Source organism: Paenibacillus sp. 79R4, from assembly GCF_013393165.1.
In the GTDB taxonomy this organism is placed as follows: Bacteria; Bacillota; Bacilli; order Paenibacillales; family Paenibacillaceae; genus Fontibacillus.
This window is the reverse complement of record NZ_QJOT01000011.1, coordinates 115,344-160,422: the sequence shown is the minus strand read 5'-3', so window position 1 is coordinate 160,422 and position 45,079 is coordinate 115,344. Positions and strand designations below refer to the sequence as shown.

Sequence of the window (45,079 nt, the reverse complement as noted above, 5' to 3'; positions counted from 1 at the left end):
TAGCTTGAGCGAAGTGAAAGCTAGCGCCTTTAGACGCGAGCCGGTAATAAAGGCTTATAGCCTTAGAGCAAACCACCCGTTAGACGGGTGGTCATGATTTTTATGGTCGGCTAAAGGCTGATGAGGAACAGAGTAATTGGATTTTGTGCATTAGTGGGAGAAATCAATTGCTTTCGTAACAATAATACTGTATGATACATAGTATAAATCATATACTGTATGACACATAGTAAGTTAAGTTGAAAAAGAGGTGTACTTCAAATGAGTACTCTACTGAATTCTCTCATAACGGAGCTTAGACGAGGAACATTGACTTTAGCCGTATTAAGCCAATTGCGAACGCCTCAATATGGATATTCACTAGTACAACTGCTGGAGGAGTCAGGCATCGGGATTGATCAGAGCACATTGTATCCTTTGCTAAGGAGGCTTGAGAAGCAGGAATTGGTCACCAGCAGCTGGGATACAACCGAAAGCAGACCGCGTAAGTATTATGTGCTGAGTGAATATGGATTTGAGATTTACGGGCAATTGAAGCAGGAGTGGTTAAGCAATTCGAAAGAATTGTACCGTTTATTAGCAGAGGGGGATGACGATGGATCTGATTGATATTTACATTCAGGAAGTCACCAGGCGGCTTCCGGAGAAGGATCGGGATGATGTATCCATGGAGCTTCGCTCCACAATTGAAGATATGCTTCCCGATGATTACAACGAGGGTGATATCAAGGAGGCGCTTGCGAAGCTGGGCAATCCGGCCGTATTAGCCAATGGCTATATGGATCGCCCAATGCATTTGATTGGGCCGCGTTATTTTGAGATTTACGTGTCATTGTTGAAGATGATATTACCGATTGCCATCGTTATTTCGATAATTTCTACCGTTGCTGAGCATCTGATTAATTATGGCGGAGGCACCGAATTAAATTTAATGATCGATACTGTTGTAAATCTGATCGTTCGGGGAATTGTCGGTTCATTCGAGGTAATCGTGCAATTCTTCTTCTGGATCACGGTGATATTTGCGATTATTGAGCGAGCGGATGTGAATAAAGGCTCTGCACCCGTTACTCCAAGATCTAAACAGTGGACACCGGATGATTTGAAGAAGCTTGCGCATATTCCTAAGAAGAGGTCCATTTCTAAGGTGGATGTGTTCGGAAGTTTGTTATGGACGGCGATCTGGACAAGTTTGTATTTCTATGCCGACCATTATGTAGGTGTATACCTGGGATCAGAGAACGGGGTTCAATTGCAGTATCCAACGTTTAACCAGGGAGTATTGCTCCAATATTGGCCGCTTGTACTTATTCTGGCTGGACTTGAGGTTGCGTTGGCTCTTTATAAATATATCGCTGGTCAATGGACCAAGGGATTAGCAATATTCAACATGGCTGTGCAACTGATAGATATTATTATCATGATCGTTATTATTCTCAACCCGAATCTCTTGAATCCAGGCTTTATCGCTTATATAGCTGATTTGTTCATAGTTAGCACCGAGGGAGTAAGCACCTCCATTGTTGGAGGAGTAATATTCATCTTTATCTTTTTCGGAGCGCTTAGTGTTTATGAGGGATTTCGCAAGGCCAAAATCCGTTAATGTTTGATTAGGAAAAGGGTTATCTCGCAGGTAGAAGGTCTACTGCTGAGATAACCCTTTTTATGCTGACATTAGATCTTCCACTTGAACTGAGAACTTAGCTTGATGATATCTGCAGCGCACGGCCCTCCGGCATATGCTTGGGCTGATCTCGGATGATCGTCCCGTCTTCAAGATGCAGCCAGGTATCAAAGCTATGCTGACCCTCCATTAACTGAATTACCCGAGCTCCGGTAGTGAACGGCTGATCCAAGTAAGCGTTTCGGGTGGTCCGTCCGTAGCATAGGCGAATCCCGTAAAGGGTTCCCCAGAAGTCGTTGCCGTGGTCATGACCGACAAAGGTGCCCATGATGTCGCCCATCTCGACCATAGCTGCGAAGAAGCCTGTATTCAACGGCGGGGCGCAGATTAATCGTTCCAGCTTCTGTCCATAGCATATAGTGAAATCCCAAATATCGCTATATTCAGGGAGCGGGATATGGAAGAAGCCGAGCGAAGGCAAGGGGGTTCCACCATGATTTGCTGTCAGTTGATGGGAAGTCCTTGTATACCAGTCGATCTGGTTTCTTCTGATCCAATCATAGTAGTCGATTCCTCTATGAACCAAGGGCGAATAGCTTCCTGTGTCGAGAAAATAAAGCGCTGCAGCAGGCAAATGCTGTCCATCCAGAATCTCAAGTACGTAGTTGCCAGAGCCATGGACACCTGGGGGATCGGGCTTTGCGTAACAGAACTTATGCATCAGCTGGAGCCTGTGCAACTGCTCACGGGTGAAATCCGGCGCCTCGGAATCATGGTTGCCAAATACGGCTGCCCAAGGAATCTGCAGTTCCTCTGGCACCGCTACAGCATCGCGGAACGCCTGCACCGGGTCCGGACTCTTATTGCTGGCGATGACATCTCCGGTATACACTACAAGATCCGGGCGCTCCGCCTCAAGGATCGCCCTCATCATGGCACTCATTCGTGCTTCTTCCTCACACGGCTCACAAAACTCTGTGTCCGTGAATTGAACAATCTTGAACGTTCCGTTTTCCCTGAAATGCAACTGCTTTCTCATCTCACACCATTCCTCCCTTTCCGCTTTTGAAAGACACACAACCGCTAACGAAACGTGGTATCGCTATTTGGGCTCCAACGGACAGTCCCCGATTCTAACGAAACTGGGTATCGTTATTGGAGCAAAATTGGCTTCCAAAGCGGCGATTTACCCTGAATAAAGATATGGTGTTTCGTTAAAAAAATATCACCGCAGTTTCTGCTCAAATAGCGTTCTGTAGTTTCGTTACGCTAGATGCACAACCGCTAACGAAACGTGGTATCGCTATTTGCGCTCCAACGAACAGTCCCCGATTCTAACGAAACTGTGTATCGTTATTGGAGCAAAATTGGTTTCCAAAGCGGCGATTTGTCCTGAATAACGATACGGTGTTTCGTTAAAAAAATATCAGCGCTGTTTTTGCTCAAATAGCGTTCGGTAGTTTCGTTACGTTAGATGCATAACCGCTAACGAAACGTGGTATCGCTATTTGGGCTCCAACGGACAATCCCCGATTCTAACGAAACTGGGTATCGTTATTGGAGCAAAATTGGCTTCCAAAGCGGCGATTTACCCTGAATAACGATACGGTGTTTCGTTAAAAAAATATCAGCGCTGTTTTTGCTCAAATAGCGTTCTGTAGTTTTGTTAGACGCACAGCGAATGATGCAAAAACGAGCAACGGAGCGAATAACGGTCAATGCACGATTCAACAACGAACCCGACGCACAACGATCGACGAAGTGAACAACGAACAACGAACCCGACGCACAACGAACAACGAACCGACGAACAACGAGCAGCGAGCAGCGTATAATCAACAACCAACGAAGCAAGTTTCGTTCGTTTCGTTTACGTTTCGGGCCACAGCGAGCAACGAGCAATGAACAATGAAACAAACAGCAAGCTTCACTTGCCCAATAAGCGTTTCTAGCTAAATAAAGCAGCGGGGACTTTGCCATCCCAATTCGCAGGCAGTTCGAAACCCAGGGCATGAAGCGCAACTGCCGCTGTATCTACGATGAATAGCTCCGGAAGAACAGTGTCGGCAGCAACCCCTGGACCGGCGCAGCCCCAGAATACATTTTTGTCCATCGGATGATCGCTGCCGTGGTCATGCTTGTTAGCTCCGCCACCGCCATGGTCGGTAAGGAGGATCACGAGGCTGTCCTCAAGCAGGCCTTGCTGCTCAATTGCGCGCAGTACGCGGCCAAAAAGCTCATCCATTTTGGTAATCGCTTTTAGATAATTTGGCGAATCCGGACCATAGCCATATTTATGGCCGGAGGCGTCCGGATCATCGAGCTGCATGTAGAGCAGCTTCACGTCGCTGTTGTTCCGAATGTAAGTCTCGATAGCCCCCACGAGCTCATCGTCCGGCAGCGTCTCCTTGTGAATACCGAACCCTTCCTCAATGATCCCGTTGACGATAGGCGCCCAGCTGGAAAAGGCGGCAAGCTTGGCTTCAGGCTGAGCCTCCCTTACCATTCGAAAGATCGAAGGATATGGCGAACTTTCAGGATAGGCCTGAGTAGACGCTATCTCATTATTTAATCCGTGCTTCTCCGGAACGACACCATGAAGGATGGAGCCCCAGCATTCCGCACTGATCGTAGGCGACTGGGCCTGAGCCATATATGTAACAGCCCCGTTGCTCAAAAATGCATCAATATTTGGCGTATCCGTATGCTGAATGAAGTTTCCTGCTCCGTCCATTCCTAGTATAAAGACACGTTTAATCTGCTTGGTGTTCATGATAGAATACCCTCCTCAATAGATGTATGAAGCGATATCACGCCCTAAGCATAATGATCGCGGATAGGGCTGTCAATGCCTTTTATTGACTTGTTATAGGCTTGTTTTTGACTTGATAAGAAGAAGTCACGAACGTGTTATGAGAAAGTCATCAAGATGGTGGTTGGGGTGAGGGGGAGACTCTAGAATGAATACTGTAAGGGTTTACACAACTTGGGCGGAGGGGCTGGATCATGAGGAACATAATGCAATTAAAGAGAGATATTAAGAAGTACAAGTGGCTGCTGCTAATGACAGTACCGGGGATCGTCTATCTTTTCATTAACAACTATATTCCAATGTACGGAGTTATTCTTGCCTTCAAAGACTATAATTACGTGGATGGAATCTGGGGAAGCCCCTGGTCAGGATGGAATAACTTCAAATTTCTGTTCAACTCGCAGGACGCTTATATCATTACTCGTAACACATTCCTATACAATCTTGTCTTTATCACTTTAAATCTCGTTCTGTCTGTAACTATCGCACTCTTAATTAATGAGATTAAAGATAAAGTCGTCAGCCGTTTCTACCAGAGCACATTCCTGCTTCCGCATATCATTTCAATGGTTGTGGTTGCTTATCTCGTCTTCAGCTTCTTGAATGCAGAGAACGGGCTGGTGAACAGATTATTGTTAAAATGGTTCTCCATGGATGGAATCTCATGGTATGGGGAGCCGAAATATTGGCCCTTCATTCTGGTGATCGTCAATGCCTGGAAAAGCGTTGGATATTGGTCGATCATTTATTTTGCATCCATCATTGGGATTGACAAGGAGTATTATGAGGCGGCAACAATCGATGGAGCCAGCAAATGGAAGCAGATGACCCGGATAACTATTCCATTGATCATGCCGGTGATTATCACGTTGACCTTGCTCGCTGTAAGCACGATCCTTCGCTCGGACTTTGGATTGTTCTATCAGGTTCCTATGAATACCGGGGCGCTTATACCAACAACGCAAACCATCGATACCTTCGTGTACCGCGCCATGCTCCAATCCGGTGACGTTGGAATGTCTACGGCAGCGGGATTATATCAATCAGCGATGTGCTTCATTCTCATTTTGGTAGCCAATTCTGCAGTCAGACGAATAAATAAACAGAGTGCATTGTTTTAGCCGGGAGGGAGAGGACAACGTGAGAGAACTAAATATATCCAAGCGAATTGGCCCTGCAATGATCCATCTGTTCTTTTGGTGTTTTACCATTGTATCCTTACTTCCGTTTGTCTTGATTTTTATGGTCTCGATATCAAGCGAGGACTCCATTGTGCAAAAGGGATTCTCCCTATTTCCCAACGAGATCAGCTTTGGCGCCTATCAGTTTCTGTTCAACGATTTTTCTGAAATTTCCAAGGCTTATGGAGTCACCATCGTGGCTACACTTGTTGGTACCGTTGTAAGCCTGCTAATTACAGCGCTCTTTGCTTATCCTTTATCGAGGCCCAATCTGCCATTCAGGCGGACCATTTCCTTCTATCTCTTTTTTACGATGTTGTTCGGTGGGGGTCTGGCACCATGGTATATCACTTATGTGAATATGCTCGGACTCAAAAATACGATCTTCTCCATGATTATTCCAAATCTATTGCTAGGCGCTTTTAACGTGTTCCTGATGAGAAGCTTCTTCGCCTCAACCATTCCTGAATCGGTTATTGAGTCGGCCACGATTGACGGAGCGGGTGAACTAACGATCTTCTTCAAGATTGTCGTTCCGTTATCCCTGCCGATTATGGCGACGATTGGTCTCTTTAATACTTTGGCTTACTGGAATGACTGGTATAATTGCATGCTATTTATCGACAATCCGGAGCTCTATAACATCCAGTATTTGATGACCAAAACGCTGACTAATATTCAATTTCTGATCGCAAAATCAAATAGTACAGCGCAGGTTGGAGAGCTGCTGGCCAAAATGCCGCGCGAATCAGTACGTATGGCACTTGCCATTATCGGGGTGGCTCCATTATTGTTCGCTTATCCATTCTTCCAAAAATATTATATCAGCGGAATTACGTCTGGGGCAGTAAAGGGCTGAGTATCGAGATAGCTTTAGAGGATGCAGGCAGAGCGTTTCATTACTTCAAGGAGGTGGGGCTACCGATACTGATGAATTGGAGTGCAATTCCGGGGGATTAGGTTAGGACAAGAATGATATGAGAGGAGAACAGCGGGAATATGAAGAAGACGTTAAATTTACTGTTCGTAATAATGCTGTGCAGTGCGCTGGTATTGACGGGATGCGGCAAGGGGGATACCAATAAGGGCAATACGAGTGCAGCTGGAAATGAAAATAAAGAAGGGGATAGTGGACTTAAACCGTATAAAATTACGATGGTCTATCCCGCCTCGGCTGCCAAGGATCTTCAGCTGGTTCAGGACGAAATGAGTAAATATTTGACAGAGAAGATCAATGCGACCATCGAGTTGAAGCCGATCGAATGGGCCTCCTGGGACGACAAGACGAATTTGATGAAGGTATCAAATGAATCATTTGACCTCATGTTCACAGCTAGCTGGTTCTCGTATGCGAAGGATGCCGCCAAAGGTCAATACTTGGAGCTTGATGATCTGATGAACGAGTACGGCAAGGATATCCCTGGAGTTCTTGGCGACGACTTTATTAAGGGATCAAGAATCGATGGCAAACTGTATGCCCTTCCGACCAAGAAAGAGTTCGGCCAAGGCTTTGGCTTCGTGCTCGATAAGAAGCTGGTTGATAAATACGGCTTCGATACCAATGGTTTAAAGTCTATTGAGGACATGGAGCAAATGTTCAAGGTCATTAAGGAGAATGAACCGGACGTGGCCCCGGTTGCATCGGCCAAATTCACGAATATTTGGGAGGCAGCCAATTACGATAATATCGTTGCCAATCTTGGCATTCCTCGGGGCAGCAAGGAGCTCAAAGCGATTGATATGCTGGAAGATCCTCATTTTATTGAGTTCTATAAACGGATGCATCAATGGAATCAGAACGGTTGGTTCGATAAAGATATCCTGACTTCGACGGACGATCAAGGGGTTAATATGCTTAAGGCGGGCAAGGCATTTGCCGTTGCCCAATCCTTGAAGCCTGGTAAGGATAAGGAAATGAGTATCAGCGCTGGCATTGAATTGGTGCAGGTTGAGACATTTGAGCCTTTCACGACTACAGGGGATGCACAGGGAGCGATGCTTGGCATTTCCCGAACTTCCAAGGACCCGGCCAGGGTAATGATGTTCCTGAATATGCTCTATACGGACCCGGTATTGTTGAATATGCTCGATTGGGGTATTGAAGGCAAGCATTATGTGAAGGTAAGCGATAATGTGATTGATTTTCCGGAGGGTGTAAACTCCGATACACAAACCTATCCTAACCCGGGTGGCTGGATGTTTGGCAATCAGTTCAACTCATATTTGTGGGTGAACGAGGATCCGAACAAATGGGAGGAATTTCAGAAGTTTAACGACAGATCGGAGCGATCTATCGCATTGGGCTTCTCCTTTAACCAGGAGCCTGTAAAATCGGAGATGGCGTCGCTTGCCAACGTAATGAAAGAGTTCGACGCCACTTTACGGTCGGGTGCTGTGGATCCAGAGCCGCTGATTGAAAAGTGGAAGGAGAAACGTAAATCCGCTGGCTTTGACCGAGTGAAGGCCGAGGTCGATAAGCAGCTCGCTGCGTGGGCTGAGACGCAGAAATAAACAGTTGCAGAGGTGAATAAAAAGGAATTCCGAACTGGGACGATTGCCGTGGTCCTATCTAAGGATTCCTTTTTGTCCTACCTGAAATTATACTCGGTGTAGATGAACCTCAGTACAGTACAATTTGAGACGGATGCCTCTTTGGAAGATAGGGGTTCGCTAATTTTGCATGATCCGGGGTAGATAGTATGTTCCTGAAGTCGAATATTAAGCAATCGCTGCGCTTCAAGCTGATTATTGGTTTCGTAGTCATCACGGTACCTTTGGTTGGACTAATGCTCTATTACAATTATTATGCATCGAACACGATACGCGAGCAGGTCGCCGAGTCCAATAAGAACTCGATGATCCTGTATTCCCAACAGATCGAGGTGGCGCTGAACAAAGAGACAAATTTTCTTTACAACATCGCTGTGGAAGATCCTAATCTCGCCGCATTACCACAGCTGATGGATAAACCGAATGAATACTTTCTCGCAAAGGCGATGATTATTAGTACCATTTCCCGTTACCATCGCTTTGACAACAGTGTTGATATGCAGTTCATTTATTCATTGCGAAACCAAGATTTCTTTACTACACAAATCAAGGATAACTCCTATGAAAGGCTGAATGCCATCAAGACAACTGTAGAGAAATTGGTCAAGGAAATTAAGCCGGATAGCGACTACTTCCGGGAGTGGAAGGCTATAGAATATAGCACAGGGAAATATGCGCTAGTCCGCATAGTAAGCACAGGAGACGGTTTCTATGTAGGCGCCTTTATCGAATTGAAGAATCTGGTTATTCCGTTAGATATTATTCATTCCAAGGAAGGATTCGCCGGATTTTTGAACAGTCAGGGGAGGTTGATAACTAATGCGGGCGCAATCACATCCAATCGTTCCATCTCCATAGAATCGAAGCTAAGTGGCGAGTACCAGGTTGTGAAGCAAGAGGATCGCAGATATATTGCAGTCACGAATCCGGTTCAAGGCACAGACGTTATTTTGAGTGTATTTATTCCCGAAGACCAAATGCTGAAGGATCTGGAGAAATTAAGTCGCGGTATTGTTCTCATTTCGTTGGGCGCGTTAGTAATCCTGGTCATTTACCTCGTCTATTTGAATGACATTATACTTAAGCCCATGAATAATCTCGTCTTAGGGATGCGTCGGATCAAGCACGGGGACTGGAATATCCGGCTTCAATCCTCCAAAGCCAAGGAGTTTGCGATTATTAACGAGACGTTTAACAGTATGGCCGCTGAAATCCATGAATTGACGAGCAGTGTATATGAGGAGCAGGTTAAAGCGCATAAAGCTGAGCTCAAGCATTTGCAGTTGCAGATTAACCCTCATTTCCTCCTGAATACAATCAATATTATTTATAATCTGGCCGAGATCAAAAATTACAGCGTCATACAGCTGATGTGTATGAATCTAGTTAAGTATTTCCGCTTTACGACGAGGACGAATCAGGTTGCTGTCACGATCCAGGAAGAAATGGAGCATATGGAGAGCTATATCAAAATTCAGCAGGTTCGCTTTCCGGAACGAATTACCTATGAGATTCAGATGGAAAAGAGTGCGGAAGAGGCTGCGATTCCACCGCTGCTGATTCAACCGTTCATTGAAAATGCCGTTAAGCACGGCTTTGACTTTATGGATCATCCGTTTCATATTTATATCGCTGTTGGCTTAATGGAACAGGATCGGGTACGGATTGTGATTATGGACAACGGCAACGGATTTCCACAGGAAATGCTGGAGAAGCTGAAGTCCGGCAGCTTTTTAGAGCATCAGAACGGAGAACATCTGGGCATTTCCAATGTGCAGTACCGGATCAAGCATTTATTCGGGGAAGACGCCAGGCTGGAGTTCGAGAATGCTCCGGGGGCGCGAATTCAAATGGTGCTTCCATTTCGTACGGTAGAGCAATTTACATCTTATTGACCAGAGTGGGGGAGAAGCATGTTTAAGGTACTGATTGTAGACGACGAGATCTATGCGGTAATGGGAATTCGCAGCGGTGTGAATTGGGAAAGGCTGCAGGTGTCCGAGGTATACGAGGCCTATAATATGCGGGAGGCATTGAAAGTGTTTGAGCAGACATCGATTGACGTCATGATCTGCGATATTGAAATGCCAAAAGGGACAGGAATTGAGCTGCTGGAGAAGGTGAACGAGATCTCTTCTGAGACGGAGACCATTTTCCTGACCGCCCACTCCGCCTTCAATTTCATGAAGAGAGCCATTCAGTTGGATGGATTCGATTATTTGCTGAAGCCAATTGAATTCGATGCACTGGAGGACACGATTCATCGGGCGCTGGAGTCTATTTTACAGGAACGGGAATTATACAAATTGCGTGAGCAGTATAAGCCTTATTATGAGATGTGGCGCAAACAGAAGCCTCTGATTACCGATAAGTTCTGGAATGATCTGTTTTCAGGCCGGATTGTATGCTCCCCGAACAATATCGAGGGGATTTTGGAGAAGCATCAGTTGTCCGGGCTGGAGCAGTTCGTCTTTCTGCCTGTGCTTGTCAGCGTGGAATCCTGGTTGCGCGAGTTCAATACACGAGATGAGGAGATTATTGAGTATGCGATTCGCAAAGGCGCTGCCGAGGTGCTGCTCCCAAATGGCAGAGGGGAAGTAATCCAGACCAAGCAGGGGGTTAACATCGTGATCATCATGGGGGATCAGGAAGAGATGAACGATCTTTCCGAATTGCCTACGCGATGCGAGAAATATATTCAGAGCTGCCTTGAATATTTTGACTGCAATATTTCCTGTTACATTGGCAGGAACGTTAGCTTGTATGAAATTGCGGACGTTTGCAAACAGCTTCTGGAGATCGAGTACAACAATGTGAACAGATCCAATCAGGTCTACACGCTGGCATCGTATTGCAATCCTTCTATTCAATCGATGATCCCGCGGATCTCAACGTGGACGATTCTGCTGGAGCAAGGCAAGCTGGAGGAGCTGCAGGAGGAAATCCGCAGCAGAGTATCGGAGATAGGACAGTTCGAGCGGTTGTCTATGGCTGAGCTGGAGGGCTTCCGCAATGAATTTATGCAAATGGCGCACTATGTGCTGCATAAGAACGGGCTGAATGCGGTGGAGCTGCTGAAGGGCCAGGACGGGCTGCTGCTAAATGACCAGCCACGCAGCCTTCTGCAGCTGGAAGAAGAGGCGCTCCAGGTGGCCGGAATCATCCATGATGAGCTGCACCAGAATCATTCGGTCATTCGGCGGATTCAGTATTATATCACCGAGCATCTGAATGAGCCGATTACTAGAGAGCAGCTGGCCAGTTATGTGCACTTGAATCCGGCTTACTTATCGCGACTGTTCAAGCGGGAGCTAGGGGAGTCGATCACGGATTATATTTTGAATACACGTATGTCCTTGGCTAAGGACCTGATCATGAGTTCAACGTTGCCGATCTCGGATATCGCCAAAACCTTGGGTTATTATAATTTCTCCTATTTCTCCAAAATGTTCAGAAAAGTATATGATGTCTCTCCGCAACAGCTTAGACAGCAGTCCGCAGACGGGCGGACAGAAAGAGAAGCGCTATAGGAATAAAAGTAATAAACAGCGAAGCTGGATGACTTTAAACGCCAGAATAAGTAAAAAAATTAGAACAAAAGTAAATAAACTTAAATTGTTAGCGCTTTCTTATATACCTACAATAGAAGTACAACCACGAATGACCAGCAAGTACATCATCTGTGCAGGAGGGGGAGCATGACGAGACAAACCAGTTCAAGGAACAAGCTTACGTGGACCATCGCAGGTTTGTTAGTTCTTACCGTTTGTACCTCAGCGGCATTTGCGCGGGGAAATTCTGAGGCGAATGACCCGGGGGATGAAATCATAGCAACCGTTGATGGTGTTCCCATCACTGTACAGGAGTTTAAGAGGGCCATTCAAATAAATAAGCCCAGAGTAATGAACTATTTTCATGAAAAGTATGGCGCAGAGCAGGTTTCGTCTTTCTGGACAACCTCTATCGGTGGGGAAGTTCCTCTGGATAAGCTTCAAAAAGCAGCCTTTGATGAGAGCGTAGATATAAAGGTCAGACAGATGGTTGCCAAAGAGCAAGGGGTGCTTGGAGATATTAGTTATCGCGATTTTTTGAAGCAGCTTGAGCAGGAGAACGAGCGTAGAGCCAAAGCAACCGCCAAAGGACAGGTCATCTACGGGCCGATCCAATATAACGAAGAAGCTTATTTTGCATATATCATGACCAATGCGGCAACCACCGTGAAGCAGAAGCTGGAGGAGAAATTGCGGCCTGACGAGGTGACGCTCAAGTCTTTTTATGATCAACATAAAAAGGAGCTGTACGCACATCCCGGTGAGGTAAAGGTAAGTATTATATCCCTATCCTATTTAGATTCGACACAGCACATCGATCAAGATAAAAAAGAACAGGCGTATAAGCAACTAAAAGAAGCAGAGACCAAGCTGGCTGCTGGAGTCTCTTTCGCAAAAATAGCCAAAAGCTATTCAGATCCGGGAACCGAGCAGGAGCTTATTATCCACCTGGGGAATGTCCGTCAAAACTCCAGAAGTCCGGTTGCGAGAGCAGCGGAATCGATGGAACCAGGTGAAACCAGCGGTATTATTGATGAGAACGGCAGGTTGTATATCCTGAATTGCATCGCCAAAACGGAGCCGGGTACTGCATATCGCAGTTATGACGAGATCAGGGAACAAGTCCGCAAGGACTTCATCGACAGCAAATATGAAGAAATGATCTGCCATAAGCTGTCCAAGGCTGTTGTCGAAGTAGACCAGGATCTGCTCAATAGTTTGCAATCTTTTGAGAGCTTTTAGGTTAGGTCCTACTGTGATGTAAAAGCTTCACAAGAACTTTGTGGGCAATTACATATGACGGAGACAAGGTCATTAAGTACCAGGGTTCCCGTCAAAGAATTTAATAAGGAGGTATACACATGCTTCAAAGGACAGCTAGGAAGATCGCGAGTATGATGTCGGCCATCGTATTGTTGTCAGGGCTAACGACATTTGCTGTATCGCCTGTCAGAGCTGAGATGACTTCAGGAACGACGTATTATGTGGACAATGTAAACGGCAGCGACAGTAATCCCGGTACAAATCCCGAAGCGGCGTGGAAGTCGCTCATCAAAGTGAATGAGACAAGCTTTGCTCCTGGGGACCATATTCTGTTTAAAGCCGGAGGCTCCTGGCAAGGCCAGCTTTGGCCCAAAGGTTCGGGGGTAGACGGTAATCCAATCGTCATCGATATGTATGGAATTGGCAGCCAACCCCTGATCGCAGGTGTAACCTCGGAACTATCGACGGTTTTTTTGAAGAACCAGGAGTATTGGGAGATCAATAACCTGGAAGTCACGAATCCTTCATCGGAGCCGTTTACAAGGGATTGGAAAGGCAGTCGTGGGGAGCGGCGTGGCGTGTATGTGCTTAATGAAGAAGGTGGAATTTTAAATCACATTTATATTAAAAATATGAATATCCATGATGTGGACGGTGTTTATACAACACGATCCGGCGGTATTATTATTGATTCAGTAGGCTCATGGGTGCCAAGTGCGTTTAATGACGTTTTGATTGACGGCAATACGTTAACCGATGTGGATGCATACGGGATATATATCAGTTCTAACTGCATCTTACGTTATGGCATGGGCGATTTATGGGAGTGGGTGCCGAAGCCTTATGGCCCATGGACGCCATCTACCAATGTGAAGATATCCAACAACACGGTCGTGCGGGCAGCTACGGGCGGCATCGCTTGGAATGTCACGGACGGGGCGGTGGTGGAGCATAATAGCGTGCAAGAGGCCACCTATTTAGCAACGAATGCGTCTATTTGGTGGGCTTACGCGGATAATAGCGTCGTTCAATATAATGAATCGTTCGCCAGCCGTAACGGTTCGGAAGATGGAACGGGATTCGATGTGGATGCCGGAAACCTGGGTTCGCTGGTGCAATACAATTACAGTCATGATAATGCTGGCGGATTTATGCTTTATGTCAATGACACCTATAACACGATCAATACGATTGTCAGATACAACATCAGTCAAAACGACAAAGCGCGCATTTTCCGTTACAGTGGTTCGATCGACACGGTTTTAAATTACAATAATACGATTTATGTCGGCACAGCCTCAAGCAACCCAGTTATGAGCGACTACTTTACAAAATCCTCAGGCAGTCCGAAAAATATATATAACTACAATAATATATATTACAGCATGGGAGACAAAGGCTGGAATTTAACTGGACAAACCTTCGATAATAACGCTTATTATGGCGGAAAAACGTTGGTCAATTCTGATGCACACAAGGTGACCGCAAATCCAAAACTTGAAAATCCGGGTAGCGGGGCACAAGGAATGGATACGGTGGACGGCTACAAGCTACAAAGCGATTCTCCGCTGATCGGCGCCGGTGTTCCTATCGCGGACAACGGCGGAAGGGACTATTTTGGGAATGCATTGTATAACGGCGATCCGGATATCGGGGCTTTTGAATACCAAGGAGATGTGCCCCCTGCTACCGGAAAGACGCCGATCGTATATACACCTGCGCCGATCAAGCCACTGCCGACTCCACCAGGGCCGGAACCGGGGAATTTGGCACCACTGGCAACAGCAACAGCCTCTGTTCCTACGTTGTCCAGCAGTTCGATTAAGAGCCTGACGGATGGGTCATATGACAAAGCATGGTCAAGCATAGATCGGGGCGTGACATTCCCGAACTATATTACCCTTGATTTCGGCAGTAAAATGGTAACGATCAATCAGATGAAGATCGTCACGAGATTCGGAACGGGCCAAGGCATCACGAAGTTTGATCTTGAGTATTTCAATGGTACCGATTGGCAGCCTTTAAAGACGGGTATCGAATGGGTTTGGCAGTACAGCGACCAAACCAATGAGACGAAAGTGCTTGATTTTGACGCGACAACTACTTCTAAAATCCGTTTGAAAATAAATGCGGCAAATTTAAAATGGGGCAACTTCGCGATAAACGAGCTGGAACTTTATAATAAACGATAAAGGCTGGTTCTACTTATAATTAGGTCAATCAGTGAGGTATCTGGTTGACCTTTTTCCCTCCTATTATAGAACTTTAAAATGTAAAAAGGTCAAAATATTGCAAGTTAAGGTAAATGTTTTTAAGTTGTTTATCTTCACGGGTGGGTCTACAATTTTTAATGATATAGAGGAGGCAATCGAATCTGGCAGGAGAAATATTTTATGGCCGAAACTTCAGGCGTATAGCCCGCGACGTTGTGCTAAGTAGATAACATGGAATGAAGAAGCAGAATTCTGAACGGAAATGGGCACTTTGAATTTTCTATTAGCTTCGATCTACCAGCTTGGGAGGTGACACCTGTGAGATCAAATAAGCCGAAATCGTACGCTTTCAACAATAAGAACCTAAAAAGGAATCTCCCGCAGGGATGGTTCCTTTTTTGTTAGCCGGTGTGTCTACCAAACATTCATCCATCATACAGCAACGGGGGTAAAGCGATGAAGCTTAGGATCGCTAGAAAGAAATCGAAGTGGTACGTATATCAGAAAGTTATCGCCATATTTATTTTGTTATTGCTGCCGCTCATTACGATGAATATCTGGTTCAATTACAAAGGAATGTCGATCAGTAAAAATGCAATACTGAGTTCCTCTTTAGCGGGCGCTACCTTCTACTCCAAACAGCTTGATAAAGAGATGTATTTCATCCGAAATTTACAGCTGCAGCTGTTAAATGACAAAGATTTGCAGAAGCTCAGCTTCCGCGGCAGTATGCTGGAGAACTACGAGGAAGTCGAGCTGATTGAGCAGGTAAGGGATAGACAAATGGCGTTGATCGCCTTCAGCGATTATATCGTAAATGCCGGCGTTTATGTCGAGGCCGTGGGTAAGACCATTTCGACGATCACCGGAGTAACGAATACGCCAAATTCAGAGATGAGTCTCATTGCTTCACTGCTCTCCATGAAGCCGAAGCCCTCGTTCTACCAGAGCGGGGATCGGATCTTTCTGATTGAAAGCGAGAACAACGACGGAATATGGTCTTATATCGAAATTTCCAGGCCCAAGCTGCTTGAAGCATTAGAGCAAATTGCCGATTTGTATCAGGAGTCAGAAGTACTGATAGGCAGCAAGGAATTAGGAACCGTGCTGACGACCGCAAAGGAGGTGCAGGAATCGAATATGATTCTTGGACAAATCTCTGAGCAGAGTCTCCAGGAACAGAGCACCTCTGAAATGAAGAAGGTTCATGGTGTTAATTATTTTATTATCCATAACGATGTTAGCGCGCTGAATTTATCATTGATTATGTATGTTAATCAGAACGAAATTACCCGTCCGTTGAATCAGTTTACGACCTGGTCCTATTTATTATTCATTATCGCTATTATGATTATGGTGCTGTACGCTTTCTCGGTTAATTTAATGATTCACCGTCCATTATCACGCCTGGTCAAGGCGTTCCGGATGCTGGAGGCTGACAATTTGAACATTATGATTGAGTCGCGAACCAATGATGAGTTCCATTACGTGTTCAGCAGCTTCAACAATATGGCGCTCAAGCTGAAAAATTCGATTCGGGAAAATTATGAGCAGAAAATCGCCTTGCAGCATTCACAGCTAAAGCAGCTTCAATCGCAGATCAACCCGCATTTTCTGTATAACAGCTTTTTTAATATTTACATGATGTGCAAGGTAGGAGATGCCGATAGTGCCGCCGAGCTCTCTCAGAAGCTGGGTACTTACTATCAATATATTACGAGAAGCGGGTCGGATGAGGTCCCCTTCTACAAGGAGTATCAGCATGCGCTTGATTATTGCGAGATTCAGTGTATTCGCTTCTCCAACCGGATTACCTTCGAATATAGCGATGTGAAGGATGTACCACCTTCGATTTCGGTACCCAGACTGATTATTCAACCCATTGTAGAAAATGTGTTCGAGCATGCCTTCGAGGATGGGACGATGGAGGGGGTGATCTATATGGGGACGGAATATGCGGACGGCAGGTTGCGCGTTACTGTGGAGGACAACGGAAAGCTGGTGACTGGGGCAATGATCGAGCAGATGCGCGACAAACTGGCGATCGAGTCGAAATATATGGAGAAGACCGGACTCATCAATGTGAACAACCGGCTACAGCTGAAATACGGAAAAGGCAGCGGCTTGTTCGTCTCACGCAGCGCTTATGGCGGCCTGAGAGTAGATCTGATTATTGTGGTTGAAGAAGGGGAGGATTGAGATCATGTATAGATTGCTGATTGTTGATGATGAGCCTGTCATTGTGAACGGGCTGGTTCTACTGTTCCAGGACAATACCGAATTTGAACTCGAGGTGTGCAAAGCCTATTCCGCCAAAGAGGCGCTTGAAATGGCCCAAAAAATGAAGCTGGATATTCTGGTTAGCGACATCCGGATGCCGCAGATGAGCGGACTACAGCTCGTCGATGAAATCAACTACTATTGGCCGCATTGCCGTTCGATCCTGCTGACGGGATATAGTGAATTCGATTATGTCCATGAAGCGCTGCGCAAGAAAGTGGACAATTACATTCTGAAGACAGAGGGGATCGAGCTGATCTTCGAGGCTGTACAGCGGTCTATTGCCAAGCTGGATGAGGAGAATCGGCGCAGAGTTCAAGAGGAGAAAGCGAGGATGCACCTAGAGATTGCCGTACCGCTGTTGAAGCAGGAGCTGCTGCGAAAAATAGCTGGTGGGGAAGATCTGCTTCGACTACTGGTCCAGCCTCGTTACGAAGAAGTGCATTTCCAGATCGTTCCGGAGCGGCCTGCCTTTTTTCTGATCGGAAGAATGACTTTAAATGAAGTGGATAGATCCAGCGAGCTGCGACAAGCCGTGCAGAGATCCTTCCTGAACTATTTGCCGGCCTCGTTCCAATGTGAATGCTCCGCTATGCAGGACGATGTCCTCTACTGGATGCTGCAGCCTGGAACAGAGCTGTTAGGGCGGTTCCGTGGCGAGAACGCTAGCAGCGGGGCCTCTTGGAACAGCATCACGATGTATATGAAAGGCATATTGGAACTGGTGCAGAATGAATGTGAAGAGTTGTTAGGCGTTGCCGTCTCCTTCGGCATATCGGACAATCTGGCGGGAAGCTGGGATACAGCCGGGCAGCAGTATGAGAAATTGCATTCTCTGCTTAAGGCGCGCGCCGCATTAGGCCAGACGATGGTGATCGTAGATCTGGGCAAGGTCAATCCGCATGAGGAGAACCTGTTCGAATATGGCCGGATGGAGCAGGATGAGATGAAGCTGTTTGTCATCGACCAGATTCAGCGATATGTGAACGAGCATTTATCCGGTGATGTATCCCTGACCGCGATCGCGGAGGAGGTTCACTTTAATCCGTCTTATCTATCGCGCTTCTATAAGCAGGCAGCAGGCCATAACTTGCTGGAATACATTCAGACGAAGCGGCTTGAGGGAGCCATTCGGCTGATGCAGGATACGAATCTGAAATTGAACGAGATCGCTACCCGGGTGGGGTTTGATTCACCTTCCTATTTTACGACATTTTTCAAGAAGAAGATGGGGGTCTCCCCTCAGGAATACCGCAATACACAAGCATAATTCGGCACTATGGGAACAGGTAAATAAAGTGAAAGCGAAGTAAAAAACTCAAAATTGATAGCGCTTTCGTTCGGTTCCATAATGAAGATGTAAGCAACAGTTATATTGCAGCATACAAAGGGGGAAGGCAATTCAATGAAAAGCTTCAAACCATGGAAAATGCTCGTTCTGGTTATGTCGATGCTCCTGGTATTTACAGCGTGTGGTGATCAAGGGAACAAGGATGGGGCTGCTCCTGATTCACAGGGAGCCGGGAATAAGACGAATGCCAATGCCAACAGCAACACACCTCCTGATCCACTGGGCAAGTATCCGGAGACGGTCACCGTTACGGAAGTGCTTGGCTATAATCCTCCGGAGGACCCGAGAACTCCGCAGGGAATTACGCCGGAACAGAACGCTTATCTCAAGGATATGAAAGAAATGCTGAACATTGAAGTGAAATACAAATGGACGGTTCCGTCCAGCCAATTTGAACAGAAGTTCTCGTTAGCCATGGCTTCGGGCGATCTGCCGGATATTATGGAACTGGATATGAAGAACTTTGAGAAGCTGAAGAAGCAGGATATGTTGGGCGATCTGACTGCAGCCTACAATGATTATGCATCGCCAACGCTCAAGAAGTATATGGAGTCGGATGGCGGCTTCGCAATGAGCACCTTCACTTCCGATGGCAAGCTGCTAGCTATCCCAGCCTTCGAGGACCCGTACTTATCGACCCAGATCCTGTGGGTTCGTAAGGATTGGCTTGATAATCTCAAGCTGCAGGTTCCTACTACGATGGAAGAACTGGAAAAGGTAGCGTTGGCCTTTGTGAAGGACGATCCGGATCAAAATGGCAAGAACGATACGTACGGCATTGCTATGCAGAAGAACATCTTCTTCTGGGGATTTGATCTTCGTGGCTTCTTCAACGGATTTAATGCATATCCGTCGGTCGGAGATAATCAGACGGCGTGGATTAAAGGCAGCGATGACAAGCTGATCCCGGGCTTAATTCAGCCTGAGGTGAAGACAGCGCTGGGCAAACTCCAGGAGTGGTATAAGAACGGTGTGCTCGATAAAGAATTTGCCTTGAAGGACGAGAACAAGGCGGTTGAAGATCTTACCGCAGGGAAGGTCGGAATTTCATATGGCGAATGGTGGTATCCGAATTGGCCGCTCAATTTGAGCGTCGATAAGGATCCGAAGGCAGAGTGGATTGCTTTGCAAATCCCAGGGCTCGATGGGCCGGGCAATTCCTTAGTGCCGAAGCTGAGAAGCAACCGGATGTATGTGGTGAACAAGAACATGAAAAATCCGGAAGCTGCTATCAAAATGATCAATTACTATATTGAAATGGGCAATAAGAAGTACATGGAGGATAACAAGGCTGAGAAGGGTTATGTCTATAACTGGTTTAACCCTCGGATCTATAATCCTGCGGATATCGAGACGATCTACACGGAAGTCAATAAAGCGCTCGATGCAAACCAAGAGGAAATCACACTTGATGATGAAAACTACAAGAGCGTAACGGACGTATTCAACGCAACGAAGGATTACCTTGCAGGGAATACGGAGAAGGCGAGCAAAGGCGTCAACTGGGGACAATACTTCAGCCGTGCGGCTAAGGATGGCGGTTGGGGAACAACTCGCATGATCAAGGAGAAAGGAGCTTATGTGAGCAACGAATTCTATACTCTGCCGACAGCGACGCAGGTAGAGAAGGGCCCGCAGCTCGATAAGCTGATGCAGGAATCATTCACAAAGATCATCATGGGGGCTCCACTGGATGAATTCGACAAGTTCGTTGACAGCTGGAAGACCCTTGGTGGAGACAAGATCACCCAAGAGGTGAATGACTGGTACAGCAAGGAAGCTGTGAAATAAATCGTGAGATGCTGGAACGGGAGGATCCGCCTGAAGCAATCGGCAATTCCTCCCGTTTTACATTCAACATGGAGGTCACGCTTGTGAAAACGCTGAAGAAGGAATATGCACTTCATTTAATGCTACTGCCCGGCGTCATCATTACGCTGATATATGCATACGGCCCCATGGCTGGTCTGGTGATGGCCTTCCAGCAATTTGAGCCATTGTCCGGATTTTTCAAATCCGAATTCGTCGGCTGGGATAATTTCAAATATGTGTTTGAGCTCCCCGATTTCATGCAGGTACTCTGGAATACCATTCTTATTGCAATTTGTAAAATGGTCCTGTTCCTGCTTGTGCCGTTGGTTCTGGCGCTGCTGCTGAACGAGGTCACCAAGAGATGGTTCTCGCGCGTAATCCAATCCGCTATCTTCCTGCCATTCTTCTTATCCTGGACCGTTCTTGGCGGTGTTGTCATCGAATTGTTCTCGCTGAACGGACCAGTCAATGGATTGCTTGAGGCATTGGGAATGGAGCCGATCATGTTCATGCTGAATAACGGCTGGTTCCGCGGCATCGTGATTGGGTCTGACGTTTGGAAAGGAATGGGCTACAACATGATTGTCATGCTGGCCGCGATTACCGGAATTAACGCAACGCTTTATGAAGCGGCTGAAGTGGATGGGGCTGGAAGATGGAAGCAGATGCTGAATATCACACTTCCGGGTATGATGCCAATTTTGATTCTGCTTGGCGTATTAAGTCTGGGCGGTATTCTTAATGCCGGCTTCGAGCAGATCCTGATTATGTACAATCCTACCGTTTACGAGGGCGGCGATATTATCGATACGTTCGTATATCGGCTCGGTATGTTCAGCCAACAGTTTGGGCCGGCTGCAGCCGTCGGACTGTTCAAATCCGTAGTCTCACTGATCATGGTGTCGACCACCTATTACGCAGCCTATAAATATAACAATTATCGGATCTTTTAGCCAGGAGGTAGGAGAGATGCACAAATCGACCATCAGCAGAAAAATATTTGTGATCGGCAATACCTTGCTGCTCAGCATGATTACCTTGCTTGGTGTGATTCCTTTTATCCATTTGCTATCGATTTCCCTCAGTTCGAATACAGCGGCGATGGCCGGCGAAGTGAGGCTGTGGCCAGTCGGGTTTAATCTCGATGCTTATCGGTATCTCGGCCAGAAGGTCGAATTCTTCAGATCGCTGGGCGTCTCTGTGGAACGGGTTGCATTGGGGACAGCGATTAATATGCTGCTTGTATTTATTACTGCTTTTCCATTATCGAAATCAAATGACCAGTTTAAATATAGAACGATGTATGCCTGGTTTTTCGCCATTACAATGTTTTTCGGCGGGGGCCTGATTCCAACTTATATTATCGTCAAGAACACAGGGTTGATCGATTCGATCTGGGCATTGATTTTGCCCGGCGCCCTTAATGTCTGGAATATGGTGCTGATGCTGAATTTCTTCCGGGGAATACCGCGGGAGCTGGATGAGGCGGCTACGATTGACGGCGCCGGACAATGGAGAGTTTTATGGCGTATTTATTTGCCGGTCTCGCTGCCATCGATTGCAACTATCGGGCTGTTCACGATCGTAGGCCATTGGAATGCCTGGTTTGATGGGATATTGTATCTGAATTCACCAGCAAAATATCCGTTGCAGACCTATCTGTCGACCCTGATTATGGCGATCAATTCTCAGATGACCTCGATCTCCATTGAACAAATTAAGGTGATGGAGAATCTAAGCGAGAAAACGCTGCGGACGGCGCAAATATTTATGGGGGCGCTGCCGATTATGGTGGTATATCCATTTTTACAAAAATATTTTGTTAAAGGAATGACCGTAGGAAGTGTCAAAGAATAGTTACATGGCAGAAAGGGAGACGAGGGTCATATGAAGAAGGTTAAAGTTGCATTGGTCGGAGCCGGGTTGCGCGGAGTTAACTATTTGGAATATGCCGTTCAGCATCCGCATGAGCTTGAGGTCGTGGCTGTGGCGGAGCCCGTACGGGAACGCAGAGAGGCTTTTCAGGCGAGACACGGAATTCAAAATGAGCTGTGTTTCGAACACTGGGATGAGTTGTTCGCGAAGCCCAAGCTGGCCGATGCGGTACTGATCTGCACCCAGGATAAGCAGCATTTTGAACCGACGATGAAGGCGCTGGAATTGGGCTATCATGTTCTGCTGGAGAAGCCGATGTCGCCCGATCCTGAAGAATGTTTGCGAATGGGGGAAATGGCGGCCAAGTCGGGACTTGTCTTCTCCATCTGCCATGTGCTGAGATATGCGCCATTTTTCTCGACGCTGAAGCAGCTGCTGAATCGTGGAGAGATTGGGCAATTGATGGCGATTCAGCATAATGAGAATGTCGGCTATTGGCATCAGGCGCATAGCTTCGTACGCGGCAATTGGCGCTGCAAGGAAGAGTCCAGTCCGATGATCCTGGCCAAGTCCTGCCATGACCTTGATATCCTGCTCTGGTTGGCCGGAGCCGATTGCACCCAGGTTGCTTCCTTCGGCTCGCTTAGCCACTTCAAGGCGTCGGAGGCACCGGAAGGCGCCCCGCTTCGTTGTCTGGACGGCTGTCCGGTAGCGGATCAATGCTTGTATTATGCGCCAAACCTGTATTTAACGGATAATACCGACTGGCCAACCTCGGCCATCAGCAATGATATGAGCTATGAGGCTCGTTATCAGGCGCTTCAGGAAGGGCCGTATGGCCGCTGTGTATATCATTGCGACAATGATGTGGTCGATCATCAGGTCGTCAACCTGGAATTTGCCAACCATGTTACTGCTGCTTTCACCATGAGTGCATTTACACGGGATATTAGCCGCACGATCAAGCTGATGGGAACGACCGGAGAAATTCGCGGTGCCATGGAGAAAAATGAGATCGAAGTGATCCATTTTAGCGGCAAGGTGGAGCGGATCAGCTTCGAGGAGATGGGCGGCCACGTTGGACATGGCGGCGGCGATATGAAGCTGGTGAAGGATTTTCTGAATCTGGTCAGGGCTGACGGCAAAAGCCAGGGGTTGACCTCGGCGAATCATTCCGTTCAGAGCCACCTGATGGCCTTCGCGGCCGAAGAGTCCCGCGTCCAGGGCAGAACAATTCGTATGCAGGAATTCGCCGATAGCTTTAGCGTACAGGAGCCTATGAATTAGTGCTCGGATGAGTGAATGGGGTGCCACTGGCTATCGGATCTGCCGTTAGAGCGTATACGGGTGGTGGGGAATCTGCCGTAGGAGTGCATGCGAGTTACCGCTGCGCCGACAGGTTAGCCGGATGCGGCGCCTCTGCGTTGGCAGGTCTATTGGATGTGCATACGTTGACCCCAGAGATGGCGAATCGTTCAGATGGTTGCAAGCGAGGGTCCACAGTGCCGGCGGAGAAACTATCAGTTCTAACGGAAATCAGGTGCGTTATTATGGCTAAAAAGCGACTTTTAAAAATTTAACGGAAATGAGCGCCCCTATTATGATGAATTGCAGCGAAATGGTGCGGTAAGCCAGCTAATAGCGGAACAGATTTCCGTTACATTTTCAACAGGGTTGAAATTTTTAAAATAGCGGCTGTGGTTTCCGTTAGGAGTCTTATGGGCCGAAAATCTTTCTTTGGAGGGAATTATGTCTACTTTTCATTACTCGGGCTCTTCGTTCTATTTCAATAATGAGCCGATTCAGATGATCTCCGGGGCGATTCATCACTTCCGAGTCGTGCCGGAATATTGGGAGGATCGGCTGCTTAAGCTGAAGGCCTGCGGCTTTAATACGGTGGAGACGTATGTGGCCTGGAATATCCATGAGCCGCAGAAAGGGCAATTCAACTTCGAGGGGCTCGCGGACATTGTACGCTTTATTGAGATAGCAGGGAAGATTGGCCTGCATGTCATCGTAAGGCCATCTCCTTATATATGTGCGGAATGGGAGTTCGGCGGTATGCCAGCCTGGCTGCTGGCGGAACCGGATATGCGGCTGCGCTGCTATCATAAGCCGTTCCTGGAGCATGTCGATGCTTATTATGATGTATTGCTGCCTATGCTCAGACCTCTGCTCTGCACGCAGGGCGGGCCTATTATCGCGATGCAGATCGAGAATGAATACGGAAGCTACGGCAATGATAAGCTTTATTTGAACTATCTGAAGGATGCGATGATCAAGCGCGGCATTGATGTGCTGCTGTTCACCTCGGATGGACCGGAGGATTATATGCTGCAGGGCGGCATGGTTGACGGTGTGCTGGCGACGGTGAATTTCGGGTCTCGCCCTGCTGAGGCTTTCGCCAAGCTGCGCAAGTACCAGCCGGATGCACCGGTCATGTGCATGGAGTTCTGGAATGGCTGGTTTGACCATTGGCGGGAAGGGCATCACACCCGTTCGGCCCAGGATGTGGCTGAGGTTCTGGATGAGATGCTAAGCATGGGCGCATCGGTCAATTTCTATATGTTCCATGGAGGTACGAACTTCGGCTTCTATAACGGGGCGAATGGACATACAGAGGACAGCTATGAGCCTACGATTACAAGCTATGACTATGATGTTCTACTGGATGAGAGTGGTGAGCCGACGAATAAGTATTATGCTGTCCGCGATGTGATTGCCAAGCATCGGAAGCTTGACGATATCGAGCTGCCGCGACCTGTGGCGAAGCAGGCTTACGGTGAAGTAGTGATGACGGGGCAGGCTCCACTATCGCTGAATATATCGCAAATTTCCCAGCCTATCCAATCCGCTTATCCTTTACCGATGGAGGAGCTGGGACAGGATTACGGCTTCATTCAATACAGTACATTCCTCTCGGGTCCTAGACCGAAGCAGCCGCTGTACATTCAGGATTTGCATGACCGGGCGCTGGTGTTCCTGGACGGACAAATTCTGGGTACATTGGATCGCAGCCAGGCCGGAGCCATCATTGAGTTCGAAGTGCCGGAAGGCGGAGCACACCTTAGCATACTCGTGGAGAATATGGGGCGGGTAAATTATGGGCCCTATACTAAGGATCTCAAGGGAGTCACAGAGGGAGTGCGGCATGGCATGCAGTTCCTGTCGGATTGGACGATTCATCCGCTGCCGCTAAGCGAACTATCCGGTCTCTTGTTCGAATCGCTATCTGGTCATATGGAACCTTCCTTCTACCGCGGGGAATTTACGGTGAACGACGTTGCCGATACATTCCTCAATCTGGATGGCTGGATCAAGGGCGTCGTGTTCGTGAACGGCTTTAATCTGGGGCGTTATTGGAATGTCGGACCGCAGAGAACGCTGTACGTACCTGGGCCGCTGCTTCAAGAGGGAAGCAATGAGATTATTATTTTTGAATTGCATGGCGCTGCAGCACCGAGGATTCGTTTCGTCGATAAGCCGGATTTAGGGTAAAGTGAGGAAAAATACACATAGTTTGTTATAAGCTACATGAACCTGTTGAGTTTGCATACTCGGCAGGTTCTTTTTTACTTTAAACCAGGCCATGGTCATGACCATCCGTCGCTATTTCAAGTTCATAGATTAGTAGGAAGGCAGGATATAAATTCCTTTCCACGAATTAGGTTTAAGAAGGCATTATTTAATTTACTTTGTGAATGGTTTAGGAGATTAATATGACAGCATATAAAAGGATTCTAATAATTGAAGATGAACAGGATCTCGCACGAATTGTTAAGGACTACATCAGCAAGCAGGGCTATGAGACGGCGGTTGTTGATCATGCCCAGGATGCGTTACAGCGCATCGAATCCTGGCAGCCAGACTTCATCATTCTCGACATCATGCTGCCTGATATGGACGGAATCGAGCTCTGTCGGCAGATTCGTGAGCGGAATAATGTCCCTATCCTCATCCTGAGTGCCAGGGGCAGTGACACGGATAAGGTGCTGGGGCTTGGCTTTGGAGCGGATGATTATATGACCAAGCCGTTCTCGCTTATTGAATTACTAGCCAGAATCAAATCCAACTTGCGAAGGGTCGAGAGCATGATAAATCCAGCTCATATGGCACCTAAGGGCGAGGGTATTCTCCAATTTGGAGCAATCCTGATCGACAGGAAGGCCTACCGGGTGACGAAAGAGGGACAGGAGGTCTCGCTCTCCGCCAAGGAATTGGAGCTGCTGTTCTACCTGTGCAAGCACCGTAATCAGGTATTCTCCAAGACCCAGTTGCTGGACGCCGTCTGGGGATACAGTACTTATGGGGACGAGAATACCATTACCGTGTACATACGCAGATTACGCGAGAAGCTGGAGGCTGACCCTTCCAATCCGGTATATATTAAAACAGTTTGGGGAGTCGGCTATAAATTCAGCTTTGATGAATAAGACCTGGTCGAGATAGGAGAGTTCTATGTATTTACAGGCTTGGATTAAAAGATGGCTGATCGTCGCTTGGATTGGACTGCTTATGATAGCCATCTGTAGCGGAGGATTTCTCTGGAATGATCATCTTCAAGGGCAGCGTGAGGATTCCGGATATGTCATCAATCGGGCACGCCTGCAGGTGAGCGAAATTATGCATTATCTGGAGCAGCATGGACAGGAGATCGCCAACTCAGTGGAAGTTCGGGATGCATTGTTGAACATGTCCAAGGAATCGCAAGTAAGCTTCATATATACAGGGCTTGACGGGCGGGTGCTATTTAATGCTTCTTCAGATACCGAACTCCAGCAAATCGATGTAAAAACAGGACTTCATTATGATTTGTATCAAGCCAGAATGGACCAGGATCATTTTCGCATCGCTTTTCCGGTAGTTGCCGGAGCGGCACAAGCACAAACTCAAGTTGGTAACGCCATATTCATGCTTCCGGTGGAGGACGTATTTGTTCCCAAGACGAACGGAGCTTTGTATTTACTGTTAGCTACTATTGTTGTCATTGTCATGATCCTATGTATATCGCTGCTCCTGCTAACAAGGAAGATTAAACAGGATGTTCTTATTCCCGTTCATCAATTAAAAGACTATTCGGAAGCGATTCTTAAGGGCAACTATGAGCCAAAAGCGACCTATGATGAGATGAATGAATTCGGTGAGGTTCATACGATGTTCGAGCAGATGAGGATGGAGATCCAGCATCTGAGTCGGCGCAGAGAGGAACAGGAACAAGCACAGAAAGAACTGATCACGAATATTTCCCATGACCTGAAGACACCATTGGCCACCTTGAAGGCCTATATCGAAGCGATGCGAGAAGGGGTATGCCCGGATATGGATACCGTTATGGAATATGCCCGAGTCATGTACAGCAATACGGAGAAGATGGCCAGGCTGACCGACGATCTGCTGCTGCACGCTCTGAAGGAGCTGGGACAAATATCGGTGACGCTGAAGGAGAGGTACAGCAAGGAACTGCTGGAATCCATCCTGCAGCCGATTGCTCACTATGTACGCACAACCGGAGTTCATTTTATTGAGCCAACGGACATCCCTAATGTATTGATTCATGTGGATGGACATCGACTGGAGCAGGTGGTATCCAATCTGATTTCGAATGCCTTGAAGCATACAGAACCGGGGGATACGATCAGCGTCAATACTGAGCTGGAACAGGGGAAGCTCAAGATAACGATTGCAGATACAGGACGGGGGATTCTTCCCCAGGATATGCCGTTTGTGTTCGAGCGTTACTTCCAAGGCAAGACCGATAGAGGCTCTGGCACAGAGGGGAGTGGGCTTGGACTGTCGATCTGCAAATATATTATTGAAGCGCATCATGGCACGATTTTCTTCCGAAGTATAGAGGGACAAGGAACGACGTTCTATTGCCTGATCCCATTATAGGCGGGCATGTAATATTTCATTAATATTTTGATAAGGGTCTATCAATATGCGCCTCTTACAATGAGGGTATGTTTATACTTGAGGGGGCACTTTCTTGTGAAAAAGGTAATTATTGAAGCAAAGAATCTGTGCAAGACTTATTCCACGGGCAGTGAACAATTCCATGCCATACGAAATTTGAACCTTGACATTTATGAGGGCGATTTTACGGTGATCATGGGCAACTCGGGTTCGGGAAAATCAACTCTATTGTATCTTCTCAGTGGGCTTGATTCGGTCACGGTGGGGGAGGTTTACTATTGGGGCGAGAGGATCGACGATTATTCAGAGAAGGAGCTGGCGCGGTTTAGAACAAAGCGCATCGGATATATCTATCAGAGCATTAACCTTGTACCTGATCTGACTTTCTATGAGAATATCGCTTTGCCCGGGTATATCGAGGGTCAATCCAAACAACAGGTGGATGAAAAGGTACAAAATCTGATGAAAATGATGGAAATCGATGGGCAGCAGCACAGAGTTCCGGCTCAGACCTCAGGCGGACAGCAGCAGCGGGCGGCTATCGCCCGTGCTTTGATGAATGATCCGGACGTTATTTTTGCCGATGAGCCTACGGGCAGCTTGAATTACGAGCATGGGGTTGCCGTGCTGGATATTCTGACAGAGATGAATCGCAAGGGGCAATCCGTGGTCATGGTCACTCATGATATCAAAGCGGCATGCCGCGCTGACCGACTGATTCTGATCCACGACGGCAAGATCGCTGATGTTTTGCAGCTTGGGAAGTTCGGGGCCGATCAGCTCGAGGAGCGGGAGAAGATCCTATTTGCTTGTATATCCGGAAGGGGGTAAGTACGATGTATGCGGCTTACTCTCTTTGCAGAGCGAATTTAAGGAAGAAGAAGGTCCATAACGCTTTAATTGGTCTGCTTATTTTGCTATCGACAATTCTCCTTGTAACCTCAGTAACAGTAATCCTTAATACGACCAATTTATTTACAAGTATGCATGCCAAGACACATGGTTCCCATGAGCTGCTAATTCTGGATGGAGAAGTGCATGATCCCAAGCGTGTATATCAGTGGTGGACAGAGCAGGAAGCAGTGAATACTTCCCCACTGATCCCGTTTCGAACTTTATCAGGTATATCGAGATCAGGGCATGAGCCCACAGCCGGCCTCTCGAACCTGTACTTGTATATGATGGATACCACGGTCAGACCATATGAAGTAGATGAGCTTCTATTTGCACAGGGAAAAGAGAGCTTGGTACCTGAACCGGGAAACGTCTGGCTTCCTTCCTCGATTGCTTATTTATACGATATTTCCCCAGGAGATACGCTGGAATTCTCCACGGGTGGCAGTAGACTTGCCATGAAAGTAGCGGCGGTTGTTGTTGATATGCCGTTTGGCGCTCCTTTTCCAACCTCTGCACGAATCTGGATGAATCATCAGGACTATGAAGCACAATTTCAGGATACTCCAGGCAATGATCAATATATGATGGGGCTTCGCTATGAGGATTATAGCCAAAGTTCCGTTTATTGGGAGCGATGGCAGCAAGAGATGGGCACGCCTTATTTGGGGTCGAAGACAAGCTTCCAGGAGATGTCCTCTTTCTACTTGATTATGAATAAAGCGATAGGGTTCATTATGGTGTCTCTCGGTGTAATGATGATGTTCGTGGCTCTATTTACGATTGGATTTACGATATCGGATGATATTTTGTCCAACTATAAGACGATCGGTGTTATAAAAGCGTTAGGCCTGACCTCCAGAAAGCTGGTTGGCGTGTATATGATGCAGTACATCATTATCGCGGGGGTATCGGTAATTCCCGGATTTATAGCCAGCCGTTTCTTATCCGGAGTGATTGTAGATAGTGCGCTCTCGTCTTTGAAGACGAAGACCGGCGCTGTCACTCCAGGAGGGGGATGGCCGACCGTAATAACAGCGCTGCTGGTACTGACTCTGATTTTATTATGTGTACTCTACTATGCTAATAAGGCGGGTCATGTACAGCCGATGCAGGCGATCCGTTATGGGATGTCGGAGACGCAGTACAGTATGAAGACAAGAAGACTTACAAGGCCAAAAGGTTTGAGTTCGACAGGCATGCTTGGAAGAGTTCCGCTGCTGGCTGTCATCGGATCTAGAAATCTGCTGAAGAATAGAAAGGCCACACTGCTGATGCTGCTTCTGTCTATGATGATGTCGGCTGTACTGGTTCTGGGCTTCGTGCTTCTATATAGTATCAGCCATATCAAGGAGACCTCGCCATTATGGGGTTATGATTCAACCGATGTTGTAGTGCAAGTAACAAATAAATCCATCTTCTCCCGGTCTGTATTCGACCAGCAGGCGGCATCCGACCCTCGGATCGTGAATACGAATTGGATCGGGGCTGTGAACGGCGTTATGACAGCGGATCGGCCTGCGGGTGTTGAAGCGCGTTATACCGAGCCAATGAACTTCTCAATTATAGTGATCGATGGCAGTTATGACGAGATTGGGTACCGTAATTTGAGCGGGAGGAACCCGCAGAACAAGGGCGAGATTTCGATCGGGATGAATGTAGCGAAGCGGCTGAACAAAGAGATCGGGGATGTAATAGAGGTTTATATCGAAGGGCATAAGCATCTGTTGACGATCTCGGGAATCTATCAGTCAATTGCTAATATGTCCTACTCAGCAAGAATTATGGTGGATACCGTCAGAGTGAATCATCCGGATTATGAGGATCTTGACTCTGGATTCATCAATTTGCGGAAGGATGCAGAGCCGGAACAGGTTGTTCAGGACTTGAGCGCAAGGTACGGCAATTCGGCGTCGGTAACCACGCAGCAAACTTTGCTCGATGCGGTCTATAAACAAGCGGTTGGTTCATTAATTTTGCCAATGTCTATCATGGGGCTGCTATTTACCGGGGTGACGGTGATTATCGTCTATAGCTTGAGCCGCATTAACATTCGCAAAGAGAGCAAGACCTACGGAATCTATAAGACCTTAGGTCTAACCTCGGGGAAAATAAGGTTTTCGATAATGCTGGGCGTCTTGGTACTCTCAATAATTGGCGCAGTTATCGGGGCTCTTGCAGGCGCGTATATCTTACCGATGGTTCTGGGGGGTGTTCTGTCCGATTATGGTATCGCCAAGCTTCCTCTTATCCTGAACTGGTGGGGGATTATAGCCTTTATTCTCGTTACCGCCTTGGCAGCCGGATTAGGTTCCTGGGCATCTTCAAGAATAGTAGCAAGAACCTCGCCGCAAATTCTCGTGGTAGAATAAAGGAAATTTAGCTCGTGTTAGTTGCAAAATAGAAAAGAGTCTCATCATCGTGCAGGTGATCAGACTCTTATTCTGGTTGCAAGCGGGTGTGAACAATTTTGACTAATATTAAATTTTGATATATTTTGGCAAATCAGATATAGACAATAGAATTACAGTTATTTACAATAGATACAGATTCATAAGTAAACCTCAGTTTTTCTGCAGTATTTTCCTCTTATCAAGCAAGTCCGATTCCGGTTCTACACGTCCAGTTGTTGCTGTGTTCCCTCTTTAGAAGCGTCGATTTTTCCTATCCAATGAATCCAATTTTTCGCTTTCTCAGTTGTAGTTATTTGTAATATGTTTTGATCTTATAGGTTCATGTCCATCTATTTTATGGGCCTCTTTTTTGACGTGTTTTCAGGTTGATGATCCGCTTAAATAATCTATGCTGTCATGACTGCTCTATCGAAGTACAACGCGCATAGTTTATTTTCATAGAGAAAGAAGAAAGGAGGCATTTCAAGGCTTCAAGGTTTTATGGGAGATGGAGGTAGCTAGCTGAAAGATAAGGAGGAGTTTCGATGAGAAAAATGCCGCAACAGACGAGCAAGGGGATCAGACGCGGAATACCTGTCTTACTGATCATCGCACTATTTGTGGCGCTGCTGCCATCGCTAGCATTTGCTGCGGATCGGGGCGCATGGGCGCCAAATGTGGCTTACCAGGCGAATGATACTGTAACCTATGGAGGCAGTACCTATAAAGCAATTCAGCCGCATACTTCGCTTGTCGGTTGGGAACCGCCTAACGTGCCGGCATTATGGCAACTGACGCAAGGTGGAACCAGTGATACTCAGGCCCCGACCGCGCCGGGCAATTTGAATGTCTCCAACGTCACAAGCTCCAGCATCACGCTGCAATGGTCGGCCTCTACCGATAATGTAGGCGTCACAGAATATGTGATCCATCAAGGTACAGCATCGGTTGGCAGTGTCTCCGGTTCTACATTGACATTCACCCATACCGGACTTACTCCGGATACAACTTATTCTTATACAGTACAGGCCAAGGATGCCGCCGGCAATGTATCTCCTTCCAGCAATACGATTAACGTGAAGACGAATGCTGTCAGCGGTCCGGATACTCAGGCCCCTTCGACGCCTGTCAACGTTACAGTTACGGGTGTAACCTCATCGTCAGTATCGCTATCCTGGACGGCTTCTACAGATAATGTCGGCGTTACCGGATATGATGTATATCAGGGCGCCAATCTGGCGTTGTCTGTCACGGGAACAAGCGCTACGGTCTCGGGCCTCTCTGCAGCTACGGCGTATACTTTCAAGGTAGCCGCCAAGGATGCCGCCGGGAATGTATCTCCGCAAAGCACAGCGGTCAGCGCAACGACGAGCGGAGGCGGTGGCGGCGGGCAGCTGCCGAAGCACACGCTGACAGGCTATTGGCATAATTTTATTAACGGCTCTTCCAATATTAAGCTCAGCGACGTTCCAAGCCAATATGATATTATTGCACTTTCCTTCGCGGAAATGGACCCGGCGAAGCCAGGCGGAGTAACCTTTAACGTGGACGGACCGCTATCCAATGCACTGGGTGGCTACACTAATGCCGATCTGATCAATGATATTCAGGCGAAGCGCGCCCAAGGCAAGAAGATTATTCTCTCCATCGGCGGAGAGAAGGGGAATGTTAATTTGAATAACGCATCCCCTAACGTTACCAATTTCGTGGACAGTATGTACGGGCTGATTACGCAGTATGGACTTGATGGCATCGATATTGACCTCGAAAATGGCATGAATGTAACAAACCTGACGAACGCGGTACGTCAATTGCAAGCCAAAGTCGGATCAGGCTTTATTCTGACCATGGCTCCGCAAACGATTGATATGCAAAGCTCGAATACAACGTATATGCAGTTATACAACAATCTTAAAGACATCACTACCGTCATCAATGTACAATACTACAATTCCGGGTGTATGCTGGGGCGTGACGGGAAATGCTACTCTCAGGGAACGATTGATTTCCTTACGGCGCTGTCCGATTTGACGCTGCAATGGGTAGAGCCTTCCCAATTAGGAATCGGAGTGCCTGCCACTTCGGGTGCGGCTGGGGGTGGGTATGTCTCTCCAACGGTCGTCAACAATGCGCTGAAATGCCTGACGAACGGCACGGATTGCGGGACGTATAAACCGGTAGCGAAATATCCGGATTTCCGCGGTGCGATGACATGGTCGATCAACTGGGACAAGACCACGAATTATTCTTTTGCCAATACGGTTAAACCTCTCTTATTGACATTACCATAATGGTTCACAGCAGTCGGCGGCCCGCTCTTCAGTCGATGGGGGGCGGGTGGCCAACAAAGCGGGAAAGGGCTTACTTTGATTTCGCAATCACTTCCCCTATAATTGTGAAAGCGATTCATAAAAGCGTTGACAAAGGTAAAACAGGAAAGTATACTGTAACCAAGTTAAACGTTTACTCAAAATTTTTAAGTAAATAATAAGCGTTATGAATATGTAAAGAAGGTTGCGATTGTGATGGGAATATGAACCCTCCAACAATTAAGGATGTTGCCAAGGCATCAGGGGTATCGGTGGCCACAGTCTCCAGGGTGCTTCACAATCTTTCAGGCTATTCTGACAAGACGAAGCAGAAGGTTTTGAAAGCGGTTGAAGAGCTCGGCTACCAGCCTAACGCGATTGCCAGAGGTCTGATCAATAAACGGACCCAGACGATTGGTGTCCTCGTTCCCGATGTATCCAGCAGTTTCTCGTCAGAGATTCTGCACGGGATAGAGCAGGTAGCCAATGATAAGGGCTTTAGTGTCATTATGTGCAATACGGATGAAGACGGAAAACGTACGCTGAAGTACCTCCAGGTGCTTGGAGAGAAGCAGGTGGACGGCGTGATATTTACAAGCGGATCCTTGGAGGATGAGTATTACAAACTGCTCAAGCAGATGAGGGTTCCGGTCGTACTGGTGAACACGTTATCCCATAAGCATGCTATTCCTTATGTGAAGGTAGATGACCGGCAGGCTTCCTATCATGCCACAGAATATCTCATCCGCAAAGGGCATCGCGATATCGCAATGATCTGCGGGACGATTACAGATGCCATTGCTGGCGTTCCCGACAGCATCGATTACGGCGTTGTGCCGCTTCCGCCTGCGGGACGATTACAGATGCCATTGCTGGCGTTCCCCGTCTGGATGGTTATCGTCAGGCGCTTGAAGATAACGGTCTGGAATATATGGAATCGAGAGTGGGCTACGGAAACTTCCGCCTGGATATGGGGCGTGAAGCGATGAAGAAGCTGCTGGATGAGGCGCCGCCGTTCACCGCTTTGTTTGCTGCCAGCGATGAGATGGCGATCGGCGCGATGGGGGTAGCCTTGGAACGGGGACTTAAAGTCCCGGAGGACCTCTCGATTATCGGTTATGATGATCTGGTCTTCTCGAGAATGGTCTTTCCTCCGTTAACGACGATACACCAGCCTTTGCCGATGATGGGGCGGATGGCCTCTGAGATGCTGATTCAATTAATCGAGGGTACCGATCAGGTATCCAGCAGCATTGTTACCCATCAATTAATAGAGAGACAGACGGTTCGCCAAATGCCTTGAACAACAAGGCAAGTTTTTTTCCCAAGAAAGTAAACGTTTACTCTTTTTCTAATCTATTTCTAGTGATTATTCATAGACAGGTTACAGAGAGAGTTTATAGAAAATCGACTTGAGGGAGGTGGTTGCCGGGAAAGAGAGAACAGGACGTTTCTTCAAACTAGAAGTATACGTTTACTCGCTATTGGTTATTCTACACAGCAAAAATAAAAAGTATGGAGGGTCAGTAAGTATGAAAAAGACAATATCCTTAGTTCTTGTGAGTGCATTATTTTTGATGGCATTAGCCGGCTGCGGCAGTTCAAAAAATTCAAATGAGTCCAGTGGCAATACGTCATCGGCCAAGAAGGTAGAATTGGAATTCTTCCAAAACAAGACGGAAGCCAAGGATTCATTTGATGCTCTTATTAAGAAATTTAATGAGGCGAACCCGAATATTCATGTTCAGCAGGTGAATCCACCGGATGCTGAGACTGTCCTTAAAACCCGTGTAGCGAAGAAAGACGTTCCTGATGTTATCGGCCTCGGCGCCACTGATACTTATGCTCAATTGGCAAAGAGCGGAATCTTCGCTGATCTTACCGGAGATGCTCTACTTAACAACATTCAGCCAGCTTATCTGAATATGTTGAACAAGCTGATCGGCTCTGAAAGCGCTTATGCGATTCCGTTTACAGCTAATGCAAGCGGTGTAATCTACAACAAAGCGATCTTCTCCGAGCTTGGACTTGAAGTTCCTAAGACTTGGGATGAATTTATGAACGTGGCTCAAAAAGCGAAGGATGCCGGAAAAACTTCAATTTATCAAACGCTGAAAGATTCCTGGACAACGCTTGTTCCGTTCAACTCTCTGTCCAGTGACATTGTCGGTATCGACTTCTATGGCAAACGTGCCGAGGGAACTATCAAATTCGACAGCCCTGAATTCCGTGAAGTGGCTGAGAAGCAGTTGAAATTGCTTGATTTTGGTCAGAAGGACCTGTTCGGCAAAGGCTACAACGATGGTAATGCTGCATTTGCCAGAGGAGAAGCAGCTATGTACATTCAAGGCGTGTGGGCTATTCCTGAAATTCTCAAGGCCAATCCAAATGTAGAACTGGGCGTATTCCCATTCCCTGCAACGAACGATGAAGCGAAGAACAAAGTGATTTCCGGGGTCGATACTCTGCTGGCGATCTCCAAGAATACGAAGCATTCGGAGGAAGCCAAGAAATTCATCGACTTTATGCTGCAACCGGACAATATTCAATTCTTCATCGATCAACAAAAAGCATTCTCTGCGGTTAAGGGCGTAACCCAATCCGATCCAAGCGTAGAAGGTTTCAATGCGGCATTCGAGAGCGGTGCGATCGAGGATTTCTCCGACCACTACATTCCAAGTGCTGTGAAAGCCGATACGATTATCCAAGGCTTCCTGCAAAAGAAAGATATAGACGCTTATGTGAAGCAGTTTGATACAGAGTGGGACAAGGTGGCAAACCGTAAATAATAAGCTTGAACCTGAACCCTTAGTGAGAGGAGGAGAGTGCGCTGACCGTGCGCTCTTCTCCATTTAAAGAAGGAGGATTACGATGGCCAAAAGGAAAGCCGCGTTCTACACAATGACCATACCGGCCTTGCTCCTGTTTTTCCTATTTCATACCTTTCCAACGCTGCAAGGGATATTTTATTCATTTACGAACTATGACGGCTATAGCGACAGCTATGATTTTGTAGGCTTCAAGAACTTTGCTTCCCTGTTCACAGATAGTAATGTTCTGAACGCTTATCTATTTACTTTCAAATACGCGATCGTCGTTACTATATTTATTAATGTTATCAGCTTGCTTATTGCTCTGGGGCTGAACTCGCGCATCAAATTCCGCAATTTCTTTCGGGGCATTTACTTCCTGCCTAACGTTCTCGGCGTGTTGATTGTTGGCTATATCTTTAACTATATTTTTGCCAATGCTATCCCGATGATTGGTGAAAAACTGGGCAGTGAGTTTCTAACAACGAACATTCTCGGCAGTGAGAAGTGGGCCTGGATTGGTATCGTAATCGTTGCAGTATGGCAAGGGATTGCCTTCAATACGATTCTGTACCTGGCTGGTCTGCAGACCATTCCGCGTGATATTTACGAAGCGGCGGATATCGATGGCGCTGGGGCATGGAACAGATTCTGGTCGATGACATTCCCGATGCTGGCTTCGTTCTTTACGATCAATATGGTGCTGGCAATGAAGAACTCGCTTATGGTATTTGACCAGATCGTAGCCCTGACCGGCGGGGGTCCGGGACGCTCGACGCAATCGATCGCCATGCTGATCTATCAAGGCGGCTTCCAGGGCGGAGAATTCGCTTATCAATCGGCGAACGCAGTTATTTATTTCATTGTGATTGTAATGATTTCTGTCGTGCAGCTTAACTTTTTACAGAAGAGGGAGTTGGATGCCTAATGAAAACCAGAAACTCCACCAATTGGCTCATAACAGCCCTGATTACCCTCGGTTCGCTCGTTATTCTATTTCCGCTGTATATGACCGTATCCATTGCGCTAAAAAATCCGGAAGAGATGGCTCAATCCATCTTCGCTTTGCCGACAGGACTGCACTTCGACAACTTCACCCGGGCGATCGAAGCGACGGATTTCTTCTCGGCGTTTAAGAACAGCTTCGTCATTACGTTCTTCTCGGTGGGCTTCGTGCTCTTGACGAACTCGCTAGTGTCATATGCCGTAGCGCGTAATATGAACCATAAGTTCTTTAAGGGCTTATATTTCTACTTCATCAGCGCGATGTTCATTCCGTTCCAGATCATTATGCTGCCGGTTGTGAAGCTGACGACCGATCTGAAAATGAACAACATCCCTGGCCTAATCATTTTGTATATCGTCTATGGACTGGCCTTTAACATTTTCGTCTATGTTGGTTATATCCGTTCCATCCCGTTGGAGCTGGAGGAAGCAGCAACGGTCGATGGTGCAACAACGTACGGAACCTTCTGGCGGATTATTTTCCCGCTGCTTGCGCCGATTAATGCGACAGTCGCTATTCTGAGCTGTCTGTCCACCTGGAACGACTTCATGCTGCCGCTCATTATTTTGAGCAAACCGGAATCGTATACGCTTCCTCTGGTGCAGTATGTATTCCAAGGGCAATTCAGCACGGATTACAACCTGGCCTTTGCCTCTTACCTGCTGGCGCTGGCACCGATGGTGATCGTATATATTTTCGCACAGAAGTGGATTATTAACGGAATCACACAAGGCGCTGTAAAGTCATAAGCATCATGAATATAGATAAATAAATGGATAGGAGTTTTCATTCATGAAGAAGACATGGTGGAAGGAAAGCGTTGTATATCAGATATATCCGCGCAGTTTCCAGGACAGCAACGGGGATGGGATCGGCGATATTCCGGGGATTATTTCAAGACTGGATTATTTGCAGAAGCTGGGAGTCGATGTAATCTGGTTATGTCCGGTCTATGAGTCGCCGAACGACGATAATGGCTATGATATTAGCAATTATCGGGGAATTATGGATGAGTTCGGTACGATCGAGGATTGGGAGCGACTGCTCGACGGCTTGCATAGCCGCGGAATGAAGCTGATTATGGATTTGGTAGTGAACCATACCTCGGATGAGCATGCCTGGTTTGTTGAATCTCGCAAGTCCAAGGATAATCCTTACCGCGATTATTATATTTGGCGTGACGGCAAGGACAGTAAGGAAGGCAAGGAACCGAATAACTGGTCCTCTATCTTCAGCGGTTCAGCCTGGAAGTATGATGAGGCGACAGAGCAGTATTATCTGCACCTCTTCTCCAAGAAGCAGCCGGATTTGAACTGGGAAAATGAGAAGGTACGCCGTGAAGTGTATGATTTGATGACCTGGTGGCTGGATAAAGGCATCGATGGCTTCCGGATGGATGTCATCAATATGATCAGCAAAGTCGAAGGCCTGCCGGATGGAGAAGGAGAAGGGAAGTATAAGGACGGCAGCAAATACTTCATGAACGGTCCGCGTATCCATGAATTCCTGCAGGAGATGAACAGGGAAGTACTGTCCAAATATGATGTGATGACCGTTGGCGAAACGCCGGGAGTATCGCCGGAGGAAGCGGCGCTTTATGTAGGTGAGGATCGGGGCGAGCTGAGCATGGTGTTCCAGTTCGAATCGATGGACATCGACTCGGGCCCGGGCGGCAAATGGTTTGTAACGCCGTGGAAGCTGCTCGACTTCAAGCGTATTATGAGCAAGTGGCAGACCGAACTTGAAGGGAAGGGCTGGAACAGCCTGTTCCTGAACAATCATGACCAGCCGCGAATGGTATCCCGCTTCGGCGATGACGGCAAATACCGCAAGCAATCCGCTAAAATGCTTGGTACCTTGCTTCACACGATGCAGGGCACACCGTTCATTTATCAGGGTGAAGAGCTGGGCATGACCAATGTGAAGTTCGCGACGATTGAAGAGTATCAGGATATCGAGACGCATAATATGTTCAATGAACATCGCGAAGCAGGCCGCGCGGTTGAAGAGATAATGGCCTCCATCTATAGCAAAGGCCGCGATAATGCCCGTACGCCGATGCAATGGGATGCAACAGCACATGGTGGCTTTACAACCGGGACACCTTGGCTTGTCGTTAATCCCAATTATCAAGAGATCAATGCCGGAGAGGCCATGGCTGATCCGGATTCTATTTTCCATTACTATCGTCGCCTGATTGAGCTGCGCAAGCAGCATGAAGTGATTGTCTATGGCAAATATCAGCTCCTGCTGGAGGATCATGAGCATATTTATGCATATACTCGCACTTGGGGCGATGAACGTTTGCTGGTGATCCTTAACTTCTTCGCTGATCCCGTAACCTTTGAGCTGCCTGCGTCTGTAGGTTACCAGTCTTATGAGCGGCTGATTGGCAATTATGAATGGTCTGAAGGCACACGGCTTGAACAAATGGAGCTTCGCCCATACGAGGCTCAGGTATTGAGATTAAGCTAACTCGTAAGGATCGGTTAGATTAGAGGAACGGCTTCGGCCGTTCTTTTTATTTTGCTCGAAAGGCAGGAGGCATGAATCGCATTGTTGTAGCGATTAACAGGAACGGATATAATGAGATTATTCTACAATGATGAGGTGAAGAGGATGGCAATCCATAACGTTCGAAGTAATTAGTTCTCGGGCTGGGTAATACGCGTAACAGCTATCAAGGGGGTTCTATGCCCTTTTGGTCACAACGGGACTGGAGCTTTGAACGGTGTCGGCAAATGCCATTTCTCTAGAATTAAGCCAAGGGCACCATGCTATATATGTTTGTTGGAAGAATTGTCTTGATATCGATATCAGACAGTTATTTTCCGTCTGCATATAGGAGTAGGGGGTCCTTGGCTTTTTTGATCTTATCGGAGGTAGAAGAATATGTTGAAGAAATGCCTTGCTCTTTTCAAGTGGATGATCTTGTTGTATATCGTTATGGGCTTCATGATTCAATTTCTTAACGCTTATGGCATCAGGATATTTCAAGAGCTGATCGACCAGGTAGCTGGGGTCCGTCAGCTTAACGATATATTGGGGTTCATTGTGTTGTACGGTTGCATTTTGCTGGCAGTGACTCTTTTGAATTACTTCACAGAATATCCGCAGACGTATTTGTCGCACGGAATTTTTGAGAAGCTGAAGATTATGGCGTTGGAGAAGGTGTCCAGAATGGATTATGGCGCCTACCAGAATGCTGGAACCGGTCGGATGATCAAGGTGATCGAGAATGGGGCGTCTGCGGGAAAAAGCATCATTTACTCTTTTTACTTAGAGATATTCAGCAACCTGCTGCCAACCATGTTATTCAGCTTGTTATTTATCGGTCTGTATAACACACAAATTATGTTAGTTATTGCGGTGGGGTATATCGTTATATTTCTGCTGACCAACCTGCTGCTGCGCATGCTCTACAGAATCAAAGCCTCGCTGCTGGACAGTCAGGAGAAGCTGGCCAAATACTCGGTGCGCGGATTTATGGAGCTGGTCGTCTTCCGGCTCAACAAGCGCTACGACAAGGAAATCAAACGTCTTACAGCTACAGCAGGAGATATCGTCGCCAAGAACTGCCGAATCCGCATGATTCACGAAGCGTTTTTTACGATATTTGCTGTAATTGTATGTCTGCTGAAGGTTGCGATACTTGTGTATGGAGTTAAGCAGATTTTGGCCGGCAGAACGTCGATCGGCATCGTGGTCGCTTTGATCATGTTCATTGATCAGGTATACACACCGGTCGCCATCTTCAACGTCATTTATGTCGATTACAAGCTGAACCGGGTCGCTTATGAACGTCTTGAGCAATTCGTTAATGCGCCTGAGGATGCCAATTTGCTGCAGGGGATGGAAGTAGGGCCTTTGTCCGGGCGGATTGAGTTTAGAGATGTATCCTTCTCGTACGGGGATGCACGACTTCTGGATCGGGTTTCTTTTGCGATGCCGCAGGGGACATCACTGGCAATCGTCGGGCTTAGCGGCAGCGGCAAGTCAACGATCGTGAAGTTATTGCTTGGACTCCTGAAAAAGGAATCGGGCAGCATCCTCCTCGACGGAGTGGATATCGATCAGATCAAGCTGAACAGCCTGTATGATCATATATCTTACATCTCGCAGGATGCGCCGATCTTTGATGCGACGATTCGCAGCAATATCGTATTTGATCAGGAGATGTCCGACGAGCAGATATATGAATTGCTGGATACGGTGCTGCTGAAGGAAAAGGTGATGAGTCTCCCGAAGGGATTGGATACGATGGTGGGAGAACGGGGGATTAAGCTATCCGGCGGGGAACGGCAGCGTCTGGCCTTTGCCAGAATTATGGCCCAGCAGAGGGAACTGGTTATCCTCGATGAGCCTGTATCGGCCCTCGACAATATTACCGAGCAGAGGGTGATGGAATCCCTACTGAGCAGGTTCAGCCAGCATACGCTTCTTGTGATTGCTCACAGACTGGATTTTGTAAAGCATGTGGATCGAATTTTGTTAGTGAGGGATGGAGCAATTGCGGGTATGGGTACCTTTGAAGAGCTTCTTCACAGCAGCCCCTACTTTCAGGAGCTTTGGGATCAGGAGAAGAGAGCGGAGAAGGAGAGATTACAAGAAGCAGCAGCGAATCGTACTTCGATGACCAATGTTTCTGAGACGTTGACGGGGTCAGAGATGTTATAGATTAGGGTATATAAAAAGGAGCGGGCCGAGTGTTTCGGCTCGCTCTTTCTTTTTTGAATTCAGGACATTTGGCCCGGCAGTCATCCCCGTATAATCATTTTATAGGAATCGCGATTGTCTCATTGTAAGCTTTCATAAAGTGCATTCCCTTAATCAGCAAATATTCCGGCTTGTTTTTTGCATTAAATAGCAGCGTGCGTTGCTTCAGCAATGTTCCGTCGGCCTGCTTAACGAGATCCTGTCTGACCGTCGTTTGCAATGGCGTATTTTCACCCTGAGTCTCCAAGGAGACACCATCCAGCATGACATCGTCTGCTGTGGCGATGGTAACCTCAACATGGTCGGTGGTGACGGATACATCCTTAACCCATAAATTTTCTTCACCCAATTTAAATGGATCGGCACCTGCATTTTCCAGCGGCAGCTTTTGATTCAAGGACTGATACCCGACAAAATGGTCCATGACGAGCTCCAAGCTTTGAAGCTGTTGCGGAAGAGCATCGTAAAGGATTTCGAAGCGGATTCTGCTGCCAAATGAAGATTGGCTTCCGCTGCCTTTGAGTGGAATTTCAATTCCGTCTGCTCTTAGCTTAATCCCGTCCAGAGCGTTATGAACACGGTAGTAATTGTCCACCCGCATGGTTCCTCTGACAACCGTTTGTGTTGGCGTAGCCGTGATGGATTGGAATGTCAATGAGCCGTGGTCCACCTTGAACGTCTTATTGATCGATTGCCTTAGCTGTGTCTGCAGCGCTTGATTTGGATTGTATGCAAAAGTAATGGCTCCCGCCGACATTTGCTCGGCGGAATAAGGCATTTGCATATAATGCAGTGTTAATTTCTTGGCGAAGGGGCTTACGCTGTCGAAAGTCATCATACCCTTCATTTCGGTTTGCTGCTCATTCATAACCGATGTACCGCTTGCCGGATGGGATTTCGTCCAGAAACCGCTGATAGATTCCAGGCGGATTGGCTCATGGCTCTGATCCAGCCCCTGTGGATTAAACAAGGTATAATACATTACCAGCTGATTTGCATCCGCAATAATCCCGTTGATGGTGAAATCCGTTCCGTCCTTCAGCGTGACCTTCTCCTCTATGCTCTGTCCCATGCCTTTATCATTAAGCTGCTTCAAAGTATCTTCCATCAGCTCATCGAATCCAAATAGCTGTTTGCCGTAATAGGCAAATGCATTATAGTTCGATCCGAAGATCGCAGCGATAAGAATAAGGACAGCTGCGGCCTTCCAGACGGGGGCGATGCGCTTCGACTTTCTGGAGGGAGCTGTGGCTAAGACGGATCTTAATCGGGTATTCAGCTCCTTGGGGGGGCTCTCATTTTCAAGTCGCTGTTTCTCCTCGGCTAATTGCTCCTCGATGTTATTCATTCTGCTCACCTCCACGATATTCTCTTAGTCTTTTCAAGCCTTGGAAGATTCTTGATTTGACAGTTCCGATCGGTACCTGAGTTATATCTGCAATGGTCTGGTAATCGAGGTCATGCAAATATTTCAACTGGATTGCTTCCTTTTGCTGCTCATTGATCTGAAGCAATAAGGTTTGGATGTCTATTTGCCGTTCACTATTCAAATATGGATCGTTGGCTTCAGCGAAGTTTGTCCCGTGGGGAGATGCCCCCGGTTCTGAATGATTGCCATACTCAGACTCCCACTCATCGACCAGTACCAGCTTGTTTCGTTGGCGGAGCAGCCCTTTGCAGCTATTGACAAGAATCGTCTTGCTCCAGCTATAGAAGGCTTCTTCGTTCTTAAGCTGCTCGATCTTCTCGTACAGGATGAGAATCATATCCTCCATGGCATCCATCGCATCATGGGCATTCCCCATATAGGTTAAGGCAAGCTGATAGTATTTATTTTCCTCAGCCATGATGAGCTGTAGTAATGCTTCTTTGTTTCCCTTTTTGGCTTTCTTCACCAAACGTACTGTCTTCATGCCTTCACCTCTCTTAATATAAGAGTTATAAGGAGCGCAAAAAGTTCATTCATCTATAAATTTTGCATGCTGCCGCCCTCGAAGGGAAGGGTTATAGAATATTTGCAGCTCATCGAAGAGATATTAGTAGTATCCATAGATTACACTAAGGAGATGCGCTAAATTGAAGTTGCCGACAGGAATGTTACGGATTATAGTCAGCTTAGTTATAACGTGGACACTATGCATCGGAACGGTGGGCGCGGCTGTTGCTCCGGAATATGCCAAATGGGGCCAAATTGCGGTCAAAGAAACCCAGCAACGTTATCAAGCGGATATTATAGATTATTTGCACATAGGCCGGACCTATCTGTCCGCCAATAAGGCCGAGGAGAAATTTAAGCTGTGGATCAGAACGAAGGATGGCAGCGAGTTTGGGGTTTATGTGTACCTTCAGTTCAACCCTGCTCATGATACGGAGTATACAATCCGTTATGAAAAGGCGGGATAAATGGCAGTTGACATTTCTAGCCGTGTTGCTTAGTATTGGTGTATCGCAAAAGCTTGAATCAAGGACAAGAAGACTTATGAATGCCATATCAGAGAACGGGGTCTTAGGCTGGAAGCCCCTATG

At 47.1% G+C, this 45,079-nt stretch carries 33 protein-coding genes; 29 read left to right on the top strand and 4 right to left on the bottom strand.

The annotated features are described in order from the left end of the window. Positions 1–261 precede the first annotated feature (261 nt). Positions 262–609: a PadR family transcriptional regulator gene (locus DMN77_RS16900; protein ID WP_068778454.1), complete on the top strand. Its 348-nt coding sequence runs from the start codon at positions 262–264 to the stop codon at positions 607–609. Further along, on the top strand, positions 596–1,603 hold the full coding sequence (locus tag DMN77_RS16895) for an HAAS signaling domain-containing protein (RefSeq protein WP_179015764.1): 1,008 nt from the start codon (positions 596–598) through the stop codon (positions 1,601–1,603). The genes DMN77_RS16900 and DMN77_RS16895 overlap by 14 nt, the downstream gene beginning before the upstream one ends. Positions 1,604–1,700: 97 nt before the next feature. Here DMN77_RS16895 and DMN77_RS16890 read toward each other — a convergent pair whose 3' ends face one another. Together DMN77_RS16890 and DMN77_RS16885 are read right to left on the bottom strand one after the other, a co-directional pair. Continuing rightward, positions 1,701–2,663 carry a metallophosphoesterase family protein gene (locus DMN77_RS16890; protein WP_068778452.1) on the bottom strand — a complete coding sequence of 321 codons (963 nt, stop codon included), beginning with the start codon at positions 2,661–2,663 and terminating at the stop codon, positions 1,701–1,703. A 909-nt stretch (positions 2,664–3,572) separates the two neighbouring features. Continuing rightward, positions 3,573–4,397, bottom strand: a complete 825-nt coding sequence (locus tag DMN77_RS16885) for an alkaline phosphatase family protein (RefSeq protein WP_179015763.1) — start codon at positions 4,395–4,397, stop codon at positions 3,573–3,575. A 233-nt stretch (positions 4,398–4,630) separates the two neighbouring features. On the opposite strand from DMN77_RS16885, the gene DMN77_RS16880 reads away from it, so the two are divergent. The 26 genes from DMN77_RS16880 to DMN77_RS16760 all read left to right on the top strand — a co-directional run bounded on the left by DMN77_RS16880 (position 4,631) and on the right by DMN77_RS16760 (position 42,514). Further along, positions 4,631–5,557 (top strand): ABC transporter permease, encoded by a 927-nt coding sequence (locus tag DMN77_RS16880; RefSeq protein WP_068778450.1) that lies wholly within the window; start codon positions 4,631–4,633, stop codon positions 5,555–5,557. A 19-nt stretch (positions 5,558–5,576) separates the two neighbouring features. Continuing rightward, a complete protein-coding gene (locus tag DMN77_RS16875; protein WP_082789916.1) occupies positions 5,577–6,476 on the top strand; it encodes a carbohydrate ABC transporter permease in 900 nt (299 codons plus the stop codon). A 140-nt stretch (positions 6,477–6,616) separates the two neighbouring features. After that, positions 6,617–8,128 carry an ABC transporter substrate-binding protein gene (locus DMN77_RS16870; protein WP_179015762.1) on the top strand — a complete coding sequence of 504 codons (1,512 nt, stop codon included), beginning with the start codon at positions 6,617–6,619 and terminating at the stop codon, positions 8,126–8,128. A gap of 188 nt (positions 8,129–8,316) precedes the next feature. Then, positions 8,317–10,062 carry a sensor histidine kinase gene (locus DMN77_RS16865; RefSeq protein WP_256872457.1) on the top strand — a complete coding sequence of 582 codons (1,746 nt, stop codon included), beginning with the start codon at positions 8,317–8,319 and terminating at the stop codon, positions 10,060–10,062. Between the two features lie 18 nt (positions 10,063–10,080). Next, positions 10,081–11,697 carry a response regulator gene (locus DMN77_RS16860; RefSeq protein WP_179015761.1) on the top strand — a complete coding sequence of 539 codons (1,617 nt, stop codon included), beginning with the start codon at positions 10,081–10,083 and terminating at the stop codon, positions 11,695–11,697. A gap of 168 nt (positions 11,698–11,865) precedes the next feature. Next, positions 11,866–12,960 carry a peptidylprolyl isomerase gene (locus DMN77_RS16855; protein ID WP_179015760.1) on the top strand — a complete coding sequence of 365 codons (1,095 nt, stop codon included), beginning with the start codon at positions 11,866–11,868 and terminating at the stop codon, positions 12,958–12,960. 119 nt (positions 12,961–13,079) lie between these two features. Then, positions 13,080–15,173, top strand: a complete 2,094-nt coding sequence (locus DMN77_RS16850) for a hypothetical protein (protein ID WP_179015759.1) — start codon at positions 13,080–13,082, stop codon at positions 15,171–15,173. 477 nt (positions 15,174–15,650) lie between these two features. Next, positions 15,651–17,393 (top strand): histidine kinase, encoded by a 1,743-nt coding sequence (locus tag DMN77_RS16845; RefSeq protein ID WP_179015758.1) that lies wholly within the window; start codon positions 15,651–15,653, stop codon positions 17,391–17,393. Positions 17,394–17,397: 4 nt separating this feature from the next. Further along, positions 17,398–18,744: a response regulator transcription factor gene (locus DMN77_RS16840; protein ID WP_068778444.1), complete on the top strand. Its 1,347-nt coding sequence runs from the start codon at positions 17,398–17,400 to the stop codon at positions 18,742–18,744. 135 nt (positions 18,745–18,879) lie between these two features. Next, positions 18,880–20,616, top strand: coding sequence for an extracellular solute-binding protein (locus DMN77_RS16835; RefSeq protein ID WP_179015757.1), 1,737 nt, complete (start codon positions 18,880–18,882; stop codon positions 20,614–20,616). 83 nt (positions 20,617–20,699) lie between these two features. Then, positions 20,700–21,590 carry an ABC transporter permease gene (locus tag DMN77_RS16830; RefSeq protein WP_068778492.1) on the top strand — a complete coding sequence of 297 codons (891 nt, stop codon included), beginning with the start codon at positions 20,700–20,702 and terminating at the stop codon, positions 21,588–21,590. 16 nt (positions 21,591–21,606) lie between these two features. Continuing rightward, a complete protein-coding gene (locus tag DMN77_RS16825; protein ID WP_179015756.1) occupies positions 21,607–22,494 on the top strand; it encodes a carbohydrate ABC transporter permease in 888 nt (295 codons plus the stop codon). Between the two features lie 30 nt (positions 22,495–22,524). Next, on the top strand, positions 22,525–23,799 hold the full coding sequence (locus DMN77_RS16820; RefSeq protein ID WP_068778441.1) for a Gfo/Idh/MocA family protein: 1,275 nt from the start codon (positions 22,525–22,527) through the stop codon (positions 23,797–23,799). A 462-nt stretch (positions 23,800–24,261) separates the two neighbouring features. Continuing rightward, positions 24,262–26,010, top strand: coding sequence for a glycoside hydrolase family 35 protein (locus DMN77_RS16815; RefSeq protein ID WP_179015755.1), 1,749 nt, complete (start codon positions 24,262–24,264; stop codon positions 26,008–26,010). Between the two features lie 221 nt (positions 26,011–26,231). Continuing rightward, entirely contained in the window at positions 26,232–26,945 is a 714-nt protein-coding gene (locus DMN77_RS16810) for a response regulator transcription factor (protein WP_179015754.1), read from the top strand. Between the two features lie 25 nt (positions 26,946–26,970). Continuing rightward, on the top strand, positions 26,971–28,404 hold the full coding sequence (locus tag DMN77_RS16805) for a HAMP domain-containing sensor histidine kinase (protein ID WP_179015753.1): 1,434 nt from the start codon (positions 26,971–26,973) through the stop codon (positions 28,402–28,404). 60 nt (positions 28,405–28,464) lie between these two features. Next, complete coding sequence (locus DMN77_RS16800) at positions 28,465–29,256, top strand: ABC transporter ATP-binding protein (protein WP_068778491.1); 792 nt, start codon at positions 28,465–28,467, stop codon at positions 29,254–29,256. Positions 29,257–29,261: 5 nt separating this feature from the next. After that, a complete protein-coding gene (locus DMN77_RS16795; RefSeq protein WP_179015752.1) occupies positions 29,262–31,691 on the top strand; it encodes an ABC transporter permease in 2,430 nt (809 codons plus the stop codon). A 566-nt stretch (positions 31,692–32,257) separates the two neighbouring features. Further along, positions 32,258–34,003, top strand: a complete 1,746-nt coding sequence (locus tag DMN77_RS16790; protein WP_068778436.1) for a fibronectin type III domain-containing protein — start codon at positions 32,258–32,260, stop codon at positions 34,001–34,003. Positions 34,004–34,245: 242 nt separating this feature from the next. Next, entirely contained in the window at positions 34,246–35,010 is a 765-nt protein-coding gene (locus tag DMN77_RS16785) for a LacI family DNA-binding transcriptional regulator (protein WP_256872456.1), read from the top strand. Then, complete coding sequence (locus DMN77_RS23995; RefSeq protein ID WP_372776086.1) at positions 34,953–35,324, top strand: substrate-binding domain-containing protein; 372 nt, start codon at positions 34,953–34,955, stop codon at positions 35,322–35,324. The genes DMN77_RS16785 and DMN77_RS23995 overlap by 58 nt, the downstream gene beginning before the upstream one ends. A 229-nt stretch (positions 35,325–35,553) precedes the next feature. Then, entirely contained in the window at positions 35,554–36,810 is a 1,257-nt protein-coding gene (locus DMN77_RS16780) for an ABC transporter substrate-binding protein (RefSeq protein ID WP_068778434.1), read from the top strand. Positions 36,811–36,892: 82 nt separating this feature from the next. Beyond that, entirely contained in the window at positions 36,893–37,759 is an 867-nt protein-coding gene (locus DMN77_RS16775) for a carbohydrate ABC transporter permease (RefSeq protein WP_068778433.1), read from the top strand. Beyond that, positions 37,759–38,586 carry a carbohydrate ABC transporter permease gene (locus tag DMN77_RS16770; protein WP_179015751.1) on the top strand — a complete coding sequence of 276 codons (828 nt, stop codon included), beginning with the start codon at positions 37,759–37,761 and terminating at the stop codon, positions 38,584–38,586. Before DMN77_RS16775 ends, DMN77_RS16770 begins: the two co-directional genes overlap by 1 nt. Positions 38,587–38,629: 43 nt before the next feature. Next, positions 38,630–40,312 (top strand): glycoside hydrolase family 13 protein, encoded by a 1,683-nt coding sequence (locus DMN77_RS16765; RefSeq protein WP_179015750.1) that lies wholly within the window; start codon positions 38,630–38,632, stop codon positions 40,310–40,312. Positions 40,313–40,729: 417 nt separating this feature from the next. After that, positions 40,730–42,514 (top strand): ABC transporter ATP-binding protein, encoded by a 1,785-nt coding sequence (locus DMN77_RS16760; protein ID WP_179015749.1) that lies wholly within the window; start codon positions 40,730–40,732, stop codon positions 42,512–42,514. Positions 42,515–42,608: 94 nt separating this feature from the next. Here the strand turns inward: DMN77_RS16760 and DMN77_RS16755 are convergent, their stop codons facing one another. Both DMN77_RS16755 and DMN77_RS16750 read right to left on the bottom strand, forming a co-directional pair. Next, positions 42,609–43,901, bottom strand: a complete 1,293-nt coding sequence (locus tag DMN77_RS16755; protein WP_179015748.1) for a DUF4179 domain-containing protein — start codon at positions 43,899–43,901, stop codon at positions 42,609–42,611. Next, on the bottom strand, positions 43,894–44,466 hold the full coding sequence (locus DMN77_RS16750; RefSeq protein WP_068778429.1) for a sigma-70 family RNA polymerase sigma factor: 573 nt from the start codon (positions 44,464–44,466) through the stop codon (positions 43,894–43,896). Before DMN77_RS16750 ends, DMN77_RS16755 begins: the two co-directional genes overlap by 8 nt. Before the next feature lie 163 nt (positions 44,467–44,629). On the opposite strand from DMN77_RS16750, the gene DMN77_RS16745 reads away from it, so the two are divergent. Next, entirely contained in the window at positions 44,630–44,956 is a 327-nt protein-coding gene (locus DMN77_RS16745) for a DUF3889 domain-containing protein (RefSeq protein ID WP_256872455.1), read from the top strand. Positions 44,957–45,079 lie beyond the last annotated feature (123 nt).

Bases quoted from the DNA above. Each gene is read 5' to 3' on its own strand.
- DMN77_RS16835 (WP_179015757.1), top strand. From the start codon at position 18,880: ATGAAAAGCTTCAAACCATGGAAAATGCTCGTTCTGGTTATGTCGATG.
- DMN77_RS16785 (WP_256872456.1), top strand. From the start codon at position 34,246: ATGAACCCTCCAACAATTAAGGATGTTGCCAAGGCATCAGGGGTATCG.
- DMN77_RS16760 (WP_179015749.1), top strand. From the start codon at position 40,730: ATGTTGAAGAAATGCCTTGCTCTTTTCAAGTGGATGATCTTGTTGTAT.
- DMN77_RS16890 (WP_068778452.1), bottom strand. From the start codon at position 2,663: ATGAGAAAGCAGTTGCATTTCAGGGAAAACGGAACGTTCAAGATTGTT.
- DMN77_RS16770 (WP_179015751.1), top strand. From the start codon at position 37,759: ATGAAAACCAGAAACTCCACCAATTGGCTCATAACAGCCCTGATTACC.
- DMN77_RS16845 (WP_179015758.1), top strand. From the start codon at position 15,651: ATGAAGCTTAGGATCGCTAGAAAGAAATCGAAGTGGTACGTATATCAG.
- DMN77_RS16780 (WP_068778434.1), top strand. From the start codon at position 35,554: ATGAAAAAGACAATATCCTTAGTTCTTGTGAGTGCATTATTTTTGATG.
- DMN77_RS23995 (WP_372776086.1), top strand. From the start codon at position 34,953: ATGGAATCGAGAGTGGGCTACGGAAACTTCCGCCTGGATATGGGGCGT.
- DMN77_RS16840 (WP_068778444.1), top strand. From the start codon at position 17,398: ATGTATAGATTGCTGATTGTTGATGATGAGCCTGTCATTGTGAACGGG.
- DMN77_RS16855 (WP_179015760.1), top strand. From the start codon at position 11,866: ATGACGAGACAAACCAGTTCAAGGAACAAGCTTACGTGGACCATCGCA.
- DMN77_RS16815 (WP_179015755.1), top strand. From the start codon at position 24,262: ATGTCTACTTTTCATTACTCGGGCTCTTCGTTCTATTTCAATAATGAG.
- DMN77_RS16900 (WP_068778454.1), top strand. From the start codon at position 262: ATGAGTACTCTACTGAATTCTCTCATAACGGAGCTTAGACGAGGAACA.
- DMN77_RS16750 (WP_068778429.1), bottom strand. From the start codon at position 44,466: ATGAAGACAGTACGTTTGGTGAAGAAAGCCAAAAAGGGAAACAAAGAA.
- DMN77_RS16825 (WP_179015756.1), top strand. From the start codon at position 21,607: ATGCACAAATCGACCATCAGCAGAAAAATATTTGTGATCGGCAATACC.
- DMN77_RS16805 (WP_179015753.1), top strand. From the start codon at position 26,971: ATGTATTTACAGGCTTGGATTAAAAGATGGCTGATCGTCGCTTGGATT.
- DMN77_RS16885 (WP_179015763.1), bottom strand. From the start codon at position 4,397: ATGAACACCAAGCAGATTAAACGTGTCTTTATACTAGGAATGGACGGA.
- DMN77_RS16820 (WP_068778441.1), top strand. From the start codon at position 22,525: ATGAAGAAGGTTAAAGTTGCATTGGTCGGAGCCGGGTTGCGCGGAGTT.
- DMN77_RS16870 (WP_179015762.1), top strand. From the start codon at position 6,617: ATGAAGAAGACGTTAAATTTACTGTTCGTAATAATGCTGTGCAGTGCG.
- DMN77_RS16860 (WP_179015761.1), top strand. From the start codon at position 10,081: ATGTTTAAGGTACTGATTGTAGACGACGAGATCTATGCGGTAATGGGA.
- DMN77_RS16775 (WP_068778433.1), top strand. From the start codon at position 36,893: ATGGCCAAAAGGAAAGCCGCGTTCTACACAATGACCATACCGGCCTTG.
- DMN77_RS16810 (WP_179015754.1), top strand. From the start codon at position 26,232: ATGACAGCATATAAAAGGATTCTAATAATTGAAGATGAACAGGATCTC.
- DMN77_RS16850 (WP_179015759.1), top strand. From the start codon at position 13,080: ATGCTTCAAAGGACAGCTAGGAAGATCGCGAGTATGATGTCGGCCATC.
- DMN77_RS16755 (WP_179015748.1), bottom strand. From the start codon at position 43,901: ATGAATAACATCGAGGAGCAATTAGCCGAGGAGAAACAGCGACTTGAA.
- DMN77_RS16795 (WP_179015752.1), top strand. From the start codon at position 29,262: ATGTATGCGGCTTACTCTCTTTGCAGAGCGAATTTAAGGAAGAAGAAG.
- DMN77_RS16765 (WP_179015750.1), top strand. From the start codon at position 38,630: ATGAAGAAGACATGGTGGAAGGAAAGCGTTGTATATCAGATATATCCG.
- DMN77_RS16880 (WP_068778450.1), top strand. From the start codon at position 4,631: ATGAGGAACATAATGCAATTAAAGAGAGATATTAAGAAGTACAAGTGG.
- DMN77_RS16865 (WP_256872457.1), top strand. From the start codon at position 8,317: ATGTTCCTGAAGTCGAATATTAAGCAATCGCTGCGCTTCAAGCTGATT.
- DMN77_RS16800 (WP_068778491.1), top strand. From the start codon at position 28,465: ATGAGGGTATGTTTATACTTGAGGGGGCACTTTCTTGTGAAAAAGGTA.
- DMN77_RS16895 (WP_179015764.1), top strand. From the start codon at position 596: ATGGATCTGATTGATATTTACATTCAGGAAGTCACCAGGCGGCTTCCG.
- DMN77_RS16790 (WP_068778436.1), top strand. From the start codon at position 32,258: ATGAGAAAAATGCCGCAACAGACGAGCAAGGGGATCAGACGCGGAATA.